The organism is Mycobacterium toneyamaense (assembly GCF_055384815.1).
On sequence record NZ_AP040333.1, the window covers coordinates 515,085 to 569,933 of the forward strand.

A 54,849-nucleotide genomic window follows, 5' to 3' on the forward strand; every position below is an offset into this window, starting at 1 on the left:
TCGGTTGTTTCGAGCACGACCGTCAGCGGCGGCGCGACCGGGTTGCGCAGGCCCACAACGGCATTGGTCCACGGCAGCCACTCGCCTTCGGTGGTGAAGCGCAGGCCCCAGGTCTTCTCCAGTTGCTTGGAGCGCAACCGCGCGGTGGCCGACTCGATTTCGGCTTTCGCGGCCGCGATGGTGTCGGCATCGGCATCGCTGCGGGCGGTCGCGTCCATCAGTTCGCGGACGGACTGGGTCAGCGGCTCGAATACGGAACGGAGGCGCTGCGCTTCCTCCGGGCTGAGGGTGTCGGTGCTGAAGTCGAGCATGCCGCTACTAGAACATGTTCTACCGGATGCTGTCGAGCCCAGAGTTTGCTGCGATCGGAGTCGGTGGTTTGCCACAGCGGCGGGGTCCGCCGAACTGACTGCGCGGTCAATGGTCTGAATCGCCGTCTCGGCAAATGGTGTTCGAAACGCTGTTATCGGTTGTGCGCCAACGCCGTTCCGGCTGTGACGGGGGTTACACCGGCATGTGCCATATGCAATTATTGAAACAAGTTCTAACTAGTTCGCTAAATCCATAATTAACGCTCCTGACGTGGATATTTACGTTGATGGAATATAGACCGCGGTTGATTTGCGTGCTAGAAACTATTGCCGTTAGTCGCTGAAATCAGCACAACGAAGAACAGCCATGCCGTTATGTCCGCGCGCACACGACAGTTCTGGGCAGTCCGCGGATTGCGCGGTGCCACAAGCGGACGTCGTTGCCGAGGAGGGCAAGAACCTTGACCAATCCCGTAGTCGTTGCGTATGCGCGAACGCCGTTCACGCGTTCGCTGGTAGGTGGACTGGCCAACGTTTCCGAGTTCGACCTCGCGAGCACCGTGATCCGCGAGGTCATCAACCGCTCGGGTGTCGACCCCGAACTGATCGACAACATCGTGCTCGGTGAGGTGCTGCAGGGCGGCGGCTGTATCGCCCGCTACTCGGCCCTGGACATGGGCCTGCCGCTGGACACCCCCGCGGTCGCGGTCGGCGGCTGGTGTGCGTCGGGAATGATGGCGATGCACCAGGCGGTCGCGACCATCAAGGCCGGCATGGGCAAGTGCGTCATCGCCGGCGGTCTGAACACGCCCTCGGCGTCGCCACTGGCAGGTCCGCACTTCGCGGCCACGGGGATCACCGACACCCAGATCGCCCCGATGCATCCCGGTATCGGTGAGATGCCCGCGCTCGACCTGGCCCGGACCCTCGGTGAAGGCACCGCGCGCCAGTTCGGCCTGACGCGTCAAGAGGTCGACGAGTGGTCGGCCCGGGCGCATACGCTGGCCTCCGACGCGATCGAGGGCGGCGTCCTGGATACCGAGAAGGTTGCGGTAACCGTCGACGGCACAGCGGTGTTCGCCGACGAGCTGCCGTGCCGCGAATTCAACATGACCAACCTGTCCGCACTGACGTCGTTCCTCGGCGAGGACTGCACGGTGACGCCCGGCAATCAGACGGGCCTGACCGACGGCGCCGCCGCGATGATGATCTGCGACCCCGACTTCGCCGGCGTCCACGGTCTGACGCCGCTGGCCGAGATCATCGGCTGGTCGGTCGTGGGCTCAGAACCCGAGCGCGCCACCGATGCGGCCATCACCGCTACCCGGCGGGCCCTCGACGGCGCCGGCATCAGCACCGAAGCCGTCGACCTCTACGACGTCCACGACTCCTACGCCTCGATCGGCATCGCCTACGAGCGGTCGCTGGACATCAGCCGCGACCGGCTCAACGTGCACGGCGGCGGCCTGGCACTCGGCCACCCCTACGGCGCCTCCGGTACCCGCGTGGCCGGCACCCTGATCAACGAACTGCAGCGCCGCGGCGGCGGCATCGGCGCCGGCGCGATCGTCAGCGCGGGTGGTCTGGGTGCCGCCGTCGTCCTCAACGTCTTCCCGCCGGCGGCGTGACGCGCCGATGCTCGATCTGATCTCGCGCGTGGTGATCGCCGCGCCCAAGCGAATTCTCCTGGCGACCGTCGTCCTGATGTCGTTGTTCGGCGTGCTGTCCGCGCCTGTTGCGGACCTGCTCGGCGCCGGTGGCTTCACCGACCCCGACGCCCAGTCGAACCGCGCCAACAAGGTCCTCACCGAAGAGTTCCACCGCGGCTTCGTCAACCTCAATCTGCTGGTGCAGGCGAAAGAGCCGGTGACGTCGGCCCCGGTGCGGGCGCAGGTGGACCGGCTGGTCACCGAACTGCGCGGCACCGAGCACGTCGCGCGCGTGCTGTCGCCGTTCGAGGCGCCGGATCCGGTCGCGGCCGGTCTGGTGAGCAAGGACGGGCGCTCGGCCCTGGTCATCGCCTTCATGGACGGCAACGAGACCACCGGCATCGCGTCCTCCACCGCGCTGGTGGAACGCTATGTCGGGCAACGTGATCCGGGGCTGACCATCTCGGCGGGCGGGCCGGGTGCCGTGTACTCCGCGGTCAACGAGCAGAGTCGGCACGACCTCACCCTCAGCGAGGCCATCGTCCTGCCGCTGACGTTCCTGGTCCTGGTGTGGGTCTTCGGTGGTGTCGTCGCCGCGCTGGTGCCGCTCGCGGTCGGGGCCTTCGCGATATCGGGTTCCGTTGCGATCCTGCGGGTTCTGGCCGAGTTCGTCGACGTGTCGGTGTTCGCGCTCAACCTCGCCGTGGCGCTGGGACTGGCCCTGGCGATCGACTACTCACTGCTATTGGTGAGCAGGTACCGCGAGGAGATCGGCGACGGGTCCCATCCCGACGAGGCGTTGCGGCGCACCATGCGCACCGCGGGCCGGACGGTGGTGTTCTCGGCGGCCACCGTCGCGCTGTGCCTCGCGACCATGGCGGTCTTCCCGATGTACTTCCTGCGGTCGTTCGCGTACGGCGCGGTGTCGGTGGTGGCCATGGCGGCTCTTGCGGCGCTGGTCATCACGCCCGCTGCCATCCGGCTTGCGGGCAAGCGGATCGGCAAGCCGGGCCGGCGTGGCCCGCTCACCGAATCCCGTTGGTACACCTGGACGCACGCCGTCATGCGCCGGCCGCGCATCGCGGCCGCCGTCACGCTGATTCCGCTGGTCATCGTCGGACTACCGTTCCTCAACATCAAATTCGGCTTCCCCGACGACCGCATCCTGCCGACCACATCGTCGGCCCGGCAGGTGGGCGACCACATGCGCAGTGACTTCACGCAGGACGCCGGCCTGCCGGTGCACATCGTGCTGTTGCACGGCAACGGAATCCGAGACAACGCTGCCATCGACGCCTACGCCGCCGAGTTGTCCAAGGTGCCGACCGTGGTCGCGGCGGCCGGGCCGGGTGCCACCTATGCCGGTGGACGCGCGATCGGACCTGCCGGCCACGAGGCCGGGACCGGGAAAGACGCCAGCTTCCTGACGGTGACCACCACGACGCTGCCGTTCAGCGCGGCGTCGGACGAAGCGCTGGACCGGCTGCATGCCGTGCCGCCGCCGGTCGGGATGACGCCGCTGTTCACGGGCGCCGCGCAGTCCAACCGCGATGGCGTCGAGGCCATCGCCAGCCGGGTGCCGACCATGCTCGGGTTGATCGCGGCGGTGATGTTCGTCCTGCTGTTCCTGCTGAGCGGCAGCGTGATCATCCCGCTGAAGGCGTTGGTGCTCAACGCTTTATCGCTCACCGCGACATTCGGGGCGCTGGTGTGGATCTTCCAGGAGGGGCACCTCGGCGGGCTGGGCACCACCGTGGTGGGCACCCTGGTGTCCACCATGCCGGTGCTGATGTTCTGCGTCGCGTTCGGGCTGTCGATGGACTATGAGGTGTTCATCATCGCCCGCATCCGCGAATTCTGGCTTGCCTCGGACAAATCCGATGCGGCCGGCCGCGAATCGGTGGCTCTCGGCCTGGCCGGAACCGGCCGGATCGTCACTGCCGCGGCGCTCGTCATGGCGATCACATTCGCCGGATTGATCGCTTCGCAGGTGTCGTTCCTGCGCATCTTCGGGTTCGGGCTGGCGGTCGCGATCCTGGTGGACGCCATCGTGATCCGGACCATCCTGCTCCCGGCCGTCATGGTGCTGCTGGGCAAGGCCAACTGGTGGGCGCCCGCTCCGCTGGCGCGGCTGCATGCCCGCATCGGCCTGAATGAGGGGGCACCGTCCAGCAATTCGTCGGTTCCAGCGGAAGTCGGGTGATGAATCAGATGGAAACCCGCAGTCTGCTGCTGACGGGCGCCACCTCCGGGCTGGGGCTCGGACTGGCGAAACGGATCGTGGGAACGCCGGGCTGGCACTGCGTGCTGCCCGTCCGGAACGCCACGCGGGGCGAGGAACTCAAGGCGCTGCTCGGTGAGCGTGCCGCTGCCGGTACCACCCACATCGTGGTGTGCGACCAGGGTTCACAGGAAAGCGTGCGTCGCGCTGCCGAGGAGATCGCCCGTCTGGTGGCGGACGGCGTCATCCCGCCGCTCAGCACTGTCGTGCTCAACGCCGCGGTGCTGCGCAACGACGCCCGTGAACTCAGCTCCGACGGTATCGAATTGACCGTCGCCACCAATCTTTTCGGCCCGCACGCGTTGCTGGCGCGGATCAGTCCGCAGCTGGCCGCGGATGCCCGGATCATGATCGTCGGGTCCCCGACCATTCGCCAGACGCTGTTCCAGCGGCTGGCGCGGGTGAAGACCGCGGAATGGCAGCCGCTCGCCGAGCAGTGCCTGCCCAGCGATGACGGTGTCCAGGCCTACGCGCGCACCAAGCTCGGCCTGTTCTATCTGTCGCGCGCGGCGGGGCAGCTGGTGCCCGAAGGGATGTCCGCGGCGTACTTCGATCCGGGCGTGATGCCGGGCACGAACATCCTGCGGGAACGCGGCACGTTCAGCCAGGTGTACTGGCGCCGGGTGCTCCCGTACATCGCGTGGACGTTCGGCGGGGTCACCGTCGGCCGCGGTGCGCGGTCGATGTCTCCCTATGTGCTGCACCAGAAGTCGATGGGGGACAGCGGCTTCCTGTCGGTCAAATGGGGCAAGCGCGCACCCGCCGTCGACGCCGCGCGGGTGCACGAATACTTCGTCGAAGCCAACGACATCACCGGGATCGATGAGGCCGACGCCGCGCCGTGGTGGTCGCAACCGGACCGCCTGCTCGGCCGGCCGGTCGGGCCGCGCGCCTGATGGCACCGCGCAAGTCACTGGTGATGGGAGCCAGTGGCTTCCTCGGCTCGCACGTCACGCGCCAGCTGGTCGAGCGCGGCGACGACGTCCGGGTGCTGCTGCGGGAGACCAGCTCGACCCGCGGCATCGACGATCTCGACGTCGAGCGTTGCTACGGAGACATTTTCGACGACGACGCCGTGCGGGCCGCCATGTGCGATCGGGACGTCGTCTTCTACTGCGTCGTCGACGCCCGGGCCATGCTGCCGGACCCGGCGCCGTTGTTCCGGACCAACGTCGACGGACTGCGGCGGGTACTGGACATCGCGGTGGACGCCGATCTCGACAAGTTCGTGTTCGTCAGCACGATCTGCACCATCGCCGTCAGCGATGACGGCTCCGTCGTCACCGAGGACACGCCGTTCAACTGGGCCGACAAGGGTGGCGACTACGTCCGATCACGGCGTGCCGCAGAGCAACTCGTGCTGGATGCGGTGGCGCAGCGGGGGCTGCCGGCCGTCGCGATGTGTGTGTCGAACACCTATGGCCCGCGGGACTGGCAGCCGACGCCGCACGGCGAGATCGTGGCGCGTACCGCGGCCGGCCGGATGCGGTTCTATGCCGCTGATGCGGCCGCGGAAGTGGTCGGTATCGAGGACGCCGCCCGGGCGCTGCTGCTGGCTGCCGAGCACGGCCGCGTCGGTGAGCGCTACATCATCTCGGAGAGCTACCTGCCGCTGCGCACCATCCTCGAGACGGCGGCCGACGAAACCGGTGTGCGGCCACCACGATTCGGGGTGCCCAAGGCCGCGATGTACGCCGGTGCCTACGCCACGGAGCCGCTGCGCGCGGTGCGCCCGGGCAAGATTCCGCCGCTGGTCACCATCACGCGGCTACTGCACATGACGTCGCCGGCCGACAACAGCAAGGCGCGGCGGGAGCTGGGCTGGGAACCGGAGCCGACGGTGAACGCGATTCGCCGCGCGGCCCGGTTCTACGCCGACAATCAGTTGGTCTGATCGGCCGGCTGCTCGAACTTCATGGCCTCGAGGTTCCAGTACCCGCGCAGGTTGGTGATGAGCCCCTCGGCATTGACCTTGTAGGTGAACACGCCGCGGACGCTGGCCACGAAGCCGTTCGGAAATTCGGTGCGCAGCACCAGGATGTAGGCGATCTCGTCGGGCGAGCTCGACGGGAACGTCTCCTCGCACGTCACCGTCAGCTGGTTCGGGCCGATGTTGGTGTCGTAGAAGGCGGCCAGCGCCTCCTTGCCCTTCACTCCCGTGCCGTCGGGGTTGGTGACGGCCTCGCCGATCGGATCTTCGACGACGATGTCGTCGGCCATCAGGGCAAGCCAGCCCTCGCGGTCGTGGCTCTGCACGCACCGCCACGACGACTGCGAGGCGATGACAACAGGATTGTCGGACAAGGGTTTTCCTCCTACAGACAACGCCGAGTCGGCCTGGGACGTCCCCCCAGGCCGACTCAGCGAAAGTGGGTTCAGCGGTCGGCGTCGGTGTACCGGATGACGCCGCGGATGTTGCGGCCCTCCAGCATGTCCTGGTAGCCCTCGTTGATCTGCTCCAGCTTGTACTGGCGCGTGACCATGTCGTCGAGGTTGAGGCGGCCGGCCTTGTACATGGCCAGCAGCGACGGGATGTCGTGGTGCGGGTTGCCGCCGCCGAAGATGGTGCCCTGTAGGCGCTTCTGCATCAGCGTCAGCATCGACAGGTTGAGCTTCACGTCCAGGCTGGCCATGTTCGCGACCGCCGTCACCACGCAGGTGCCGCCCTTGCTGGTGATGTTGAGGTAGTTGTCGATGTCCTCACCGTGCAGCTCACCGACGGTGACGATGGTCTTGGTGGCCATGCGGCCTTCGGTGACCTCCGCGACGCCCGCCATGGCGCTGTAGATGTCGGGGTAGGCGTGCGTGGCGCCGAACTTCAGGGCGTTGTCCCGTTTGAACTCAACGGGATCCACGACGAACACGTTGCGGGCACCGGCATTGAGCGCACCCTGGAGGGCACCCGTGCCGACGCCGCCGACGCCGACGATGCAGACGTCGTCACCGGGGCGGACGTCGCCGCTGCGGACCGCCGAGCCGTAGCCGGTGGTGACGCCGCAGCCGACCAGGCAGGCGACCTCGAAGGGGATGGTGGGGTCGATCTTCACGACGGAGCTCTTGTGCACCACCATGTACGGGCTGAAGGTGCCCAAGAGGGTCATCGGGATCACCGGCGTGCCGTCGGCGGCATGCACGCGGTTGGTGCCGTCGGACACCGCGGTGCCGGTCAACAGGTACATGCCCAGGTCGCACAGGTTGCGCATACCGGCCTGACACGACGGGCACTCGCCACACGACGGGATGAACGACAGCACGACGTGGTCGCCGACGGCGATGTGGTCCACACCGGGGCCGACCTCGACCACGATGCCGGCGCCTTCATGGCCGCCGAGCACCGGGAAACCGGCCATCGGGATGTCGCCGGTCACCAGGTGGTGGTCCGAGTGGCACATGCCCGAGGCTTCCATCTGGATCTTGACCTCGTCCTTGACGGGGTCACCGATCTCGATCTCCTCGATCGACCACGGCTGGTTGAACTCCCAGATGAGAGCACCTTTTGTCTTCACCGCACGTGCCTTCCACTAGAACCTGTTTCAGTTAGCGTAGAGGGAAAAGTTACGTTCGTCACACCCCACCCCCAATAACTGCTCGGCCGGTTTTCACCAGATCGGGACGGGAGCCTCGCCCAGGGGGTAGTAACCCGGCAGCTGCTCGCCGGCCAGGCTGCGCTGGATGCGCTGCTGCATGCCCTTCGACAGTTTTCCGGCCGTCATCAGGTCCAGGTAGAGCTTCTGCACGTGGCCGAAGTCGAAGAAATCGCGCTGCCAGGCGATCTTCGGTTCGCCGTCGACGTTCTCCAGCCGGAACCAGCTGCCGCCGATGCCGTAGATCTCGCGCGCGGGGGCCGAGGCGTCGTCCGGATTCTGTCACGACCTGCTTCCAGAAGCCGACGACCTCACCCTGCTTGTCGTCGATCACCACGCGCTGGTACGGGTATTTCCAGCCTTCGAGGCCCTCCATCTCCAAACCCAGGGCGATGTCGCGGATTTCGGCCTTGCCGAGGCACATGACGTCCTCTTTGGGGCCGATGTTCCAGCCGTACGTGGCGTCGTCGGTGTAGAAGTCGGCCATCGGCTTCCAGTCGCCGGCCGCCTCGGCGTCACGGTTGACCTGCAGCCACCGCTCGACCCACTCTTCGAGTTGTTCGCGGGGGAATGACGTCATTGTCTTGTCCTTTGTTTTCAGCTGGTTTCGCGAATGAACAGGGCTTGGGTCGGGCACTCGGCGACAGCGCGCTCGATCTCCTCGCGCGCGTCGTCGGGCGGGGTCTCGTCGAGGATCTCGACGGTGCCGCGCTTGGGGACGTTGAAGTAGTCCGGTGCCTCCAGGGAGCACATGGCGTGGCCCTGGCACAGGTCGCGGTCGACCTCAACGCGGTAGGAACCCATCAGGCGCGCTTCCGGTAGCGGACGGTGGCGGGCCGGGCCAGTTGGACGACCATCTTGGAGTGGTCGTTCTGGTAGCTCTCCGGGGGCTGGGCCATCTCGAACTCATACTCGCGCAACAGAACCGAGAAGATCGCCTTGATCTGCATCTGCGCGAAGGCTGCGCCCACGCAGCGATGCTTGCCGGCGCCGAACGGGATCCAGGTCCACCGGTTCAGCAGGTCTTCCTGACGCGGCTTCTCGTACCGGTTCGGGTTGAAGGCGTCGGGGTCGGGGAAGTCCTCGGGGATGCGGTTCGAGATCGCCGGTGAGGCCGCCACCATCTGGCCCTTGTGGATCGGGTGCTCGGCGACCTCGAACTCATCCTGCGCGACGCGCATCAGGATGATCAGCGGCGGGTGCAGGCGCAGCGTCTCCTTCAGGGCGTTGTCCAGATTCGGAATCTGGCGCAGCGCATGGAAACTCACCTCCTGGCCGTCGGCGTAGAGGTCGTCCAGCTCCTGCTGGACCTTGGCGTAGAAGTCGGGGTGACGCAGCAGTTCGATGAGCGTCCACGACGAGGTGCCCGAGCTGGTGTGGTGCCCGGCGAACATCAGGGAGATGAACATGCCGGTGACTTCGTTGGCGCTGAAACGGTGGTTGCCCTCTTCGTCCTTGATGGAGACCAGGACGTCGAGCAGGTCGCGATCGCTCTTGTCGGTGGGCGGGTTGGCGATTCGCCCGTTCATGACCTCCTGCACGAGCTCCACCAGGTTGGCCCGCGCCTCGTCGCGGATGCGGAAGCTCTCGATGGGCAGGTAGGGGTCGACGTAGCAGAGCGGGTCGGTGCCGCGCTCGAGCAGGTGGTAGTAGTTCGCGAACCGGGAATCGAGCTGGTTGCGGAACTTCGGGCCGATCAGGCAGGCCGTGGAGGTGTAGATGGTGAGCTCGGAGAAGAACTCCAGCAGGTCGATTTCACCGGAGTCGCCCCAGTTCTCGGTCATCCGCCGGACCTCGCGCTCGATGGTCGCGGCGTGGCCCTTCATCTGCTCGCCGCGCAGCGCGGTGTTGTGCAGCATCTCGGCGCGGCGTTCCGGGTCGGCGTCGAAAACCACGCCCTCACCGAAGATCGGGGTCATGAACGGGTAGGCCTCGGCCTGGTTGAGCTCGCTGTCGCTGGAGCGGAAGAAGAACTCGTTGGCCTCGGCGCCGGTGAGCAGCACCACCTGCTTGTCGGCGAGCTGGAACCAGCCGACGTCACCGCATTCGTCGCGGACGCGTTGCATCAGGCCGATCGGGTCGGTGCGGAACTCCTCCAGGTGGCCGTGCTCCTCGGCGCCACCCGAAACCCGTTGAACCTCTTTGGTGATCGTCATTTGTCTTCCTTGCTCCTCGCGTCCGCGGGTTCCGGCATTCCTTCCTCGCCCAACGCGAGCGACTGACGTTCCTTGGCTTCGGCCAGCGGCGCCTCGGGCTGCAGTTCCATGTTGGCGATGAACCCGCCGCGCGGGGTCTCGGCGACGAACGTGATGGCACGGGCCAGGTCGGCCGCGCGCAGGAAGTAGCTGTGCCGGGCCTGGCCCCACTTGGCCCAATCCTCAAGGGCCGGGCCGATTTTCTCGGCAGGCAGGCTCCAGCCCATGGACGTCATGGTCGGGCCGGGGTGCACCACCGAAGCGCGGACGCCCGTGCCTTCCAGCTCCATCTGGAGGTTGGTGACCATCGCGACCAGCCCGGCCTTCGCGGCACCGTAGGCGCCCATGTGCGGGCGCTGGCGCAGCGCCACGTCGGAGCCGACGAAGATCAGGTCGCCGCGGCGGCGCTCGACCATGCCGTCGAGAACGGCGCGCGCCATCCGGTTGGCGCCGACCAGGTGAATCTGCAGCTGCTCGGCGAACTCGTCGGTGCTCATCTCGTGCAGCCGGCCGAAGTTGGTGTCACCGGCGCCGGTGACCAGGACCTCGATGTCGCCGAGCGCGGCCGTCGCCTTGGCGACGAAGTTCTCGACCGACGCGGTGTCGGTGACGTCCAGCGGCAGCGCGACCGCTTCTCCGCCTTCGGCTTTGATCTGGTCGACGAGTTCCTGACACTTCTCCACCCGGCGGGCGCCGAGCGCGACCGGGAAGCCGCGCGCGGCGAGCGCGGTCGCCGTCGCGGCGCCGATGCCCGACGAGGCGCCGGCCACGATGGCGGGCCGGCGGGCGGGGTGTGGTTCGAAACGGGCCATTTAGCGTGCCTTCACAGTTATTGGGAGATGGGCAAATCCGCGTACCGAACTCGAGTGGACGCGGACGGAGTTGTCCTCGTCGACCTCGTAGCCGCGGATACGTTTGAACAGTTCGGTGAGGGCCACCCGGGCTTCCATCCGCGCCAGGTGCGCGCCCAGGCAGAAGTGTGCGCCGCTGCCGAAACTCACGAGCTTCGAACCGATGTCACGGCCGATGCGGTACTCGTCGGGCGCCTCGAACACCCGCTCGTCGCGATTGGCCGAGCCGGCCAGCAGAATCAGGACATCACCGGCAGGGACGGTGGTGCCGTAGAACTCGAGGTCCTCCACGACGGCCCGGGCAAGGAGCTGGCTGGAGGTGTCGTAGCGCAGCGTCTCCTCGATCCACGGCGAGATCAGCTCGTGGTTGTCGAAGATCGGAGCCAGCTGGTCGGGGTTTTGGTATCCCCAATAGGCCGCATTGGCAAGCAGTTTCGTGGTCGTCTCGTTACCGGCGATGACCATGAGGAACAGGAATGCCATGATCTCGTCGTCGGTGAGCTTGTCGCCGTCGATCTCGGCCTCCACCAGCGCCGAGGTGAGGTCGTCGGACTGATTCTTGCGGCGCTGCTTGACCATGTCGGCGTAGTACATCAGCAGCTCACCCGATGCGGCCATGGCAGACGCCGGGACGTCGGCCGTCCCGTCCTCGCGGTGCATCACGCCGTCGGCCAGTGCGCGGATGCGCACGCGGTCTTCTTGCGGGACGCCCATCAGCTCGCTGATCACGTCCATCGGCAGCTTGCCGGCGAAATCGTCGACGTAGTCGAAGGTGTTGTTCTGCAACGCCTCGTCGAGATGCTGGACGGCGATCTCGGTGACCCGGCCCTCGAGCTCACGGATGCGCCGCGGGGTGAAGCCCTTGGAGACCAGGGTGCGCAGCCGCAGGTGCGCCGGATCGTCAAGGGCCAGAAAGGACATCACGCGGTGGGCTTCGTCGTTGCGGGATATCGGATCCAGCGAGACGCCGTGCTTGTTGGACAGCGCCGTGCTGTTCCGGAAACCGCGCAGCACATCCTCGTGGCGGGACAGGGCCCAGAAGTTGAGCTTGTCGTTCCGGTAGATCGGCGCCTCGTCCCGCAGCCGCCGGTAGTACGGGTACGGATCTTCGTGGAAGTCGTAGCTGTACGGGTCGATCAGCAGTTCCACATTGGCTGTCATGCGTTGTCTCCCACGATGAGTCCGACGACATAGGACAGCCGGTCGGCGATCTGGTGATAGGTGTAGACGCCGCTGCCGGCGTTGACGAGCGCACCGAAGTACGTCATCTCCAGGGCCGACAGCAGGCGCGGATCGGCGTCGGGGCCGACGGCCGAGCGGATGCGCTTGTGGATTTCGCCACCGATGCGGTCGCGCACCTTGCGGACCGTCTCGTCGTCGCCGGACAGCAGGGCCGTCGTGCAGGCCGCGGCCACGCCCGGTTCGTCGGCGACCACCAGTGCGAGGCTGCGCAGTGCCTGTTCGACACGGCTGGCCCTCGACTGGTTGACGTCGGTGAAGTAGGGCACCTGCCGAACCATGTCCAGGTACACCTCGGCGATGAGGTGGTTCTTGGACGAGAAGTAGGTGTAGGCGGTAGCCGGTGCGACCTTGGCGCGCGCCGCGACGGCCCGCACCGTCAGGTCGGCGTAGGACGACTCCCGCAGCATTTCGCGACCGGCCGCCAGGACCTTCTGGAAGGTTTCCTCCTGGCGGCGGTTGCGCGGCTGGTCGTCCGCTTCTTGGCCGGTGTTTGTGAGGGCGGCCACTGCATCGCTGGACACATGTCCAAGTTAGCCGATGGCGCGGCGTTGAAGCAAGAACCGCCCACAAAGATCCTGATGAACAGGCATTTACGTCGTGTTCGCGGTTGCTGATCCCGCTGGACCCTTGCTACTCGAGGCCGCGTGGGGTTATGGTTCGACCGACGTTGTCGGACAGCTGTCCAGTAAAAATCAGATCGCTGGATTTCGTCCCGAAGGCAGGAGCGCAGATGACCTTGTTGGGTGATGGCGAAAGTCGCCTTCTCATCGACGGAAAATTGGTGCCGGGTTCGCGAGGCACGTTCCCGACCGTCAATCCCGCGACCGAGGAAGTCCTCGGGGTGGCGGCCGATGCCACGGTGGGCGACATGGTGGACGCCATCGATGCCGCCCGTCGGGCGTTCGACGAGACCGACTGGTCGACCAACGTCGAGTTCCGGGTGCGGTGCCTGCGGCAGTTGCAGCAGGCCATGCGCGACCACGCCGACGAATTGCGCGAACTGACGATCTCGGAGGTCGGCGCGCCCCGGATGCTCACGGCCGGAGCGCATTTGGACGGTCCGATCGAAGACCTGAGCTTCGCCGCCGACACCGCGGAGGGCTACCAGTGGACCACCGACCTGGGACATGCCACGCCGCAAGGCATTCCGACCAACCGCACCATCGCCCGGGAGGCCGTCGGCGTCGTCGGGGCCATCACGCCGTGGAACTTCCCGCACCAGATCAACCTGGCCAAGGTCGGCCCGGCACTCGCGGCGGGCAATACCCTGGTTCTCAAGCCCGCACCTGACACCCCGTGGGCCGCCGCAGTGCTCGGCGAACTGATCACCCAGCACACCGATTTCCCGGCGGGCACCATCAACATCGTCACCTCCCGGGACCACAGCGTCGGTGCCATGCTGTCGAAACACGCTGACGTGGACATGGTTTCGTTCACCGGCTCGACCGTGACCGGCCGGGCCGTGATGACCGACGCTGCCGAGACCATCAAGAAGGTGTTCCTGGAACTCGGCGGTAAGTCGGCGTTCCTGGTGCTCGACGATGCCGATGTCGCCGCTGCCTGCGCGATGGCCGCGTTCACGGCGTCGATGCACGCCGGCCAGGGGTGCGCGATCACCACCCGGCTCGTGGTGCCGCGGGCCCGCTACGACGAGGCCGTCGCAGCCGCGGCCGGCACGATGGGCGGCATCAAGCCCGGCGATCCGTCCAGCCCGCGCACCGTCTGCGGCCCCGTGATCTCGGCGCGCCAGCGGGACCGGGTGCAGGGCTACCTCGACCTCGCCCTCCAAGAAGGTGGCACGTTCGCCTGTGGTGGCGGCCGGCCGGCCGACCGCGACAAGGGCTTCTTCATCGAGCCGACCGTCATTGCCGGGCTGGACAATTCGGCGCGCGTCGCCCGCGAGGAGATCTTCGGGCCCGTGCTGACCGTCATCGCGCACGACGGCGACGACGACGCCGTCCGCATCGCCAACGACTCGCCGTACGGCCTGTCCGGCACGGTGTTCTCGGCCGACCCGCAGCGGGCGGCCGGCGTGGCGGCGCGGCTGCGGGTCGGCACCGTCAACGTCAACGGCGGTGTCTGGTACTCCGCCGACGCACCGTTCGGCGGCTACAAGCAGTCCGGCAACGGGCGGGAGATGGGCATCGCCGGATTCGAGGAATACCTGGAGACCAAGTGCATCGCCACGCTGGCCACGTAACCGTCGGCGTCCCAAGACCATTGGCTCACACGAAGTAGACGAGAGGACATCATGAGCAGGTTCGAGAACAAGGTCGCGATCGTGACCGGCGCGGGCGGCGGCATCGGCCAGGTGTACGCCGAGTCGCTGGCCCGCGAGGGCGCCGCCGTTGTCATCGCCGACATCAACGTCGAAGGTGCCGAGCAGGTGGCCGCCGGCATCAAGGCCGACGGCGGCAAGGCGCTGGCCGTGCGGGTCGACGTGTCGGATATCGATTCGGCGAACGACATGGCCGCCCAGGCCGTGGCGGAGTTCGGCGGCATCGATTACCTGGTGAACAATGCCGCGATCTTCGGCGGCATGAAGCTCGACGGGCTACTGACCGTCGACTGGGAGTACTACCGCAAGTTCATGAGCGTCAACCTCGACGGGGCGCTGGTGTGTACCCGCGCGGTTTTCCCCCACATGGAGAAGCGGGGCGGCGGGGCCATCGTCAACCAGTCCTCTACCGCGGCATGGGTTTACGCCAACTTCTACGGTCTGGCGAAGGTCGGTGTCAACGGCCTGACGCAGCAGCTGTCCCGTGAACTGGGGTGGCGCAACATCCGGATCAACGCGATCGCGCCGGGACCCATCGACACCGAGGCCAACCGCAGCACCACTCCGCAGGCCATCGTCAAGCAGATCGTCCAGACCCTGCCGCTGGCGCGGATGGGCACGCCCGAAGATCTCGCCGGCATGTGCCTGTTCCTGCTGTCCGACGAAGCCAGCTGGATCACCGGACAGATCTTCAACGTCGACGGCGGACAGATCATCCGGTCATGAGTTCTGAGGTGAAACTGGGCTATATCGGCCTGGGCAACCAGGGCGCGCCCATGGCCAAGCGGCTGGCCGAATGGCCCGGCGGGCTCATCGTTTTCGACATGCGCGCCGAGGCCATGGCGCCGTTCGCCGAACTCGGCGCCACTCTGGCCGACAGCGTCGCCGAGGTCGCCAAGGCCGATGTCATCAGCGTGACGGTGCTCAACGACGAGCAGGTCCGTGACGTCGTGGCCCAGCTGGCCGAGCACGCCGGGCCCGGCACCGTGATCGCTATCCACTCCACGATCGAGCCGACGACGGCGGTCGAGCTGGCTGAGCAGTTGCGGCCCAAGGGCATTCACATTGTCGACGCTCCGGTGAGCGGCGGCGCCCATGCCGCGAGCCAGGGTGAGCTGGCTGTGATGGTCGGCGCCGACGACGAGGCCTACGACAAGGTCAAGCCCGTTTTCAAGCAGTGGGCGTCGCTGGTGGTGCGCGCCGGCGAGCCGGGCGCGGGCACCAAGATGAAGCTGGCACGGAACATGCTGACGTTCATCGGTTTCGCCGCCGCGTGCGAAGCGCAGAAGCTGGCCGAGGCCTCGGGCATCGACCTGCAGAAGCTGGGCCGCGTCGTCCGGCACAGTGACGCGCAGTCCGGTGGACCCGGCGCCATCATGGCGCGCGACGACACCAAGCCGCTGGCGCCCGACCACTTCCTCTACAACATGTTCGTCCACACCCGAGGGCTGGCGGAGAAGGACCTGGCGCTGGCACTCGGGCTGGGTTCGGCTGTGGGAGTGGACCTTCCGCTTGCCGAGCTGGCCCTGGCCAACATCGCCGAGGGCCTCGGCGTACCGCACCCGAAGGAGTCATGATGGACGAGCTGCGCGCCAAGGGCCTGGCGAAGATGAACGAGGTCTACGGCTGGGAGATGCCCAACATCGAGGGTGACCCCTACTTCGACCTCACCGTGGATCACCTGTTCGGCACCATCTGGAGCAAGCCCGGACTGTCCATGCGGGAGAAGCGGCTGATGACGTTCACGTGCGTCACCGCCGTCGGCTCGCAGGACCTGGCCGAGATCCAGATCAACGCCGCCTTGCTCAACGAGGAATTCACCGAGGCCGAGCTCAAGGACATCGGCATCTTCCTCACGCAGTATCTGGGCTTCCCGCTCGGTTCGGCGTTCAACGGCGCCGTGTCCAAGGTGGTCGCCAGGCGGCGCAAGGCGGCCGAGAAGGGTCTCGCCGAGGACCGCAAGGCCAACGTCAATGCCGCGGTCAAGATGAACACCGGGAGCGAGCTCGATGACAAGTAGATACGCGTCGCTGTCGCGAGCGGAGCTCGCGGCGCTGGTGCCGGAGCTGCTGCTCATCGGCCAGCTCATCGACCGTGCTGCAATGGCCTGGTGCATCGTCGAATTCGGCCGGGAGGAGATGCTGCAGGTCGCCATCGAGGAGTGGGCCGGGGCCAGCCCGCTCTACACCAAGCGCATGCAGAAGGCGCTGAAGTACGAAGGCGTGGACGTCATCACGATCTTCAAGGGCCTGCAGCTCGACATCGGTGCGCCGCCGCAGTTCATGGATTTCCGGTACACCGTGCACGACCGCTGGCACGGCGAATTCCACCTCGACCACTGCGGTGCCCTCATGGACGTCGAGCCGATGGGCCCCGACTACGTGCGCGGCATGTGCCACGACATCGAGGACCCGACGTTCGACGCGACAGCCCTGGCCACCAACCGCCGCTGCCAGGTGCGGCCCATCCACCGGCCGCCGCGCGTCCCGGCAGGCCGGACGCCGGCCTGCGCCTGGACCGTCATCATCGACGAGTCGTACCCGGAGGTCGGCTTCATCCCGCAGCTCGACATCATCGGTGCGACAAACGCCTACCGCTGCGAGCTCGACGACATCGATCCCGCGGACGAAGGCCAGGCCGACTACTCCGGCCCGCTGGTGAGCGACGTCGACTTCGCGGAGTTCTCGCACTCGGCGCTGGTGCGCATCGCCGACGAGGTGTGTCTGCAGATGCACCTGCTGGTGCTGTCATTCGCGCTGGCCGTGCGGGCCCGCTGCGACGGCGACGCCGAGAAGGAACGGTCCATCCGGACCAAGTCCCTGATCGGTATCTCCGGGGTCGCGGCCGAACGCATCCGGAAGGTGCTGGACCTGCCGAACACCGCCGCCGGTGCCCTGCGGGTACTGGAGCTGCATCCGCTGCTCAACCCGGCCGCCTATGTCTCCGTTGATGTTTCGGGCGACGAGGCGCACGTGCACCCGTCACCCGCCCACGAGGACGGTGCCTGGATCACGCTGGTGTCCCCGGAGTCCGATCTGCCGCTGCAGGCCATCGCGACGGCCGTCAACCCGCTGCTGCGCGCCGAGATGGCGGGTGACGCCACCGACTGGACCGTACGGTTCATCGAAACCGACACCCCGGCAAAGGAACTCGGTGAGGTCTCGGTGTGCAAGGTCAGCAGCGGGGCGGCGTGGGTTTTCGAGGAACGCAAGTCCCTGCCGTTGACGGTGGTGTAGGGCGTCACTCAGAAGTCGTCGAACTCGCTGTCGAGGCTCTGGATTCGGCCGGCGACCCCCGACAAATCCGTGTGTGAGCGCTGGATGATGTCGGCGACGTCGCCGCTGGCCTTGCCGATCGCCGACCACAGCGCGTGGTCGGCGGCGGCGGTCGGGGTTTTCTTGGCTTCGTCGGCGAGGTCGGTCACCCAGTGTTTGAGCGCGTCGAGTTCGCGGCGGCCGCCGTTGACGACGTCCGCGGACCGCTCGAGTTCGTCGCCCACGCGCTTGTCGAGGTCGGCCAGCCGGCCGAGGGCCTGGGCGTGCTTGGCATTGGCGTCGGCGTAGCGGTCGGCCGCCCCGCCGGTCCAGTGCGAACCGGGACCCGCGGCCTGCACCTGCTCCTGGAGCGCGCGCAGCTGCTCGCTCTTGTCGAACTCGGAGCGGTCGTGCGGAACGCCCTCGCCGAAGGTGGCGCGGGCCCGCTCCCACATCAGCAGGAAGGCATCCAGCGGCTCCACCGGTGCGGACCTCCTCGCGTGCGTCGGGCCTGCCCAGTTTAGGACGAGCCGACCAGCTACTAGGGTGTGGCTGTGCGCGTTCTCGTGATCGGCTCCGGTGCCCGTGAACATGCCCTGCTGCTTGCCCTGAGCCGCGACCCCCAGGTGGACTACCTGGCCGTCGCCCCCGGCAATGCCGGTACCTCCGCCGTCGCCGAGCAGCACGACGTCGACATCACCGCCGCCGACGAGGTGCTGGCGCTCGCCAAGAAGCTCGCCGCCGACCTGGTCGTGATCGGCCCCGAGGTGCCGCTGGTGCTGGGTGTGGCCGACGCGCTGCGCGCGGCCGGCGTCGCAACCTTCGGGCCGTCCAAGGACGCCGCCCGCATCGAAGGCTCCAAGGCGTTCGCCAAGGACGTCATGGCCGCGGCCGGTGTCCGCACCGCGACGAGCGAGATCGTCGACAACCCCGCCCACCTCGATGCCGCCCTGGACCGCTTCGGCCCGCCCGCCGGCCAGCAGGCCTGGGTCGTCAAGGACGACGGTCTGGCCGCAGGCAAGGGCGTCGTCGTCTCCGCCGACCGGGAGGCCGCCCGCGCCCACGCCGCCGAACTGCTCGAATCCGGCCACCCGGTGCTGCTCGAGTCGTTCCTCGACGGGCCCGAGGTGTCGCTGTTCTGCGTCGTCGACGGCGAGACCGTGGTGCCGCTGCTGCCCGCGCAGGATTTCAAGCGCGTCGGCGACAACGACAGCGGACCCAACACCGGCGGCATGGGCGCCTACACGCCGTTGCCGTGGCTGCCCGCCGCGGTCGTCGACCAGATCGTCGACGAGGTCGTCAAACCCGTTGCCGCGGAACTGGTCCGGCGTGACAGCTCCTTCTCCGGGCTGCTGTACGCGGGCCTGGCCATCACGTCGAACGGTCCGGCCGTCGTCGAATTCAACTGCCGCTTCGGCGATCCCGAGACCCAGGCTGTGCTGGCGCTGCTCGAGACGCCGCTGGGCTCGCTGCTGAACGCCGCCGCGACCGGCACGCTCGACTCGTTGGGTGCGCTGCAGTGGAAGGACGGATTTGCCGTCACCGTCGTCGTGGCCGCCGAGAACTACCCGGGCCGTCCCCGCGTCGGGGACGTGATCACCGGATCCGAGGCTGCCGGCGTGCTGCACGCGGGCACCACCCGCCGCGACGACGGCAGCGTCGTCTCCTCCGGCGGCCGGGTGTTGTCGGTCGTCGGCACCGGCGCGGACCTGGCGGCCGCCCGGGCCGAGGCCTACCGGATCATCGAGTCGATTCGCTTGCCGGGCAGCCACTTCCGCACCGACATCGGCCTCGCCGCCGCCGAGGGCCGCATCTCGCTTTGACTCGCGGGGTTACTGGACCAACAGCGGGGCGAGCCAGGAGATCTCGGCCGGCAGCTGTGCGCTCCAGAACGACGCGTCGTGTCCGCCGGGGGAGAAGCCGCCCGCGGCGCCGTTCGGCAGCTGTGCGATGAACTGCTTGGTCGCCGAGTAGAACGGATCGCTGTCGCCGCAGTCGATCCGGATGGGGATACCGGCCAGCCCGGGCAGCCCCCACACCGAGTTGGCGGCGTAGTCGGCCGCGCCGTCGAACGCGCCCGGGGCCGTCGCTCCCGATGACGTCCACAACGCCGGGCTGACGGCGCAGATCGCCGCGGTGCGGGCCGCGCCCAGCCGCCCGCCCAGCAGCAGCGCGCCGTAGCCACCCATCGACCAGCCCAGGAAACCCACCCGCGAGGTGTCGAGGCCCTGCGCGGCCAGCATCGGGATCAGCTCGTCGAGCACCATGGCGCCCGAATCCTCGCCCGAAGCCCGCTTGTGCCAGTAGCCGCCACCGCCGTCGACGGCCACGACCGCGAACGGCGGCAGTCCCGCGGCGACGGCCTGCGCCAGCCCCTGTTCGACGCCGCCGGCCATCACCGTCGCGGCGTCGCTGCCTTTGCCGTGCAGCGCGATCACGGGCCGCAGCGGGGCCGTCTGGCCCGGCGGGCGGGCGATGGCCCAGTTGGTGGAGATGCCGCCGCGGGCCTGCGAGACGAAGGAACCCGTCACGTACGTCGGTGCCGGATCGGCGACGGCCGGGGGTGGCGCCAGCGGCACCCCGACGCTCGTCATGGTCACCGGGGTCGTGGTGACGGTCGGGCGGCCCGACGTCGACCCCAGCGCGAACGCGCCGGCGGCCCCTGCGGCGGCGCCGGCTCCGAGACGGAGGACGGCGCGTCGGCTCAGCTCTGCCATGGCCGCCATCATGCCATCGGCCGCAGCCCGGCATTCCTGAGTAATGCCTAATGGATTACGTGAAATCGTGATCGCCGCGTGACCATTCCTGGCAGCATTTACAGGGTGATGACAGCAGTCACCCCAAAGGGGGAACGGCGACGGTATGCGCTGGTCAGCGCTGCCGCCGAGCTGCTGTGTGAGGGCGGCTTCGACGCCGTCCGGCACCGCGCCGTGGCGCAGCGGGCCGGGCTGCCGCTGGCCTCCACGACGTACTACTTCTCGTCCCTCGACGACCTGATCGAAAAGGCTGTCGAGCACGTCGGAGAATCGGAATCTCAGCAGCTGCGCATGCGCGTCTCGGCGTTGTCGCGACGCCGCCGCGGCGCGGACGCGACGGCGGATCTACTGGTCGATCTGCTGGTCGGTGACGGTAACCGGGCGTCCGACCAGTTGATTTCCCGCTACGAGCGGTACATCGCCTGCGCCCGCCAGCCCGGGCTGCGTGACGTGCAGCGACGCATCCTCAAGCAGCGGTCCGATGCCGTCATCGAGGTGGTGGAACGGTCCGGGCGCTCGGTGCGGGCCGAACTGCTCACGGCCCTGGTCTGTGCCGTCGACGGCGCGGTGGTGGCGTCGATGGTGAGTGACGGCGACGGCCCGCGCGCGACGGCCCGGGCGACCCTCGTGGACGTCATCGACGTCTTGGCGCCCTTCGACCAAGAACGCCGGGTCGCCCTATAAGCGGGCTTAGTAGGCTGTAGTCCCGTGAGCATCCCCAACGTGCTGGCCAATCGTTACGCCAGCGACGAGATGGTGGCCATCTGGTCGCCGGAGAACAAGATCGTCGCCGAACGCCGGCTGTGGCTGGCCGTGCTGCGCGCGCAGTCCGAACTGGGCGTGGCCGTGCCGTCCGGCGTCGTTGAGGACTACGAGCGGGTGCTGGACCAGGTCGACCTGGATTCCATCGCCGCGCGCGAACGCGTCACCCGGCACGACGTCAAGGCGCGCATCGAAGAGTTCAACGCGCTGGCCGGCCACGAGCACGTCCACAAGGGCATGACGAGCCGCGACCTCACCGAGAACGTCGAGCAGCTGCAGATCCGGCAGTCGCTGGAACTGGTGTTCTCGCACGGCGTCGCGGTGGTGGCCCGGCTCGCCGAGCGCGCCGCGCTGTACCGCGACCTGGTGATGGCCGGCCGCTCGCACAACGTCGCGGCGCAGGCCACCACCCTCGGCAAGCGGTTCGCCTCGGCCGCCGAGGAGACCCTGGTCGCGCAGACCCGGCTACGGGAGCTGATCGACCGCTACCCGCTGCGCGGCATCAAGGGCCCGATGGGCACCGCGCAGGACATGCTGGATCTGTTCGGCGGTGACGCCTCGCGGTTGGCCGACCTGGAGCGCCGGGTTGCGGAATTCCTGGGATTCACCGAGGTTTTCACCTCCGTCGGGCAGGTGTACCCGCGGTCGCTGGACCACGACGTGCTGTCCGCGCTGGTGCAGCTGGGCGCCGGCCCGTCGTCGTTCGCGCACACCATCCGGCTGATGGCCGGCCACGAACTGGCCACCGAGGGCTTCGCGCCCGGGCAGGTCGGCTCCTCGGCCATGCCGCACAAGATGAACACCCGCTCGTGCGAGCGCGTCAACGGCCTGCAGGTCGTCCTTCGTGGTTACGGCTCCATGGCCGCGGAACTGGCTGGGGCGCAATGGAATGAAGGCGACGTCTTCTGCTCGGTGGTGCGCCGCGTCGCGCTGCCCGATGCGTTCTTCGCCATCGACGGACAGACCGAGACGTTCCTGACGGTGCTCGACGAGTTCGGCGCCTACCCGGCCGTGATTCAGCGCGAGCTGGACCGCTACCTGCCGTTCCTGGCGACGACCCGCATCCTGATGGCGGCGGTGCGCGCCGGTGTCGGCCGCGAGACCGCGCACGAGGTCATCAAGGAGCACGCCGTCGCCGTCGCGCTCGCGATGCGCGAAAAGGGTTTGGAGCCAGACCTTCTGGACCGGCTGGCAGCCGACTCGCGCCTCCCGCTGGACCGCGTCGAGCTCGACGCGGCGCTGGCCGACAAGCAGGCGTTCAGCGGCGCCGCCGGTGACCAGGTCGACGCCGTCGTCGCGGCGGTGGACCGTCTGGTCGCGCAGTACCCGGAAGCGGCGAAGTACACCTCGGGCGCCATCCTGTGACCTTGGCGGGAAGCTTGGCCGGGGTTGACCTGACCGACCTCGACAACTTCGCGTCGGGCTTCCCGCACGAGTTGTTCGCACGGCACCGCGCGGAAGCTCCGGTGTACTGGCACGAGCCGACCGAGAACACCCCGGACGGCGAAGGCTTCTGGTCGGTCGCCACACATGCGGAAACCCTTGCGGTGCTGCGTGATCCGGTCACATACTCGTCGGTGACGGGCGGTGCACGCCCGTTCGGCGGGACGCTGATCCAGGACCTGTCGATCGCCGGCCAGGTGCTGAACATGATGGACGACCCGCGGCACGCGGAGATTCGGCGGCTGGTGTCGTCGGGGCTGACGCCGCGGATGATCGCGCGGGTCGAGGACGACCTTCGCGTGCGCAGCCAGGCCCTGCTCGACGCGGTGTCGCCGGGGGTGCCGTTCGACTTCCTGGTCGACATCGCCGCCGAGCTGCCCATGCAGATGATCTGCATCCTGATGGGCATCCCTGAGTCGCAACGACATTGGCTGTTCGAGGCCATCGAGCCGAGCTTCGATTTCGGCGGCTCGCGCAAGGCCGCCATCACCCGGTTGTCCGTGGAGGCAGCCGGCTCCCGGATGTACAACTTCGGCATGGAGCTGATCGCGGCCAAGCGAGCCGAACCGACCGACGACATGCTGTCGGTGGTGGCCAACGCCGAGGGCGTGTCCGATCTCGAGGTGTACCTGTTCTTCAACCTGCTGTTCAGTGCGGGCGCCGAGACCACCCGGAATTCGGTGGCCGGCGGGCTTTTGGCCCTGTGCGAGAACCCATCTCAGTTGGCCCTGCTGCGCGCCGACCTGTCGCTGCTGCCGTCGGCGATCGAGGAGATGGTGCGCTGGACGTCACCGTCGCCGTCCAAGCGGCGCACCGCCACGCGTGCCGTGTCGCTCGGCGGCTGCGATATCGAGGCGGGGCAGAAGGTGGTCGTATGGGAAGGTTCGGCCAACCGTGACGAGCTGGTGTTCGCCGACCCCATGACGTTCGATGTGACCCGGAAGCCCAACCCGCACTTGGGATTCGGGCAGGGACTGCACTACTGCCTGGGGGCCAACCTGGCGCGGCTGGAGCTGCGGGTGTTGTTCGAGGAGCTGCTCACCCGGTTCCCCGACATCCAGGTGGTCGAGCCGCCCGAATGGACCCGCAGCAACCGGCACACCGGCCTCCGGCACCTCTGGGTGTCCCTGTCGTGATTTGTGCACGAAAATCCGCGGGTGGCGCGGAAAATCGTGCACAAATCACGACTTTTCGAGGGTGAATTGATTGACGTCGACCTGGCGCAGCCGGAACAACTTCGCACACCCGGTCAGGTATTTCATATACCGGTCGTAGACCTCGACCGATTGCACTGCGATGGCTTCGTCGCGGTGTGATTCCAGGGCTTCGGCCCAGAGGTCGAGGGTTTTCGCGTAGTGCGGCTGCAATGACTGGACACGAGTCACCTTGAATCCGGCCGCCGCGGCGTGCTGACGGACCATCGGGGCGGACGGCAGCCGGCCGCCCGGGAAAATCTCGGTCATGATGAACTTGACGAACCGCAGGAGGTCAATCGTCACGGGCAGGTTCGTGTAACGCGGATCGGTGGTGCAGATGGTGTGCAGCAGCATGACGCCGTCGGGCGGGAGGGCGTCGTATGCCATCTGGAAGAACGCCGGATAGCGTTCGTGACCGAAATGTTCGAAGGCGCCGATCGACACGATCCGGTCGACTGTTCCGTCGTATTGCTCCCAGCCTCCGAGGAGGACGCGACGGGAGCGGGTGGTGTCCATGTCGTCGAAGAGCCGCTCGACGTGGGTGGCCTGGTTTCTGGACAAGGTGAGGCCGACGACGTTCACGTCGTACTTCTCGATGGCGCGGCACATGGTGGCACCCCAGCCGCAGCCGACGTCGAGCAGCGTCATTCCCGGTGTGAGGCCGAGTTTTCCGAGGGCGAGGTCGATCTTGGCTGTTTGGGCTTGTTCGAGCGTCATGTCGTCGCGCTCGAAGTATGCGCAGCTGTAGGTCTGGCTGGGGTCCAGGAACAGTCTGAAGAAGTCGTCGGACAGGTCGTAGTGGGCTTGAACGTCCGCGAAATGGGGTTGAAGTTTATGCGCCATGATGTTCCTTCCTAGCGGTTGGGCTGGATTCAGTGCTTCATGAAAAGCATTGAATTGCAACGGATATCGATGTGACGGCGTGATCCCGTCACATCGGCGGCATCAGGACCGAGTCGATCATGTACACCGTGGCATTCGCGGTCTTGACTCCGCCGCACACCAGCGCGGCGTCATTGACTTTCAGCCCTGCGCCCTCGCCGGTGACACTCACCGGCGAGCTCTCGAGGGTGGTGTGGGTGCCGGCCACCGCAGCAGGCGAGAGTTGGCCCTGCACAACGTGATACGTGAGAATTTTGGTCAGGGTGGCGGAGTCCGTCTTGAGTGAATCCAGGGTCGCTGCAGGCAACTTCTTGAAGGCATCATCGGTGGGCGCGAAAACGGTGTATTCGCCATCGTTCAGCGTCGCGACCAGGTTGACGTTCGGGTTCAGCTTGCCCGACAACGCCGCCGTCAACGTGGTCAGCATCGGATTGTCGGAGGCTGCCGTCGCGACCGGGTGCAAGCCCATCCCGGCGACCGAACCCGGCCCGGTGGGCACCTGCTGCGCGTAGGCCTGGCAACCAGTGCCCACGAGCGCCGTGACGGGCGGAGCCGATGTCACTGCCGTGGCAGCACTTGGCATTGAAGCCATGTTCGTACTTGGCGCAGCCGAGGGTGCCGATTTGGTGCCGGCGTCCGAACACGCTGATAAGCCGACGACGGCGACAATCGACATGCCGGCGGCCGCGATGTGTGAATAGCGAGGGTGTTGCATCCGGGTCTCCTTTGTGCGGACGACTGCCGCCGTGGTTTGTTCTTTGTTTACTGATTCGGAACCCCGGCGCTTTTGGATGGGTCGCGGGAAGATGGAATGAGGTTTGTCCGCCAACATGATTCGACTGGAGGGAGGAAGCGGCCAGATTCGGGTAACCGAAGACACCGAATTCGCTGCCGCACCCATCCGGGCTGCCCTTGGCTCCGAACCACTCCTGCGACCCGCGCGTGATGGCTCGGGCGTCGGACGAGAGTGAGACCAGATGACGGAGCGATTTGACGTGGCGATCGTGGGCGGCGGACCGGCCGGTGCGGCCGCGGCGTGGCAGGCGGCGCAGGCCGGGGCCCGCGTGCTGGTGCTCGACAAGGCTGAGTTCCCCCGCGACAAGCCGTGTGGCGACGGCCTGACGCCCCGGGCCGTCAGCTACATCCAGAAGATGGGACTTGCCGAACAGGTTGCGAAGTTCCACCGCGTGAATCGAGCCACCGTCTACAGTCCGAGCCGTTGGGACCTGGCATTTCCGGACCGCCCGGGGATGCCTGATCACGGTCACGTGGCGCGTCGACTGGATCTGGACTTGATGCTGCTCGACCGGGCCGAGTTCTGCGGGGCCCAGGTGCGCCGCGGCGCAGAGGTGGCCGGGCCCATCATCGATTTCGGTGGGCGGGTCGCCGGAGTGATCCTCAAGACCGGGGAACGGGTCGCTGCCGATGCCGTAATCGCCGCTGACGGCGCCCATTCGCCGATCAAGCGGGCACTGGAACTCAAGTCGCGCTACAACGGCTACGCGGCGATCGCGATTCGCGCAGAAATGTCGGCGGAACGCCCGGATGTCGATTCTCTTGACGTACACCTGCAGCTCAGATTCGAGGGCGATCAGCTGCCGGGCTATGGCTGGGTGTTCCCGCTCGGAGGCGGCCGGGTCAATGTCGGCCTGGGTTACGTCAACAGCTACAAGAAGTGGCGACAGATCAATGCGACGCGACTGCTGGGCGAGTTCCTCGCCGGGCTGCCGGCCGAGTGGAATCTCCCGGCGATCGATGAATTGATGAAAGCCAAAGCCGTGCAAGCATGGCGGCTCCCGATGGGTTTCACCGCATGGCCCCCGTGGCGGCCGGGCGTCCTTTTCGCCGGCGACGCCTTGGGCGCGGCGCGCCCCGCCTCGGGTGCGGGAATCTCGAAGGCCCTGCAGTCCGGTCTGGCGGCCGGCGAGTGCGCTGTCGCGGCGCTGACCAATGGCGGCCCAGGCGATTTCACCAACTACGCCCAGCGGGTAGAGGAGGCGTGGGGTACGGAATACCGCCGGGGCCGGTGGTTCCACAAGTTGGTCGGTGTACCGGCGGTCGCGGCCGCCGGCGTGCGCACACTCGACGTCGTCAGCAATCCGTCGGTGCGCGCGAGACTGTTGTTCTGGGAGCAATGGTCCAACGCTCAGAGCTAGCGGGTGATACGCAGTGGCCCAGTGTATTTGGCGTGTGACAGCGTGCGATCGGCCCGGGCGGGCCGATCGCACGCATACCTAGGCCGCGCGCTTGTGATAGCTGGCCAGGGTGACGTCGAGCAGGCCTTCGGTGAAGTAGCGTTCGCAGCCGCGCAGATACTTCATGAAGCGCTGGTAGACCTCCTCGGATTGGATTTCCACCGCCTTCTCGTGGTTGGCCTCGAGTGCGTCACCCCACGTCTTGAGCGTCCGGATGTAGTGCGGCCGTAAGGATATGGCTTCGGGGACGACGAAACCGGCCCGTTCGCCGTGCTCGACCATCATGTCTGTCGTCGGAATCCGGCCGCCCGGGAAGATCTCGGTGACGATGAACTTGATGAACCGCGCGGTCTCGAACGTCACCTTCTTGCCGTCTGCGTTCAGCTGGTACGGGTGATAGCCGACGCTGCTCTGAATCGTCATCCGGCCGTCGGCGGGAAGAATGTCGAAACATTTCTTGAAGAAATCCGGATAGCGTTCGAAACCGAAGTGTTCGAAGGCTTCGATGGACACGATCCGATCGACGGGCTCGTCGAACTCTTCCCAGCCATGGAGCAGTACCCGGCGGGTCCGGTCGGTGTCGATACCATCCAGTAGTTGTTGTGTGAACGCTCTCTGGTTCTTCGAGAGAGTCAATCCGATGACGTTGACGTCGTACTTTTCGACTGCACGTTTGGCGGTGGCGCCCCAGCCACACCCGATGTCCAACAACGTCATTCCGGGTTTCAGGTCGAGCTTGTCGAGGTTGAGATCGATCTTGGCGAGCTGCGCTTCCTCGAGGGTGAGCGTCGGCGGTTCGAAATAGGCGCAGCTGTAGGTACGGGAGGGGTCTTGGAAGAGGGCGAAGAAATCGTCTGACAGGTCGTAGTGGGCTTGTACTTCTTCGAAATGGGGTCGTAGGTCGTTGTGGGAACCAGATGCCATGAACCGGGGCCTACTTCTCCAGAGTGAATTGGTTGATGTCGACCTGGCGGCGTCGGAACATGTCCGCGCAGCCCGTCAGATATTTCATGTACCGGTCGTATACCTCCACCGACTGGATCGCGATGGCCTCATCGCGATGCGCTTCCAGCGCCTCGGCCCAGAAGTCGAGGGTCCGCGCATAGTGCGGCTGCAGTGATTGCACCCGCGTCACCCGGAAACCGGCCGCGCCGGCCTGGTCACAGACCATCTGGATGGACGGCAGCCGGCCGCCCGGGAAGATCTCGGTGATGATGAACTTGATGAACCTCGCCAGCTCGAAAGTCAGTGGTACACCGAGTTCGGCGGCCTGCCCCGGATTGATGCCGCAGATGGTGTGCAGCAGCATGACGCCGTCGGGCGGGAGCGCGTCGTAGGCCATCCGGAAGAACGCCGGGTAGCGGTCGTGGCCGAAATGCTCGAAGGCGCCGATCGATACGATGCGGTCGACTGGTTCGTCGTACTGCTCCCAGCCTTCCAGCAGGACCTTCCGTGAGCGCGTGGTGTCCAGGCCGTCGAGCAGCTGATCAACATGTGCGGCTTGGTTTTTCGAGAGCGTCAGCCCGACGACGTCGACGTCGTATTTCTCGATTGCTCGACGCATCGTCGCGCCCCAACCACAGCCGATGTCGAGCAGTGTCATACCGGGCTCGAGGCCCAGCTTGCCCAGCGCCAAGTCGATCTTCGCCAATTGGGCTTGTTCGAGCGTCATGTCGTCGCGCTCGAAATAGGCACAGCTGTACGTCTGGCTCGGATCCAGAAACAGTCTGAAGAAATCATCTGACAGGTCGTAATGCGCCTGGACGTCCGCAAAATGCGGTTTGAGTTTTTCTGCCATGGCTTCCTCTCCAGGCCGGCGGCCTGAGAATGCTGATCGCGCGCACACCTGCGCAGCCGGCGACATCGACGGCGCGCAGGGAGATGCGGTTGCCCTGTACACGTGTGTGGTGTCCGCACGGTTCACGTGAGCAATGATCAGAACCTGTGGATGAGCCTCGGCGAGGCGGCGTAGGAAAGGGCGCACCTTCCCGAGGATGATCTGAATGTCGAAGGTCTGATCAAGAGCCGGCGTTGGCGCGCTGGTTCGGGAAGGTACGCCCATGCTCACGGTAGTTCACGATGCGGATTCATCCAACGAGGATGCTGGCTCGTCGCGGTCGTTGCTCGATGAGATTGTCCGCGACGGTGCCCGCCAGATGCTGGCCGCAGCGTTGCGGGCTGAGGTCGCCGCCTACATCGAGGCTCATGCCGGTGAGCTTGATGAGAACGGGCACCGGCTGGTGGTGCGCAATGGCTATCACCGCGAGCGCGAGGTGCTCACCGCGGCGGGCGCGGTGAGTGTGACCGCGCCGCGGGTCAATGACAAACGTGTTGACCCGGACACTGGTGAGCGGCAACGGTTTTCCTCGGCGATCCTGCCGGCGTGGGTGCGCAAGTCGCCGCAGATGACCGAGGTGTTGCCGTTGCTGTATCTGCATGGCTTGTCGACCAGTGATTTCGGTCCGGCGTTGGAGCAGTTCCTGGGCTCGGGTGCCGGCTTGTCGGCCACGACGATCACCCGACTCACCACGCAGTGGCAGGACGAGGCCAAGGCCTTCGAGGCCCGTGATCTGTCGGGCACCGACTACGTCTACCTGTGGGTCGACGGCATCCATCTCAAGGTGCGCCTGGAGCAGGAGAAGCTCTGTTTGCTGGTGATGATCGGTGTGCGCGCTGACGGCCGCAAGGAGCTGGTCGCGCTCACCGACGGGTACCGGGAGTCGGCCGAGTCGTGGGCTGATCTGTTGCGGTCGTGCCGACGTCGCGGGATGACCGCACCGGTGCTGGCCGTCGGCGATGGGGCCCTGGGGTTCTGGAAGGCCGTGCGTGAGGTGTTCCCGGCCACCGGCGAGCAGCGGTGCTGGTTTCACAAGCAGGCCAATGTTCTTGCCTGCCTGCCAAAGTCGGCTCATCCGGGGGCGATCGCGGCGATGCGGGAGATCTACAACGCCGAGGATATCGACCACGCGCAGGTGGCGATCAAGGCGTTCGAGGTGGACTACGGCGCCAAGTACCCCAAGGCGGTCGCCAAGATCGTCGATGACGCCGATGTGCTGCTGGAGTTCTATAAGTACCCGGCCGAGCACTGGGTCCATCTGCGCACTACCAACCCGATCGAATCAACGTTTGCCACGGTACGTTTGAGGACCAAGGTGACCAAGGGGCCGGGTTCACGCGTCGCCGGAATGGCCATGGCTTACAAGCTGATCGACGCCGCGCAAGCCCGCTGGCGAGCCGTCAACGCACCGCACCTGGTCGCTCTGGTCCGGGCCGGCGCGATCTTCCACAAAGGCAAACTGCTCGAGCGACCCACCGACATCACCCCGTCGGCGGACTCGGCACCGACCGAATCAACTGGAACGGAGGTCGCCTGAAACAAGCCGATCCACAGGTATTGACAATTCCTCGTTCACGGGCACGACACCTGGTATTCGTTGCCAGGTTTCAGTTGGATGGGTGGGGCGCCGAAATTGATGATTTGCCCGGTTGCTGGAGCTGCATCGGCGCAGCGATCGGCAGCGCAGGAATTCGCGGTCTGGCGATGCCCGCGCTGCTGGAGCGATCAGCCAGAGAAGCCCTGGAATATAGTGCCGACGGCTTACCAGTGAAGCAACGACTCAGCGGCAATGCAAGAGCAAACGCCCACGAACGGTCGGTGTCATCCGTTAGGACGACGTGGGCCGGGCGGGCCGGAGACCGGCCGACCGCAACTCCAGTGCCGCCAGCTTCCGGATCGCGATGGTGTCGTGGGTGCGCCAGGCGGTCACCGGGTCGTCGGAAACCTCGGTCAGCTTTGCCAGCGGCCGGTTGGCCAGCGCCCGCAGCGCCAGCAGCTGTTCGCCGGCGTCGGTCGACGCCAGCGTCACGGCCGTCCACTTCCGGCGGAAGAACCTGATCCGCAGCACCAGCCACGGCATCGCGACGGCGAGGATCGGCGGCAGCGCCACCGCCAGCGCGAGCACCCAGGCCAGCCAGCTGGCGGTGCTGTTCAGGCTGTCACCGGCGCCCGCGATGTCGACCGCGGCGTGGCCGGCCGAGCGCAATGGACCGCCGAAGGCCTTTCCGATCAGAGGAATGCCGTCGGCGTTGTGGCCGGCGGAGGCCAGGCTGTCGGCGACGCCGTCGGCGCCGTCGTGCACCTGGCGCCCGACGTCGGCGATGGTGGCGATGGCGCTGTGCACCGCGACGCCGACCGAGATCCAGATGGCGAACCACACCAGCGCGACGACATCGCTGGTCAACTGGGCGAGCAGCCGGCCCGGCGTGCGGGCGTAGGGCACGTAGCGCGAACTCATGCCAACCATCCCAACAGATAGGGTGGTCCGATGCGCCCAGCTTTGTCCGACTACCGCCATCTCACCAGCGGCAAGGTTCGCGACCTGTACCGCATCGACGACGACCACCTGCTGTTCGTCGCATCGGACCGGATTTCCGCTTTCGACTATGTACTCGACAGCGAGATCCCGGACAAGGGCCGCGTGCTCACCGCCATGAGCGTCTTCTTCTTCGACTACCTGGCCGAGCAGCTGGGCACCGCCAACCACCTCGCCGGCCCGGCCGACGACGAGCGCATCCCCGCCGAGGTACTGGGCCGTGCCCTGGTGGTGCGCAGCCTGGAAATGATGCCGGTCGAGTGCGTGGCGCGCGGATACCTGACCGGTTCGGGGCTCATCGACTACCGCAAGACGGGCCAGGTGTGCGGCATCGCGCTGCCGGAGGGCCTGACGGAGGCCAGCCGGTTCGGTGAGCCGCTGTTCACGCCGGCGACCAAGGCCGAGATCGGTGCGCACGACGAGAACATCGCGTTCGACGCCGTCGTGAAGCTGGTCGGCGCCGAGCGGGCCGAGCAGCTGCGCGACGAGACCCTCAAGGTCTACAGCGCCGCCGCCGCGCACGCGCTGACCAAGGGAATTATCCTGGCGGACACCAAGTTCGAGTTCGGGGTCGACGCCGACGGTGGGCTGGTGCTGGCCGACGAGGTGCTCACTCCGGACTCGTCACGGTACTGGCCGGTGGACGGCTACGCCGAGGGCGTGGTGCAGCCCAGCTTCGACAAGCAGTTCGTCCGGAACTGGCTGACGGGCCCAGACTCCGGCTGGGACCGCGCCGGCGACACCCCGCCGCCGCCGCTGCCCGACGACATCGTCGAGGCCACCCGGGCGCGATACATCGAGGCGTACGAACGGATTTCGGGTCGCCGGTTCGCCGATTGGATCGGCGCATGAGCAACCCGCCGATCGCCAAGAAGGTCGAGCACCGCCGCGAACACCACGGCGACGTGTTCATCGACCCGTACGAGTGGATGCGGGACAAGAACGATCCCGAGGTGATCGCGCTCCTGAACGCGGAGAACGCCTACACCGAGGAGATCACCGCGCCGCTGGAACCGTTGCGGCAGAAGATCTTCGACGAGATCAAGGCCCGCACCAAAGAGACCGATCTGTCGGTGCCGACCCGGCGCGGCGACTGGTGGTACTACGCCCGCAGCTTCGAGGGCAAGCAGTACAGCGTGCACTGCCGGTGTCCCATCAGCGATCCCGACGACTGGACCCCGCCGCAGCTCGATGAGCACACCGAGGTCCCCGGCGAGCAGGTGCTGCTGGACGAGAACGTCGAGGCCGAGGGCCACGACTTCTTCTCGCTCGGCGCGGCCACCGTCAGCGTCGACGCCAACATCCTCGCCTACTCCGTCGACACCGTGGGCGACGAGCGATACACGTTGAAGTTCAAGGACTTACGCACCGGCGAGCTGTACGACGACCGGATCACCGGCATCGGCGCCGGCGGCACCTGGGCGGCCGACAACCGGACGCTCTACTACGTCACGGTCGACGACGCCTGGCGGCCGGACACCGTCTGGCGGCATCGACTGGGCTCCGGGCTGCCCGGTGAGAAGGTGCACCACGAGTCCGACGAGCGGTTCTGGGTGGGCGTGGGCCGCACCCGCAGTGACAAGTACATCTTCATCGCCGCCGGCAGTGCCGTCACCTCCGAGGTGCGTTACGCCGACGCGGGCGACGCCAAGGCCGAATTCAAAGTGGTGTTGCCGCGCAAGGACTCCGTCGAATATTCGGTCGAGCACGCGGTGGTCGGCGGCGAGGATCGGTTCCTGATCCTGCACAACGACGGTGCCGAGAACTTCACGCTGGTCGATGTGCCGGTGTCCGATGCTCCGCTGACGAGCCTCGACGGTGCCCGCACGCTCATCGAGCACCGCGACGACGTCCGCCTCGACGGTGTCGATGCGTTCGCCGACCAGTTGGTGGTGAGCTATCGGCGGGAGGCGTTGCCGCGAATCCAGCTGTGGCCCTTCGATTCCGACGGCAACTACGGCGAGACCCAGGAGATCGCGTTCGAGTCGGAGTTGATGTCGGTCGGCCTGTCGGGCAACCCGAACTGGTCGTCGCCGCGGCTGCGGGTGGGAGCGACGTCGTTCGTCATCCCGGTGCGGATCTATGACCTGGACCTGGCCACCGGTGAACGAATCCTGTTGCGCGAGCAGCCGGTTCTCGGTGGCTACCGGCCCGAGGACTACCTCGAGCGCCGGGACTGGGCGGTGGCCGCCGATGGCACGAAGGTGCCGCTGTCGATCATCCAGCGCGTGGGCGCACCGACCCCGGCGCCGGCGCTGCTGTACGGCTACGGCGCCTACGAGTCCTGCGAGGACCCCCGTTTCTCGATCGCCCGGCTGTCGCTGCTGGACCGCGGAGTGGTGTTCGTCGTCGCGCACGTGCGTGGCGGCGGAGAGCTGGGGCGTGGCTGGTACGAGCACGGCAAGCTGCTGGAGAAGAAGAACACCTTCACCGACTTCATCAGTGCCGCAGAGCATCTGATCGCCACGGGCGTCACCAGGCCGGAGAATCTCGTGGCGCTCGGTGGCAGTGCCGGTGGCCTGCTGATGGGTGCCGTGGCCAACATGGCGCCGCACCTGTTCGCCGGCATCCTCGCCCAGGTGCCCTTCGTCGACGCGCTGACCACCATCCTCGATCCGTCGCTGCCGCTCACCGTCACCGAGTGGGACGAGTGGGGTAACCCGTTGGCGGACAAGGACGTCTACGACTACATGAAGTCCTACACGCCGTACGAGAACGTGACGGCTCAGGACTACCCGGCGATTCTGGCGATGACGTCGCTCAACGACACCCGCGTGTACTACGTCGAGCCCGCGAAATGGGTTGCCGCGCTGCGCAGCACCAAGACAGACAACCATCCCGTCTTGCTCAAGACCGAGATGGCGGCCGGGCACGGCGGCACCAGTGGGCGCTACGAACGCTGGAAGGAAGCCGCGTTCCAGTACGCCTGGGTGCTAGCCACCGCGGACCGCGACAAATATGGCAGCGGCCAGGTAGATGACCTCCTGGACGGAGCGCACGCCTAGGTTCGACGCCATGGAGGGCGGGGTGTCGGGCATCTGCGCGGCGTAGATGTTGGCGGGGAACATGGCCAGCATCAGCAGGAACAGGCAGATGGCGGCCGCGACACGCGTGGGCGGGAACAGGAGCCCGACGGCGCCGAGCAGCTCCAGCACGCCGGTGATGGCCACCAGTCGTTCCGGCGACGGCAGCCGCGGCGGGACGATCGCGATCATGTCGCGCCGCATGCCCGGGGTGAAATGTGCGACGCCGGTCATGAAGAACATCAGGGCCAAGCCGACCGCGATGGCGCTCGGCCAGCTGTCGACGTAGCCGACCCCGAGCCAGCCGGCGACGCGTGCGGCCAGGCTGCCCAGCACGAGAGCGAGAAGAACGGCCATGGGCTGCGCCTCCGTAATCTAGTCGACGTCTAGATTGAAGGATATCCTGGAACTTGACACTGTCAAGATAGGATGCGGACATGGCCAGGCAGAGCTACCACCACGGCGACCTCAAGGCCGTCATCCTGGAGCAGGCGGCCACGCTCGTCGCTGAACGTGGCGCCGACAGCATCTCGCTGCGCGAGTTGGCCCGCGCGGCCGGCGTATCGCACGCGGCGCCGGCGCACCACTTCACCGATCGGCGGGGGTTGTTCACCGCGCTGGCGACCGAGGGCTTCACGCAGCTGGCGGCTGCCCTCGCTGAGGCGGAGCCGGAATTCGCCTATGCGGCAAGGGCTTACGTGCAGTTCGCCCTCGACCACCCCGGCCACTACGCCGTCATGTTCGACAAGATGCTCTACGACGCATCCGACCCGGACCTGCGCGCCGCCGAAGCCGAGGCGGCCGCCGAACTCACCGGCGGCGTGGCGACCCTGGTTGATCCCAATGCCCAGAACGACCCCGAGGGCTCGGCCCTGGCCGCGTGGTCTCTGGTCCACGGTTTCGCGCTGCTGACCCTCAACGGCGCGGTCACCGACCCCGATCCCGTCGACACCGCCGAACGCCTCGCCCGCATCCTCTTCTCCGGCTAGCTCTCCGGCCAGCCCCACCCACCTCCCGCCTCTCACCCCCACTTCCCGCCTCCCCCCACTTCCCGCGAGCGGCCGTGTTTGTACGGCAACACGCCGCTATTTGCGTGCAGGAAGGTGCCGCTCACAACTGCTGAGCGGCCGTGTCTGTACGGCGACGCGCCGCAATTTGTGTGCAGGAAGGTGCCGCTCGTGGCTGCTGAGTGGCCGCGTTTTGTACACGTAGGTCGGCGTGTCGCCGTACAAACACGGCCGCTCGCGCTGAAGAGCAGGGAGAGAAAAGGGGCAGTGTTCAGGCGGCACCAATGTCACGGCAACCGACGGGACACCTGACGTTGTCACACTGCTTACATGGCTGGCCAATTGATCGTCTCGATCTCGGGGATCCGGGACCGCACGCTGGGTGACGTCGCCGACTTCTGTGCCGAGCTCGACGCCCGGCAGATTCCGGCGTCGCTGCTGGTCGCCCCGCGGCTCAAAGGCGGCTACCGGCTGGAGCGTGACATCCCCACGGTCGAGTGGTTGACCAAACGCCGTGCGGCGGGGGCCGCTGTTGTCCTGCACGGGTTCGACGAAGCGGCCAGCAAGAAGCGTCGCGGCGAATTCGCCGCCCTGCCCGCACACGAGGCCAACCTGCGGCTGATGGGCGCCGACCGGGTGCTCGAACACCTCGGCCTGCGCACCCGCTTGTTCGCCGCGCCCGGTTGGACGGCGTCGCAGGGCACCGTGACCGCGTTGCCGCGCAACGGATTCCGGCTGTTGGCCGGCGATGCGGGCATCACCGACCTGGTGCGGTCCACCACCTTGCGGTCGCGGGTCTTCGGCATCGGCGAGGGGTTCCTCACCGAACCCTGGTGGTGTCGCACCCTGGTGCTGGCCGCCGAGCGCACGGCCCGGCGCGGCGGCACCGTCCGGCTCGCCGTGGCCGCCGGTCAGCTGCGCCGGACCGGGCCGCGTCAGGCCATGCTCGACGCCATCGACCTCTCACTCATGCACGGTTGCGCCCCCGCGGCCTACGAGTGGACGCCCGACCCGGCACTAACTGACGCGGCCTGACCCCTGGGACGCTAGCGTGGCCCCATGGACGCTGACGTCATCGTGGTGGGGGCCGGGCTGGCCGGGCTGGTCGCTGCCGCCGAACTGCTCGAGCGGGGCCGGTCAGTTCTGATCGTCGACCAGGAGAACGAGGCCAACATCGGTGGCCAGGCGTTCTGGTCGTTCGGCGGACTGTTCTTCGTCGACAGCGCCGAACAGCGACGGGTCGGTATTCGCGACAGCTACGAGCGGGCGCTGGAAGATTGGCTGCGCACAGCAGGTTTCGACCGCGACGAGGACCACTGGCCCGAGCAGTGGGCGCGCGCCTACGTCGACTTCGCCGCGGGCGAGAAGCGCAGCTGGCTGCGCGAGCGGGGCCTGCAGACCTTCGCGTTGGTCGGCTGGGCCGAACGTGGCGGCTGGGACGGCAAGGGGCCGGGCAACTCGGTGCCGCGCTTCCACATCACCTGGGGTACCGGCCCGGCACTGGTCGACATCTTCGCGCGACGGGTCGTCGGGCACCCCAAAGTGCGCTTCGCACACCGGCATCGGGTCGACGAACTGATTGTCGATCAAGGCGCCGTCGCCGGCGTGCGCGGCGCGGTGCTGGAACCGTCGAACACTGCCCGTGGTGAGGCGTCATCGCGTAACACCGTGGGGGAGTTCGAGTTCCGCGCGCAGTCGGTGATCGTCGCAAGTGGTGGCATCGGCGGCAACCACGACCTGGTGCGCCAGAACTGGCCCAAGCGCATGGGCCGGGTGCCCGGCCAGCTGCTGTCCGGTGTGCCCGCGCACGTCGACGGCCGCATGCTCGGCATCAGCCAGGCCGCCGGCGCCAGCGTCATCAACAACGACCGGATGTGGCACTACACCGAGGGCATCACCAACTACGACCCGATCTGGCCGCTGCACGGCATCCGCATCCTGCCCGGGCCGTCGTCGCTGTGGCTGGACGCCACCGGCAAGCGGCTGCCCGACCCGCTGTACCCGGGCTACGACACCCTGGGCACGCTGGAATACATCTGCCAAACCGGTTACGACTACACGTGGTTCGTGCTCGACCAGAGCATCATCGCCAAGGAATTCGGGCTGTCCGGACAGGAGCAGAATCCCGACCTCACCGGCAAGAACCTGCGGGAAGTGCTGGGGCGTAGCCGGGGCGGTGGCCCGGCCCCGGTCCGCGCGTTCGTCGACAAGGGCGTGGACTTCGTGTCGGCGAACACATTGCGCGACTTGGTTTCTGCCATGAACAAGGTGCCCGACGTCGAACCGCTGGACTACGCGACCGTCGAGGCCGAGGTCAACGCCCGCGACAAGGAGATGACCAGCAAGCTCACCAGCGACGGCCAGACCGTGGCCTACCGGGCCGCACGCTCGTACCTGCCGGACCGGCTGGCGCGCATCGCCGGGCCGCACAAACTGACCGACCCCAAGGCCGGCCCGATGATCGCCGTCAAGCTGCACATCCTGACCCGAAAGTCCTTGGGCGGCTTGCACACCGACCTCGACTCGCGGGTGCTGACGCCGGAGGGCGCGGTGCTCGACGGACTGTACGCGGCCGGCGAGGCGGCCGGTTTCGGCGGCGGCGGTGTGCACGGCTACCGGGCGCTGGAAGGCACCTTCCTGGGTGGCTGCATCTTCTCCGGCCGCGCCGCCGGACGTGCCGCGGCCCGCGCCGTCGGCTGAGTACCTAGCCGCCGGCGGGTGACTGCACGCGGTCGGCGCCCCTGGCGCGCGGGGAACGATGCAGTACCTGCGGGCCGGCGGCCAGGACCGCCAGGCACACCATCGACGTGGCATAGAGCGCGCCGCCGATGATGTCGGTGAAGTAGTGGAAGTGGTTGCTGGCCATGCCGATAGACGGGATGGCGGCGCCGATCGTCGCGATCGTGACGCTCCACGCGTGCACCCCGATCCCGAGCACCAGCATGGCCGCGACGGTGATCGCCACGGTGGTGTGGCCGCTGGGATACGCCAGATTCTCGCCGTACCAGGGCCGGCCGAACAGCACCTTCAGCACCTTGGCGCCGATGATCGAGATGACCGGGCACAACGCGGCCACGGTGGCCAGCCGCCACTCGCGTCGCCACAGCGGGATGCCCACAGCCAGCAGATAGAGCGGTACCAGCACCTTGACGCGGTTGAGCAGCAGCATCCAGTACGGGTGGTCGCCGAGCAGTGCGCGCGACGTCTGCATGAACCAGTGATCCACGGCCGAGTCACCCGACCGGACGACGATGCCCAGCGCGATCATCGCGGTGAACCCGACAAGCGGCCACCACACCAAGAACCGTCGCGCGTTCAGAACCGCATCTCCTGCTCGGGCGTCAGCACCCGGAAGTCGGTGTCGGTCATCTCGTCGAGGCGGCCGTAGTAGATGCCCTTGGCCTGCTCGGCGACGACGCCCTGATGGATCGGCACCGCATGCTGCGGCGCGACGGCCCGCAGGAAGTCGACGGCCTCGGCGATCTTCATCCACGGAGCGGCGGCCGGTGCGGCCAGCACCTCGACCGGCTCGTCCGGCACGAACAGCGCGTCGCCCGGGTGCATCAGGCGGGCAGCGTGACCAGCATCACCGACCAGGTACGAGATGTTGTCGATGATCGGAATCTCCGGGTGGATCACCGCATGCTTGCCGCCTGCGCCGCGCACCGTCAGGTGACCGATCGACACCGTGTCGCCGACGTGCACGGCCTGCCACGCGCCACCCAGCTGCGCCGCGGTCATGGGGTCGGCATACAGCTTGGCCTGCGGATTCGCCTCGACCAGGGCCGGCAGCCGGGCCGGATCGGCGTGGTCGGGGTGCTGATGAGTGATCAGGATGGCGTCCAGTCCCGTGATGCCCTCGAACCCGTGCGAGAAGTTGCCCGGGTCGAACAGGACCGTCGCCTGCGCGTCACCGTCGGTGAATCGGGCCAACAGGCAGGAATGTCCGAAGTGCGTCAGCTCCATCAGTCCATTGTGCGGGCATCGCGGCGCACAAGGGCGCCGGTAGAGTACAGATGTCTTCCCGTCGCTACGCTCGCCTCGGCAGAGCAATCCGACCCGAACAAAGGAGCGCGCGTGGCCCGCGTCGTTGTGCACGTGATGCCCAAGGCCGAAATCCTGGACCCGCAAGGCCAGGCGATTGTGGGAGCGCTGGGGCGCCTCGGGATCACCGGAGTGTCCGACGTCCGCCAGGGCAAGCGCTTCGAGCTCGAGGTCGACGACACCGTGTCCGACGAGACGCTGGAGCACGTCGCCGAGACGCTGCTGGCCAACACCGTCATCGAGGACTTCTCGGTGCACCGGGAGAACGCATGACCACCAAGGTCGGTGTCATCACCTTCCCCGGCACGCTCGACGATGTCGACGCGGCGCGCGCCGTCCGGGCCGTCGGCGGCGAGGCCGTCAGCCTCTGGCACGCCGATCCGGACCTGAAGGGCGTCGACGCCGTCATCGTCCCCGGCGGTTTCTCGTACGGCGACTACCTGCGCTGCGGCGCCATCGCCAAGTTCGCGCCCGTCATGACCTCGGTCGTCGAAGCGGCCGGCAAGGGCATGCCCGTGCTGGGCATCTGCAACGGCTTCCAGGTGCTGTGCGAGGCCGGGCTGCTGCCGGGCGCGCTGACCCGCAACGAGGGTCTGCACTTCATCTGCCGCGACGTGTGGCTCGAGGTGACCGCGACGTCGACCGCGTGGAGCAGCCGCTATGAACCCGGCGCCGACATCCTGATCCCGCTCAAGTCGGGTGAGGGTCGGTACGTCGCGTCGGAGAGCGTGCTCGACGAGCTCGAAGGCGAAGGTCGCGTGGTCTTCCGCTACCGCGACAACATGAACGGCTCGATGCGCTCGATCGCCGGGATCAGCTCGGCCAACGGCCGCGTCGTCGGCCTGATGCCGCACCCCGAACACGCCACCGAGGCCCTCACCGGCCCGTCCGACGACGGACTCGGCATCTTCTTCTCGGCACTCGACGCGGTCCTGAGCGCCTGACGCCGTTCTGGCTTGCCCGCGAGGGTGCATACAGATCGCGAAAATCGCCCGCGAGACGCGCTAGGCGCACCCTCGTTGGCGTGGCCGACGCAGCTGCGCCCAGGGTTCAGGGTCAACTCGATTCGAGCATCCCGACCTGTTGACCCTGACCTGAGGGCGCACCTCACTCGAAGAAGTGCGCCCTGGGTACAGGATCAATGCGGTGGTGCGGGGGAGCAACCGATGCGTCAGCTGTCGAGCGCGACCGACGCCTCGGCGGTGTACACCAGGAACGTCAGCGTCTCCTGCAGGTACAGCTGAACCGTCTCGGCATCGTGGGACAGGTAGCCGATGGTCACGTCGGTGCCCAGCTGCAGGTCGAAATCGCCTCCGCGCGTGGACAATACGAACGCGCCGTCGATGGCGGGCGCCCAGATGATCTCACCGTCGACCAGGCGGTTGAGGTGCTCCAGCAGCGGGTAGCCGTGCTCGGTGGTCTCACTGACCTTGGTGTAGGCCTCCGCCGACAGCAGCACCGAGTACGGCCCGTCCACACCGGCCAGACGCAGCTCGGACAGCGCCTGCGAGATCACGTCCGGGTAGCCCCGCGGGTCGCTCGGCAGCGCCAGCGCCGGGTTGGAGCTGGCGGCGCGGATGCCCTCGATCTGCGCGGCCGGGTAGCCCTCGAAGATCGCCCGGTCCTCCGAGAACGCCAGCTTCTTGGCGGCTTCCTTCACCGGATCCCAGTCGGAGTCCTGCGCGCCGCGCTCGACGTCGTCGATCGCCGTGCGGGTCACCGTGAACGGCACCCGCAGCCGCACCAGCGGCCGGGCTTCCCGAAGGTGCGCCACCACACCGTCGGCCGGCGACGTGACATCGACGAGATGGCCGGTGCTGACCGCGGCCGTCTTCGGTCCACCCGGCTCGCTCACGTCGACGACGCGACGGCCGGCGATGTGCCGCTTGAACGTCCGGGCGGCCTCCTCTTCGATCTGGGCCCACGCGGCCGCGGTGATCGGAGCGAGATCGCGGTACAGGTTGTTCATTGCGGTTGACCTTTCAGACTGCCGATGGACAGGGTGCCAGTTGACGTGGGTTGGGCTTCGGGTTCGGCCGGTGCTGCGGCGGGCAGGGGCGGCGGCGCATCGAGGAAATCGACTGTGGGAGTGAAGAACAACACTCCGGTGACTGCCGTGGAGAAATCCAGGATGCGATCGGTGTTGCCCGGCGGATCGCCGATGAACATATTGCGCAGCATGCGTTCGGTGACGGCCGGGTCGGCCGAGTACGCGATGTAGTACGTGCCGAATTCCCCTGCGCCGACGCGGCCGAACGGCATGTTGGCCCGCACGATCTGCAGTTGATTGCCGTCGTCGTCTTCGATCACGTTGAGCGCAAGGTGCGAGTTGGGCGGCTTGACGTCGTCGGCCATCTCGATGTCCTCGAGCTTGCTGCGGCCGATCACCCGTTCCTGCTCGGTGACGCTGAGCGACTCCCACGACGCCATGTCGTGCAGGTACTTCTGCACGTGAACGTAACTGCCACCGGCGAATTCGGGATCGTCGTCACCGACCAGTGCCGCGACCACGGCGTCCGGACCATCCGGGTTCTCGGTGCCGTCGACGAAGCCCAGCAGATCGCGGTTCTCGAAGAACTTGAATCCGTGCACCTCGTCGATCACCGTCACGGCGCCGTCGAGTGACTTCAGAATCTGGCTGGCCAGCTCGAAACACACGTCCATGGCGTTGGCCCGGATGTGGAACAGCAGATCGCCCGGCGTCGACGGTGCGTGGTGACGCGCACCCTGCAATTCCGGGAACGGGTGCAGCCCGGCCGGCCGCGGTCCGCTGAACAAGCGATCCCAGGCGTCCGAGCTGATGCCGGTCACCAGGCTCAGACGGCTTGCGGGCGTGCGGAATCCGACTGCCCGAACAAGTCCCGACAACCCGGTGAGCGCATCGTGCACTTCGGGCTCGGCGCCCTCATCGATGGTGGCGATGAGGAAGATCGCGGCAGACGTCAAAGTCGTGAGTACGGGCTGAGGCCGTGCGGGACACACGAATCCGACCCTAGCGGCAACCGTCACGGATTTCCGGGTGATGATGGCCTCATGACCGGAGCTACTGCCGCGGGCCTCTGCGGGTTCATCGACGCGTCGCCCTCGCCATTCCATGTGTGCGAGACAGTGGCCGCGCGGCTGACCGCCGCCGGCTTCACCGAGCTCGCCGAGACCGACGCCTGGCCCGCCACCGAGGGCAACTACTTCACGGTGCGGGCCGGCTCCCTGGTGGCGTGGAAAGCGACCGACGCGGCCAACCCGTTCCGCATCGTCGGCGGCCACACCGACAGCCCCAACCTGCGGGTCAAGCAGTACCCCGACCGGTTCGTCAGCGGCTGGCAGGTGGTGGCGCTCCAGCCGTACGGTGGCGCCTGGCTCAACTCCTGGCTCGACCGGGATCTCGGTATCAGCGGCCGGCTCTCGGTGCGGCGCGGCAACACCGTCGAGGACGTCCTGGTCCGGATCGACGACCCGATCCTGCGGGTGCCGCAGCTGGCCATCCACCTGTCCGAGGACCGCAAGGGCGTCACCCTCGACCCGCAGCGGCACGTCAACGCGGTGTGGGGCGTGGGCACGGGTACCCGCGACTTCCTCGGTTACGTCGCCGCGCACGCGGGGGTCGACGGTGCCGATGTCCTGGCCGCCGACCTCATGACGCACGACCTCGCGCCGTCGCGCCTGATCGGCGTCGACAGCGATCTGATCAGCGCACCCCGGCTCGACAACCAGGGCACCTGCTACGCCGGGCTGGAGGCGTTCCTGGCCGCCGACGCCCACCGGCACGTGCCGGTACTGGCGCTGTTCGACCACGAAGAGGTCGGGTCGACGTCCGACCACGGCGCGCAGTCCGATCTCCTGCCGACGGTGCTCGAGCGCATCGTCCTGGCGGCCGGCGGCACCCGGGAAGACCTGCTGCGCCGGCTTTCCGGATCCATGGTGGCCTCGGGCGACATGGCGCACGCCACCCACCCGAACTACCCCGAGCGACACGAGCCGGGCCACCTCATCCAGGTCAACGCCGGCCCGGTGCTCAAGGTGCAGCCCAACCTGCGGTACGCCACCGACGGCCGGACCGCCGCGGCGTTCGCGCTCGCGTGCGCCCAGGCCGGCGTGCCGATGCAGCGCTATGAGCACCGCGCCGACCTGCCGTGCGGATCGACGATCGGCCCGATGACGGCCGCGCGCACCGGCATCCCGACCGTCGACGTCGGCGCCGCACAGCTGGCCATGCACTCGGCGCGCGAGGTGATGGGCGCGCTCGACGTGCCGGCCTACGCCGCCGCGCTGCAGGCGTTCCTGTCACCGGCCTGACCTACAGTCGGGCCATGGCACTCAAAGTGGAGATGGTCACATTCGACTGCACCGACGCGCAGGCGCTCGCCGACTGGTGGGCCGCACAATTCGGCGGCAAGGTGCACACCCTGATGCCGGGGGAGTTCTTCGTCGTCAACCTGGCCGAAGGCCCGAACCTGGGTTTCCAGCAGGTCGACGATCCGACACCCGGCAAGAACCGGCTGCACCTGGACTTCCACCTCGAAGGCGACATCGAGCCCGAACTCGAGCGCCTCAAGGCCGCGGGTGCGACGGAAACCGAACGCCATGCCTTCGGCGAGGTGGCCCGCTGGGTGGTGCTGGCCGATCCGGAGGGCAACGCGTTCTGTATCGCGGGCGCGGCCTGACGAGCTAGGGACTGGTCTCGTCGACCAGTTCCACGCTGGTGGAGACCAACGGCTCAGACGCGGCATGCCACGCCTTGGACGCGACGACGATGGCGCCGGCACAGATACACACCAGGGTCGCGATCACGGCCAGCACCGCGATCGCACCCCGGTTGAGTCCGATGTGAAGTCTCATCCGGCCACGCTAAGAGCGCGGGATGAGGCCCCGATGGGTCCTACTTATCAGCCCGCTATGAGTGCCGTCGCGATGAGTTCCCGCGCTCGCACGAGTCGACTTAGTGTTGAACCGTCGATCGAGAAACGGAGTCCGCCATGGCCGACGCCAAGAATGCATCGAAATCGCGGGCCGCGCTGGCCGGCCGCACCACACCGCAGAAGGCCGGACTCGCGCTGAGCGCCTTCCTCCTGCTGTTCCTGCTGGCCGATGCCGTCCCGAAGATTCTCGGGGTGGAGTTCGCGCGCACCGCGACCGAGGGTCTCGGCTTCCCGCCGTATCAGACGTACGTCATCGGCTGGGTCCTGCTGGCCTGTGTCATCGCCTGGGTGATCCCGCGCACGGCAGTGCTGGGCGCGGTCGGGCTGACGGCCTATCTCGGCGGCGCGGTGACCATCGACATGCACCACGAGGCGTGGTTCCCGGTCGTCTTCGCGGTGGCCTTCGGCCTGCTGATCTGGGGCGCGCTCATTCTGCGGCGTCCGACGCTGCTCAAGGTGCTGATCTCCGGCGACGAGTAGCCGGCGTTCGCCGTGGCGGGCGGGCCAGTTCGGCAACGGTAGACTCTCTGCGTGACGTCCTCGGTCGATACCGTCAATAACGCGACTACCACGCCCGATCAGCCGCAGCCGTATCGCGAGCTCGGTCTCAAGGATGACGAGTACCAGCGCATCCGCGAGATCCTCGGCCGTCGGCCCACCGATGCCGAGCTGGCGATGTACTCGGTGATGTGGAGCGAGCACTGCTCGTACAAGTCCTCCAAGGTGCATCTGCGCTACTTCGGCGAGACCACCACCGACGAGATGCGCGCCGGCATGCTGGCCGGTATCGGCGAGAACGCCGGCGTCGTCGACATCGGTGACGGCTGGGCCGTCACCTTCAAGGTCGAATCGCACAACCACCCGTCGTACGTCGAGCCGTACCAGGGCGCGGCCACCGGTGTCGGCGGCATCGTCCGCGACATCATGGCCATGGGCGCCCGCCCGGTCGCCGTCATGGACCAGCTGCGCTTCGGCGCGGCCGACGCGCCCGACACCCGCCGCGTGCTCGACGGCGTCGTCCGCGGCGTCGGTGGCTACGGCAACTCGCTGGGCCTGCCGAACATCGGCGGCGAGACCATCTTCGACCCGTCCTACGCCGGTAACCCGCTGGTGAACGCCCTCTGCGTCGGCGCGCTGCGTGTCGAGGACCTGCACCTGGCCTTCGCGTCCGGCACCGGCAACAAAATCATCCTGTTCGGCGCCCGCACGGGCCTCGACGGCATCGGCGGCGTCTCGGTCCTCGCGTCGGACACCTTCTCCGGCGACGAGTCCGGCGCCGGCCGCAAGAAGCTGCCGAGCGTCCAGGTGGGCGACCCCTTCACCGAAAAGGTGCTCATCGAGTGCTGCCTCGAGCTGTACGCCGCGCACCTCGTGGTCGGCATCCAGGACCTCGGCGGCGCCGGATTGTCCTGTGCCACATCGGAACTGGCCTCGGCCGGCGACGGCGGCATGCACATCGACCTCGACAAGGTGCCGCTGCGCGCTGCCAACATGACCCCGGCCGAGGTGCTCTCCAGTGAGTCGCAGGAGCGCATGTGCGCCGTCGTGACGCCGGAGAACGTCGACGCCTTCATGGCCGTCTGCCGCAAGTGGGACGTGCTTGCCACCGTCATCGGTGAGGTCACCGACGGCGACCGGCTGAAGATCAACTGGCACGGCGAGACCGTCGTCGACGTGCCGCCGCGCACCGTCGCCCACGAGGGCCCGGTGTACAACCGGCCCGTCCAGCGCCCCGACACCCAGGACGCGCTGATCGCCGACCCCTCCGCCACCCTGCCCCGGCCCAAGACCGGCGACGAGCTGCGCGCCACCCTGCTGCAGCTGCTCGGCAGCCCGCATCTGTGCAGCCGCGCCTTCATCACCGAGCAGTACGACCGCTACGTCCGCGGCAACACCGTCCTGGCCGAGCACGCCGACGGCGGCGTGCTGCGCATCGACGAGGCCACCGGCCGCGGCATCGCGGTGTCGACCGACGCGTCGGGTCGCTACACGCAGCTGGACCCGTACACCGGCGCGCAGCTGGCACTGGCCGAGGCCTTCCGCAACGTCGCCGTCACCGGCGCCACCCCGGTGGCCGTCACCAACTGCCTCAACTTCGGCTCGCCGGAGGACCCGGGCGTCATGTGGCAGTTCTCGCAGGCCGTCCGCGGCCTCGCGGACGGCTGTGCGGCCCTTGGCATTCCGGTCACCGGCGGCAACGTCAGCTTCTACAACCAGACCGGCTCGACCGCGATCCTGCCGACCCCGGTGGTCGGCGTGCTCGGCGTCATCGACGACGTGCACCGCCGCATCCCGACCGGCATCGGCCTGGAGCCCGGCGAGACGCTGATCCTGCTGGGCGACACCTACGACGAGTTCGACGGCTCGGTCTGGGCGCAGGTCACCGCCGACCACCTCGGTGGCGTGCCGCCGCGCGTGGACCTGGGGCGCGAGCAGCTGCTGTCCGAGGTGCTGACCGCAGGATCCCGCGACGGACTGATCTCGGCCGCGCACGACCTGTCCGAGGGCGGGCTCATCCAGGCTGTCGTCGAGGCCGCGCTGGCCGGCGAAACCGGTTGCCGGGTACTGCTTCCGGAAGGTGCGGACCCGTTTGTGCAGCTGTTCTCCGAGTCGTCCGGCCGGGTGCTGGTCGCGGTGCCGCGCACCGAGGAGAGCCGCTTCATGGCGATGTGCGAGGCCCGCGAACTGCCGGCCGTCCGTATCGGTGTGGTGGACCCGGGCAGCGACTCGGTCGAGGTGCAGGGTCAGTTCAGCGTCACGCTGGACGAACTGCGCACAACTTCCGAGAGCGTGCTGCCCGCCCTGTTCTCCCATGAGTGATTTGTGCACGAAAATCCGCGCCCACCGCGGAAAATCGTGCACAAATCCCTGAGATGGTGACGCGTAAGGCGCCCGACCCGGCGGCGACGCGGGCGGCGGTGCTGCTCGTCGCCGACTGGCTGCGCGACGAGCAGACCGGAACGCCGCCGCGCGCCGCGATCGCGGAGGCCGTGCGGCTGACGGCGCGCACGCTGGCGGCCGTCGCGCCCGGCGCCAGCGTCGAGGTGCGGGTGCCGCCTTTCGTTGCGGTGCAGTGCATTTCGGGCCTCAGTCATACCCGCGGCAATCCGCCCAACGTGGTGGAGACGGACCCGCGCACCTGGCTGCTACTGGCCACTGGGCTGTTGTCGCTCGACGACGCGACGGGCGTCGTCGAGCTGTCGGGGTCGCGGGCACCGGAGATCGGCCCGTGGCTGCCGCTGGTCGAGCTGTAGCGCTCACTTGAAGAACGGGTATTCCTGCACCCAGTGAAAGCCCCTGTTGCGCAACGTGAATTGATCGAGGTCGACCTGATCGAGGGCGATCTGTACCGGACGGCCCTGCAGCGTGCCGGTCAGTTGCAGCTGCCGGGCCGCCGGCCGCGAGACCTTCAGCTCGGCCAGTGCCGCGCCGCCGGGTCCGGTCGCGGTGATGGTGTCGGACTTGATGGTGGCGGGGGCGTCGACCAGTTCGCCGTTCATGCGCTGATACGTCAGGGCGCCGTCGGTCTCGAAAACCAGCCGTTGCCAACGGGTTTGATCGGTCGTCAGTGGCGGCAGCGGCTTGCCGTCAACGCTGAACTCCCGGACCGCCCAGATGCCGTACAGCTCGGGTTTGGCCTTGCCGCCGCCGTAGGCGTGCCAGGCCTGCCAGCTGGCGAGGATGCATCCGGCCAGTACCCAGAGCCCGAGCACGGCCTGCGCGGTGGCGGCTCTGCGATTGGCGCGCTCCGAGCTGAACAGCGGTGGTTGGGTCACCGGCTCCGACGGGCGTTGCAGGACGAACAGGTCCGTCAGCCGGCGCAGCTGCGGGGCGAGCAGTACCAGGCTCATCAGCAGCAGGTGGCCGGACAGGATCTTGACCGGCACGTCGAAGGTCATGTTCAACAGGAACACCTGGGCCATGCTGGCCAGCCCGAGCAGCGTCCCCAGCGTCGCGGTGCGGGGCAGGAACATCAGCAATCCGGCCAGCACCTCGACGGCGCCGAGCGTCATCTCGTACGGAGGCGAGCTGCCCACCTGCAGCCACAGCACCGAGGCCGGACTGAAGTCGCCGAAGGACCGCAGCAGCGCGGACGGCGGGGGTGACGGCATCTGGGTGGGCACCAGTTTGGCGAACCCGTAGAACAGCATCTGCCCGGCGACGCACAAGCGCACGAACGTCAGGAACCACGCCGACAGCCGCGCTTAGTCGGGCCGGTGCCGGTCCAGCACGGTCCACACCGCGGTCCCGACGGCTGCGACGACCGCCAGGCTGAACACCATCACCCACACCACGGTCTGATCGCCACTGCCCGAGTCCTGGTGCAGCACGGCGTCGACGCCGAAGACCTCGCGGCCGACCCACTTCAGCGGCGGGGCCAGCACGGTCATCTGCCACATCACGGCGAGCTTCGGCAGGAACTCGCCCACGATCCCGAAGAAGGCAAAAGTGATCTGCGCGAACAACACACAGAACAGGCCGAAGTACAGAAAGCAGAATCTGAATGCGATCTTCGTCACGCTCGACCATGGCCGGGTCGCGTCGGCGGTGACGGGGTCGAGGACGGGAGGATCAGGGCTCTCTGATAATTGACTGGCCACGAAACCCATATAAACAGCCGGACTGAAGTGGGCTGATGAGACGGTGTGCGGCCGGGCGGGAAGTCGTCCGCGGCGCGGGGGCCGAGTCCGAAACAGGCCCGACGCGTGCGCCTCCGGTGGGCGACGCGGCCGACAGACAGAAGATTCGATTCCGTTTCCCGCCCGGCTGGACCGTAGACTCATTCCTGTCACCAACCGCCTCCCCGGGAGCAGCCCTATCGTGACCGAACAGACCGAGAACGAGCCACGCGAGGAATGCGGCGTATTCGGGGTCTGGGCCCCTGGCGAGGACGTGGCGAAGCTCACGTACTACGGCCTTTATGCGCTGCAGCACAGAGGGCAGGAAGCGGCAGGCATCGCCGTCGCTGACGGATCGCAAATCCTGGTGTTCAAGGACCTCGGTCTGGTCAGTCAGGTGTTCGACGAGCAGACCCTGGCCGCCATGCACGGCCACGTCGCCGTCGGGCACTGCCGCTACTCCACCACCGGCTCCACGACGTGGGAGAACGCCCAGCCGGTGTTCCGCAACACGGCTGCCGGCACCGGCGTCGCGCTCGGCCACAACGGCAACCTGGTCAACACCGCCGAACTGGCGGCCCGGGCCCGCGAAGCCGGACTGATCAACGCGCGCGGCCATGTCGCCGCCACCACCGACTCGGACATCCTGGGCGCCCTGCTGGCGCACGGCGCGGCCGACTCGACACTGGAACAGTCGGCGCTGGAACTGCTGCCGCAGGTTCGGGGCGCGTTCTGCCTGACCTTCATGGACGAGAACACCCTGTACGCCGCGCGTGACCCGCACGGCGTCCGTCCGCTGTCCCTGGGCCGGCTGGACCGCGGCTGGGTCGTCGCCTCCGAGACCGCTGCGCTGGACATCGTCGGCGCCTCGTTCGTCCGCGACATCGAGCCCGGTGAGCTGCTGGCCATCGACGCCGACGGCGTGCGCTCCACCCGGTTCGCCAACCCCGAGCCCAAGAGCTGCGTCTTCGAGTACGTCTACCTCGCTCGGCCGGACAGCACCATCGCCGGCCGCTCGGTCCACGCCGCGCGCGTCGACATCGGCCGCCGGCTGGCCCAGGAGAAGCCCGTCGACGCCGACCTGGTCATCGGGGTGCCCGAATCGGGCGTGCCCGCGGCCGTCGGCTACGCGCAGGGCTCGGGTATCCCGTTCGGTCAGGGCCTCATGAAGAACGCCTACGTCGGGCGCACCTTCATCCAGCCGTCGCAGACCATCCGTCAGCTCGGTATCCGGCTCAAGCTCAACCCGCTGAAGGAAGTCATCCGCGGCAAGCGGCTGATCGTCGTCGACGACTCGATCGTCCGCGGCAACACCCAGCGCGCCCTGGTCCGCATGCTGCGTGAGGCCGGCGCCGTCGAGGTGCACGTGCGCATCGCGTCGCCGCCGGTGAAGTGGCCGTGCTTCTACGGCATCGACTTCGCCACCCCCGCCGAGCTGATCGCCAACGCCAAGAGCACCGAGGCGAGCGAGGACGAGATGCTCGAGGCGGTCCGGCACGCGATCGGCGCCGACTCCCTCGGCTACATCAGCCGGCAGGGCATGATCGCCGCCACCGAGCAGCCCGCCTCCCGGCTGTGCGCGGCCTGCTTCGACGGCAACTACCCGATCGAACTGCCAGGTGAAGCTGCCCTCGGCAAGAACGTCGTCGAGCACATGCTCGCGTCGGCGGCCCGCACCGGCCTGCCGCTGACGGCCGACAACGACAACGCCTCAGCCCTGCGCCGTCCCTGACCTGACGCCCGTCAACAGGCGCGACGTGCATCCGCGAGGGTGCGACCGGTAGCCTTGGGGCCGATGACTAGCCAGGATGAGCGAGCTGAATCGATTGGCGCCTCCTACGCTTCGGCGGGGGTTGACATCGAGGCAGGCGATCGCGCCGTCGAATTGTTCAAGCCCCACGCCAAGAAGGCCACCCGCCCCGAGGTACGCGGCGGCCTCGGAGGTTTTGCCGGGCTGTTCGGCCTGAAAGCCGGGTACCGCGAGCCACTGCTGGCTTCGTCGACCGATGGTGTGGGCACCAAACTCGCCGTGGCGCAGGCCATGGACAAGCACGACACCGTCGGCATCGACCTCGTCGCGATGGTCGTGGACGACCTCGTGGTGTGTGGCGCCGAGCCGCTGTTCCTGCAGGACTACATCGCCGTGGGCCGGACCGTGCCCGAGCGGGTGGCCGAGATCGTCTCGGGCATCGCCGACGGCTGTGTCCAGGCCGGCTGTGCGCTGCTGGGCGGTGAGACCGCCGAGCACCCGGGTCTGATGGAGCCCGACCACTACGACATCTCCGCGACCGGCGTCGGCGTCGTCGAGGCCGACGACCTGCTGGGCCCCGAGAACGTCCGCCCCGGCGATGTGATCATCGCCATGGCCGCCACCGGCCTACACTCCAACGGCTACTCGCTGGCCCGCAAGGTGCTGCTCGAGATCGACCGCATGAGCCTGTCCGGGCACGTCGAGGAGTTCGGCCGCACGCTCGGCGAAGAGCTGCTGGAGCCGACACGGATCTACGCCAAGGACTGCCTCGCGCTGGCCGCCGAGACCCAGGTACGCACCTTCTGCCACGTCACCGGCGGCGGACTGGCCGGAAACCTGGAACGCGTCATCCCGCACGGCCTGACCGCAGAGATGGACCGCGGTACCTGGACGCCGGCACCGGTGTTCCAGATGATCGCCCAGCGCGGCCGCGTGGAGCGTGCCGAAATGGAGAAGACGTTCAACATGGGTGTCGGCATGGTCGCCGTCGTCGCGCCGGAGGACACCGACCGCGCACTGGCGATTCTGACTGCCCGGCACCTGGACTGCTGGACTCTGGGCACCGTCAACAAGGGTGGCAAGAGCAGCGTTCGCGCCGAGCTGGTGGGCCAGCACCCGCGCTTCTGACCTTCGGGTCGCGCGCGGGGCTGGGCCTGCGGCCCTGGGACTCAGGGCCGCTCGTGGGGTCTAGTGACGCCAGTCGTCTTCGGGTACGGCCCAGCGACCGGCGGGCTCGTCGCCCGAGTCGTCGTCCAGGTCGTCATCGATGGCACTGGAGCTGTAACCAACGGAGTCGTTCGAGAGCTCTCGCTGCAACCGAGTGAAATCGGTCTGCGGTGAGCTGTACTTAAGGTCTCGAGCAACCTTGGTCTGCTTTGCCTTTGCCCGGCCGCGGCCCATAAGGGACCCCCTCGCGCAATAACGGAGCGGCCCGATGTGCAGGCGGCTCCGATCTGAGTGTGTTTATTGTCCTGCCGTTAGCTTACCGTGCCCGGCGGTCTCATGCTGGCAGGCCACCCTCACCGGGCGTCCGGGGAACGAATCAGGCGGAAGACGCCAGTTCCGTGGCCTAGCGGGCGCCGCCGCGGAGCCGGTCCACCGCTGCCCGGCCCGCGCCGGCGGACGTATCGGCCTCCGGCAGTGAGTCCGCGTCGATCGCCGCAGGTACCTGGGCGTCGCCGCCGGTGGTCAGTTCGGTGTCCGCGGGCACGCCGCGCTTGAGCAGTGCCAGCGCGATCGGGCCCAGGTCGACATGCTCGGCGACGGTCCCCACCCGGCCGATCGCCCGGCCACCGGCGAGCACCGGATCACCCGTCGCGGGACGGTCGTCGCCGCCGTCGAGATGCAGCAGCACCAGCATGCGGGGCGGCTTGCCCAGATTGTGGACGCGCGCGACGGTCTCCTGGCCGCGGTAGCAGCCCTTGTCCAGATGCACGGCGCCGACGCCCGGGCCGCCGATCCAGCCGACCTCATGCGGGATGGTGCGCTCATCGGTGTCCACGCCCAGCCGCGGCCGCAGCGCCGCGACCCGAAGCGCCTCGTAGGCCCACAGCCCGGCGGGCCGGACGCCCGCGTCGAGCAGCCGCTGCCGCCACGCCGCAGCGTCGGCCCGCGGCACCACCAGCTCGATCTCCTGCGGGCTGACGCGGCGCACGAAACCACCACCGGGCAGCGGGGCCGCGGTCCATTCGGTGTCCGGCGTCGGCAGGTCGAGGGCGTTGACGGCGGGCCCGAGCAGCGACAGCACCGCGAGATCGGCCGGGTTCACCTCGACCTTGGACCAGAACACCATCTTGCGCAGGAAGTCGGCGAGCGGCTGCCCGCGCCACGACTCGGTGTCCAGCGTGGTGACGCCGCCGAGTTCGGTCTGCAGCCAGTGGTCCTCGACGCGGCCCTGACCGTCCAGGCTCAGGTTCTGCACGACGGACCCCTCCGGCAAAGAGCTGACGTGCTGGCTCGAGATGGTGTGCAGCCAGCTCTGGCGGTCGTCGCCGGTGAGCTCGATGGTCGCACGGTGGCCGCGGTCCACCACGATGGCCTCGGTGGCGGCGGCACGCTGCTCCCCGAGCGGGTCGCCGTAGTGCCAGACGGCGCCGGCGTCGGGTCCGGATTCGGGGGCGGGAACTGCGCTCATGCTTCGAGCGTAGTTGGCCTCCCGACTAGCCTTCAGGCCGTGACCACCCCGCCGCCCATCGTCGTCGCGGTCGACGGCTGCCGGGCCGTGATTCGTGCCGACGACCCGGTGTTCTGTCGCGGTGACGGGGTCTTCGAGACGGCGCTGGTGCGTGACGGCGTCGTCCGCCTGCTCGACGAGCACCTGACGCGGCTCGCGGGATCGGCGACGCTGGCGGGCCTGCCGTGTCCCGACACCGTCAGCTGGCTGGCGGCGGTGGCTGCCGCGATCGGCCAGTGGCCCGGCGGGGAGGCCGTGCTGCGGCTGGTGCTCGGCCGCGGCGTCGAGGGTGTGGTGGCCTTCGTGATGCTGTCGGTGGTGCCGGCTCGCGTCGCTGCAGCCCGTCAGGACGGCGTCGCGGCGGTGACGCTGGTGCGTCCGCATTGGCCGCTCGCCGCCGCGAAATCGCTGTCCTATGCCGCGAACGTGGCCGCGCTGCGCCATGCCGAACAGGCCGGCGCCGGCGACGCCGTCTTCGTCGACGCGGCGGGCGCGGTGCTCGAAGGGCCGCGATCGGCCGTCGTTCTGGCGGTTCGTGGCACAGCCGGGGAACCGGTTCTGGTGACACCTGATGCGTCGCCGATCCTGCCGTCGACCACGCAGCGCGCGCTGTTCGCGACAGCCGCGGCGCGGGGGATCGAGTGCGTGTACCGGCGCGTCACGGTGCCGGATTTAGTTGCCGCACAAGGTGTTTGGCTGCTGTCCGCGATCACGCTGGCGGCGCGGGTACATACCCTGGACGGGCGGACGCTGGCGGACTCGCCCTTCGAGGCCTTGATCAGCGGGTTTATCGACGCGCAGATCTGAGCCCGAGAAAAATCGGTTGTCGGGTCTTCGACCTGGGAGTACGGTCGCACGTACACAGGGAAGGAGGTGGTCCGACAAATTGATTGATTCTTTGAGGACATGTGAGGTGGCTGCCCGCTAGTAGCGCCGGGTAATTCCCGAGCGCACTTGCGAATTCCCGCAGCCACCCGGCCCCCGAGCCTCCCGGTCTTGTCCAACCAGGAACCTTGGCTCGGGGGCCGCCTCATGTCCGGGGTAGGTCAGCCGGCCGGCGCAGGCGTCGGCGCGAGCGAGTTGCACGCCTGCGTCGCGGACTTCCAGGTGTTCTCGTCGACCCCGGGAGGAGCCGGCGGAGTGCCAGGCTCGCCGCTGGGCGGCGGACCCTGACGGCCCTCGTGCTTGCCCGGAGCGCCGGGTGGCGGACCCTGCGGCGGCGCGGGAACGCCGTGCTCGGTCAGGCACTGCGCGAAGGCGTCACCGCTGGGCGGCGTGCCCGGAGCTTCCGAGCCGGACGCCGGTGCCGCGCTGCTGGACGAGGCTGCCGACGACGCCGTGCTCGAGCTGCTCGGCGTCGAGTCGCTGCTCGACGAACACCCGACCACGCCGCCGACCAGCGCGGCCGCGGTTGCGCTCAAGACGGCGAGACGAATAGCGGAAGGAACCACGTTTCCCCCAAATCTGGGTTGCGAATTGCTGACCAGGCAGACGCTAGAGAGCGCCGATGGGGGAGTGATATCGAGAATTTAGGCGCCACCTGTGAAGTGGCTGCGCCGAGATC

Annotated in this window: 54 protein-coding genes and 2 pseudogenes (1 of these 56 cut by a window edge); 30 read left to right on the plus strand and 26 right to left on the minus strand. The window is 67.7% G+C overall.

Annotated elements, in window-relative coordinates:
- A protein-coding gene (locus ACZ5IQ_RS02350) for a PaaI family thioesterase (protein WP_212808184.1) crosses the window boundary here: on the minus strand, nt 1-311 show its beginning. It extends 313 nt beyond the left edge of the window; 311 of the gene's 624 nt are visible here — the first part of the coding sequence; it begins with the start codon at nt 309-311; its stop codon lies off the left edge, out of view.
- Nucleotides 312-772: 461 nt separating this feature from the next.
- Between ACZ5IQ_RS02350 and ACZ5IQ_RS02355 the strand changes: the two genes are divergently transcribed.
- Genes ACZ5IQ_RS02355 through ACZ5IQ_RS02370 form a run of 4 tightly spaced genes read left to right on the plus strand, consistent with a single transcriptional unit; the run spans nt 773 to nt 6,135 of the window.
- A complete protein-coding gene (locus tag ACZ5IQ_RS02355; RefSeq protein ID WP_064857340.1) occupies nt 773-1,939 on the plus strand; it encodes a thiolase family protein in 1,167 nt (388 codons plus the stop codon).
- 7 nt (nt 1,940-1,946) lie between these two features.
- Nucleotides 1,947-4,163: an MMPL family transporter gene (locus ACZ5IQ_RS02360; protein ID WP_212813553.1), complete on the plus strand. Its 2,217-nt coding sequence runs from the start codon at nt 1,947-1,949 to the stop codon at nt 4,161-4,163.
- A gap of 8 nt (nt 4,164-4,171) precedes the next feature.
- Nucleotides 4,172-5,137 carry an SDR family NAD(P)-dependent oxidoreductase gene (locus tag ACZ5IQ_RS02365; protein ID WP_244872689.1) on the plus strand — a complete coding sequence of 322 codons (966 nt, stop codon included), beginning with the start codon at nt 4,172-4,174 and terminating at the stop codon, nt 5,135-5,137.
- Nucleotides 5,137-6,135: an NAD-dependent epimerase/dehydratase family protein gene (locus ACZ5IQ_RS02370; protein ID WP_212813549.1), complete on the plus strand. Its 999-nt coding sequence runs from the start codon at nt 5,137-5,139 to the stop codon at nt 6,133-6,135. Before ACZ5IQ_RS02365 ends, ACZ5IQ_RS02370 begins: the two co-directional genes overlap by 1 nt.
- Here the strand turns inward: ACZ5IQ_RS02370 and ACZ5IQ_RS02375 are convergent.
- The 8 genes and pseudogenes from ACZ5IQ_RS02375 to ACZ5IQ_RS02410 form a co-directional block, all read right to left on the minus strand.
- Nucleotides 6,123-6,545 carry a nuclear transport factor 2 family protein gene (locus tag ACZ5IQ_RS02375; protein WP_244872688.1) on the minus strand — a complete coding sequence of 141 codons (423 nt, stop codon included), beginning with the start codon at nt 6,543-6,545 and terminating at the stop codon, nt 6,123-6,125. The two genes, ACZ5IQ_RS02370 and ACZ5IQ_RS02375, sit on opposite strands and share 13 nt — an antisense overlap.
- Before the next feature lie 71 nt (nt 6,546-6,616).
- Nucleotides 6,617-7,747: an NDMA-dependent alcohol dehydrogenase gene (locus ACZ5IQ_RS02380; protein WP_064985444.1), complete on the minus strand. Its 1,131-nt coding sequence runs from the start codon at nt 7,745-7,747 to the stop codon at nt 6,617-6,619.
- Nucleotides 7,748-7,840: 93 nt separating this feature from the next.
- Nucleotides 7,841-8,405 (minus strand): annotated as a pseudogene (locus ACZ5IQ_RS02385) (nuclear transport factor 2 family protein).
- A gap of 17 nt (nt 8,406-8,422) precedes the next feature.
- Nucleotides 8,423-8,629 (minus strand): ferredoxin, encoded by a 207-nt coding sequence (locus tag ACZ5IQ_RS02390; protein ID WP_212813545.1) that lies wholly within the window; start codon nt 8,627-8,629, stop codon nt 8,423-8,425.
- Nucleotides 8,629-9,981, minus strand: a complete 1,353-nt coding sequence (locus ACZ5IQ_RS02395) for a cytochrome P450 (protein WP_406804136.1) — start codon at nt 9,979-9,981, stop codon at nt 8,629-8,631. Before ACZ5IQ_RS02395 ends, ACZ5IQ_RS02390 begins: the two co-directional genes overlap by 1 nt.
- Nucleotides 9,978-10,832, minus strand: coding sequence for an SDR family oxidoreductase (locus tag ACZ5IQ_RS02400; RefSeq protein WP_212813541.1), 855 nt, complete (start codon nt 10,830-10,832; stop codon nt 9,978-9,980). Before ACZ5IQ_RS02400 ends, ACZ5IQ_RS02395 begins: the two co-directional genes overlap by 4 nt.
- On the minus strand, nt 10,833-12,032 hold the full coding sequence (locus ACZ5IQ_RS02405) for a cytochrome P450 (RefSeq protein ID WP_212813539.1): 1,200 nt from the start codon (nt 12,030-12,032) through the stop codon (nt 10,833-10,835).
- Nucleotides 12,029-12,634 carry a TetR/AcrR family transcriptional regulator gene (locus tag ACZ5IQ_RS02410; RefSeq protein ID WP_212813534.1) on the minus strand — a complete coding sequence of 202 codons (606 nt, stop codon included), beginning with the start codon at nt 12,632-12,634 and terminating at the stop codon, nt 12,029-12,031. The genes ACZ5IQ_RS02405 and ACZ5IQ_RS02410 overlap by 4 nt, the downstream gene beginning before the upstream one ends.
- A gap of 209 nt (nt 12,635-12,843) precedes the next feature.
- Between ACZ5IQ_RS02410 and ACZ5IQ_RS02415 the strand changes: the two genes are divergently transcribed.
- The 5 genes from ACZ5IQ_RS02415 to ACZ5IQ_RS02435 are packed head-to-tail and all read left to right on the plus strand — an operon-like array spanning nt 12,844 to nt 17,627.
- Nucleotides 12,844-14,313, plus strand: a complete 1,470-nt coding sequence (locus ACZ5IQ_RS02415; protein ID WP_406775118.1) for an aldehyde dehydrogenase — start codon at nt 12,844-12,846, stop codon at nt 14,311-14,313.
- Between the two features lie 51 nt (nt 14,314-14,364).
- The gene (locus ACZ5IQ_RS02420) at nt 14,365-15,117 is read left to right on the plus strand and encodes an SDR family oxidoreductase (RefSeq protein WP_406775117.1); all 753 of its coding nucleotides are present in this window, start codon (nt 14,365-14,367) and stop codon (nt 15,115-15,117) included.
- A complete protein-coding gene (locus ACZ5IQ_RS02425; protein WP_406775116.1) occupies nt 15,114-15,968 on the plus strand; it encodes an NAD(P)-dependent oxidoreductase in 855 nt (284 codons plus the stop codon). The genes ACZ5IQ_RS02420 and ACZ5IQ_RS02425 overlap by 4 nt, the downstream gene beginning before the upstream one ends.
- Nucleotides 15,968-16,411: a carboxymuconolactone decarboxylase family protein gene (locus ACZ5IQ_RS02430; RefSeq protein WP_073695680.1), complete on the plus strand. Its 444-nt coding sequence runs from the start codon at nt 15,968-15,970 to the stop codon at nt 16,409-16,411. Before ACZ5IQ_RS02425 ends, ACZ5IQ_RS02430 begins: the two co-directional genes overlap by 1 nt.
- Nucleotides 16,401-17,627 carry a hypothetical protein gene (locus ACZ5IQ_RS02435; RefSeq protein ID WP_406775115.1) on the plus strand — a complete coding sequence of 409 codons (1,227 nt, stop codon included), beginning with the start codon at nt 16,401-16,403 and terminating at the stop codon, nt 17,625-17,627. Before ACZ5IQ_RS02430 ends, ACZ5IQ_RS02435 begins: the two co-directional genes overlap by 11 nt.
- Before the next feature lie 8 nt (nt 17,628-17,635).
- Here the strand turns inward: ACZ5IQ_RS02435 and ACZ5IQ_RS02440 are convergent, their stop codons facing one another.
- A complete protein-coding gene (locus ACZ5IQ_RS02440) occupies nt 17,636-18,127 on the minus strand; it encodes an EspA/EspE family type VII secretion system effector (protein WP_346414846.1) in 492 nt (163 codons plus the stop codon).
- Between the two features lie 72 nt (nt 18,128-18,199).
- On the opposite strand from ACZ5IQ_RS02440, the gene purD reads away from it, so the two are divergent.
- Nucleotides 18,200-19,468, plus strand: a complete 1,269-nt coding sequence (purD, locus tag ACZ5IQ_RS02445; RefSeq protein ID WP_464480738.1) for a phosphoribosylamine--glycine ligase — start codon at nt 18,200-18,202, stop codon at nt 19,466-19,468.
- Between the two features lie 9 nt (nt 19,469-19,477).
- Here the strand turns inward: purD and ACZ5IQ_RS02450 are convergent, their stop codons facing one another.
- Nucleotides 19,478-20,374: an alpha/beta hydrolase gene (locus tag ACZ5IQ_RS02450; protein WP_464480739.1), complete on the minus strand. Its 897-nt coding sequence runs from the start codon at nt 20,372-20,374 to the stop codon at nt 19,478-19,480.
- Between the two features lie 96 nt (nt 20,375-20,470).
- Between ACZ5IQ_RS02450 and ACZ5IQ_RS02455 the strand changes: the two genes are divergently transcribed.
- From ACZ5IQ_RS02455 to ACZ5IQ_RS02465, 3 genes are read left to right on the plus strand one after another with little or no spacing between them, the layout of a single operon-like run.
- A complete protein-coding gene (locus tag ACZ5IQ_RS02455) occupies nt 20,471-21,085 on the plus strand; it encodes a TetR/AcrR family transcriptional regulator (protein WP_166428169.1) in 615 nt (204 codons plus the stop codon).
- 24 nt (nt 21,086-21,109) lie between these two features.
- Nucleotides 21,110-22,528, plus strand: coding sequence for an adenylosuccinate lyase (purB, locus tag ACZ5IQ_RS02460; protein WP_464480740.1), 1,419 nt, complete (start codon nt 21,110-21,112; stop codon nt 22,526-22,528).
- Nucleotides 22,525-23,742 carry a cytochrome P450 gene (locus ACZ5IQ_RS02465; RefSeq protein WP_464480741.1) on the plus strand — a complete coding sequence of 406 codons (1,218 nt, stop codon included), beginning with the start codon at nt 22,525-22,527 and terminating at the stop codon, nt 23,740-23,742. Before purB ends, ACZ5IQ_RS02465 begins: the two co-directional genes overlap by 4 nt.
- Nucleotides 23,743-23,787: 45 nt before the next feature.
- On the opposite strand, the gene ACZ5IQ_RS02470 is transcribed toward ACZ5IQ_RS02465, so the two are convergent.
- Together ACZ5IQ_RS02470 and ACZ5IQ_RS02475 are read right to left on the minus strand one after the other, a co-directional pair.
- Entirely contained in the window at nt 23,788-24,645 is an 858-nt protein-coding gene (locus tag ACZ5IQ_RS02470; protein ID WP_464480742.1) for a cyclopropane mycolic acid synthase family methyltransferase, read from the minus strand.
- A gap of 88 nt (nt 24,646-24,733) precedes the next feature.
- Nucleotides 24,734-25,399: a fasciclin domain-containing protein gene (locus ACZ5IQ_RS02475; RefSeq protein WP_212813503.1), complete on the minus strand. Its 666-nt coding sequence runs from the start codon at nt 25,397-25,399 to the stop codon at nt 24,734-24,736.
- Nucleotides 25,400-25,661: 262 nt separating this feature from the next.
- Between ACZ5IQ_RS02475 and ACZ5IQ_RS02480 the strand changes: the two genes are divergently transcribed.
- Complete coding sequence (locus ACZ5IQ_RS02480; RefSeq protein ID WP_212813501.1) at nt 25,662-26,840, plus strand: geranylgeranyl reductase family protein; 1,179 nt, start codon at nt 25,662-25,664, stop codon at nt 26,838-26,840.
- A 78-nt stretch (nt 26,841-26,918) separates the two neighbouring features.
- Here ACZ5IQ_RS02480 and ACZ5IQ_RS02485 read toward each other — a convergent pair whose 3' ends face one another.
- Both ACZ5IQ_RS02485 and ACZ5IQ_RS02490 read right to left on the minus strand, forming a co-directional pair.
- Entirely contained in the window at nt 26,919-27,803 is an 885-nt protein-coding gene (locus tag ACZ5IQ_RS02485) for a cyclopropane mycolic acid synthase family methyltransferase (protein WP_464480743.1), read from the minus strand.
- A gap of 10 nt (nt 27,804-27,813) precedes the next feature.
- Entirely contained in the window at nt 27,814-28,677 is an 864-nt protein-coding gene (locus ACZ5IQ_RS02490; protein ID WP_464481408.1) for a cyclopropane mycolic acid synthase family methyltransferase, read from the minus strand.
- A gap of 262 nt (nt 28,678-28,939) precedes the next feature.
- Here ACZ5IQ_RS02490 and ACZ5IQ_RS02495 point away from each other — a divergent pair, with 262 nt between their 5' ends.
- Nucleotides 28,940-30,253 carry an IS256 family transposase gene (locus ACZ5IQ_RS02495; protein ID WP_052536990.1) on the plus strand — a complete coding sequence of 438 codons (1,314 nt, stop codon included), beginning with the start codon at nt 28,940-28,942 and terminating at the stop codon, nt 30,251-30,253.
- A 291-nt stretch (nt 30,254-30,544) separates the two neighbouring features.
- Here ACZ5IQ_RS02495 and ACZ5IQ_RS02500 read toward each other — a convergent pair whose 3' ends face one another.
- Nucleotides 30,545-31,174 carry a hypothetical protein gene (locus ACZ5IQ_RS02500; RefSeq protein WP_464480744.1) on the minus strand — a complete coding sequence of 210 codons (630 nt, stop codon included), beginning with the start codon at nt 31,172-31,174 and terminating at the stop codon, nt 30,545-30,547.
- A 30-nt stretch (nt 31,175-31,204) separates the two neighbouring features.
- Here ACZ5IQ_RS02500 and ACZ5IQ_RS02505 point away from each other — a divergent pair, with 30 nt between their 5' ends.
- Entirely contained in the window at nt 31,205-32,104 is a 900-nt protein-coding gene (locus ACZ5IQ_RS02505; protein ID WP_406775106.1) for a phosphoribosylaminoimidazolesuccinocarboxamide synthase, read from the plus strand.
- Nucleotides 32,101-34,257 (plus strand): S9 family peptidase, encoded by a 2,157-nt coding sequence (locus tag ACZ5IQ_RS02510; protein ID WP_464480745.1) that lies wholly within the window; start codon nt 32,101-32,103, stop codon nt 34,255-34,257. The genes ACZ5IQ_RS02505 and ACZ5IQ_RS02510 overlap by 4 nt, the downstream gene beginning before the upstream one ends.
- Here the strand turns inward: ACZ5IQ_RS02510 and ACZ5IQ_RS02515 are convergent.
- The gene (locus ACZ5IQ_RS02515; RefSeq protein WP_212813490.1) at nt 34,186-34,632 is read right to left on the minus strand and encodes a DoxX family protein; all 447 of its coding nucleotides are present in this window, start codon (nt 34,630-34,632) and stop codon (nt 34,186-34,188) included. The genes ACZ5IQ_RS02510 and ACZ5IQ_RS02515 overlap by 72 nt on opposite strands.
- 80 nt (nt 34,633-34,712) lie before the next feature.
- Between ACZ5IQ_RS02515 and ACZ5IQ_RS02520 the strand changes: the two genes are divergently transcribed.
- The 3 genes from ACZ5IQ_RS02520 (at nt 34,713) to ACZ5IQ_RS02530 (ending at nt 37,982) form a co-directional block, all read left to right on the plus strand.
- Nucleotides 34,713-35,264, plus strand: coding sequence for a TetR/AcrR family transcriptional regulator (locus ACZ5IQ_RS02520; protein ID WP_464480746.1), 552 nt, complete (start codon nt 34,713-34,715; stop codon nt 35,262-35,264).
- 348 nt (nt 35,265-35,612) lie between these two features.
- On the plus strand, nt 35,613-36,317 hold the full coding sequence (locus ACZ5IQ_RS02525; protein ID WP_212813486.1) for a DUF2334 domain-containing protein: 705 nt from the start codon (nt 35,613-35,615) through the stop codon (nt 36,315-36,317).
- A gap of 24 nt (nt 36,318-36,341) precedes the next feature.
- The gene (locus ACZ5IQ_RS02530; RefSeq protein ID WP_212813484.1) at nt 36,342-37,982 is read left to right on the plus strand and encodes an FAD-binding dehydrogenase; all 1,641 of its coding nucleotides are present in this window, start codon (nt 36,342-36,344) and stop codon (nt 37,980-37,982) included.
- 4 nt (nt 37,983-37,986) lie between these two features.
- Here ACZ5IQ_RS02530 and ACZ5IQ_RS02535 read toward each other — a convergent pair whose 3' ends face one another.
- The gene (locus tag ACZ5IQ_RS02535) at nt 37,987-38,580 is read right to left on the minus strand and encodes a phosphatase PAP2 family protein (protein WP_212813482.1); all 594 of its coding nucleotides are present in this window, start codon (nt 38,578-38,580) and stop codon (nt 37,987-37,989) included.
- Nucleotides 38,581-38,597: 17 nt separating this feature from the next.
- Nucleotides 38,598-39,248: an MBL fold metallo-hydrolase gene (locus tag ACZ5IQ_RS02540; protein ID WP_212813480.1), complete on the minus strand. Its 651-nt coding sequence runs from the start codon at nt 39,246-39,248 to the stop codon at nt 38,598-38,600.
- A gap of 111 nt (nt 39,249-39,359) precedes the next feature.
- On the opposite strand from ACZ5IQ_RS02540, the gene purS reads away from it, so the two are divergent.
- Complete coding sequence (gene purS / locus ACZ5IQ_RS02545; protein WP_020098778.1) at nt 39,360-39,599, plus strand: phosphoribosylformylglycinamidine synthase subunit PurS; 240 nt, start codon at nt 39,360-39,362, stop codon at nt 39,597-39,599.
- Nucleotides 39,596-40,270 (plus strand): phosphoribosylformylglycinamidine synthase subunit PurQ, encoded by a 675-nt coding sequence (gene purQ, locus ACZ5IQ_RS02550; RefSeq protein ID WP_064985390.1) that lies wholly within the window; start codon nt 39,596-39,598, stop codon nt 40,268-40,270. Before purS ends, purQ begins: the two co-directional genes overlap by 4 nt.
- Nucleotides 40,271-40,497: 227 nt before the next feature.
- Here purQ and ACZ5IQ_RS02555 read toward each other — a convergent pair whose 3' ends face one another.
- Together ACZ5IQ_RS02555 and ACZ5IQ_RS02560 are read right to left on the minus strand one after the other, a co-directional pair.
- On the minus strand, nt 40,498-41,295 hold the full coding sequence (locus ACZ5IQ_RS02555; RefSeq protein WP_464480747.1) for a family 1 encapsulin nanocompartment shell protein: 798 nt from the start codon (nt 41,293-41,295) through the stop codon (nt 40,498-40,500).
- Entirely contained in the window at nt 41,292-42,308 is a 1,017-nt protein-coding gene (locus ACZ5IQ_RS02560; protein ID WP_464480748.1) for a Dyp-type peroxidase, read from the minus strand. The genes ACZ5IQ_RS02555 and ACZ5IQ_RS02560 overlap by 4 nt, the downstream gene beginning before the upstream one ends.
- Nucleotides 42,309-42,359: 51 nt before the next feature.
- Here ACZ5IQ_RS02560 and ACZ5IQ_RS02565 point away from each other — a divergent pair, with 51 nt between their 5' ends.
- Both ACZ5IQ_RS02565 and ACZ5IQ_RS02570 read left to right on the plus strand, forming a co-directional pair.
- Complete coding sequence (locus ACZ5IQ_RS02565; protein WP_318987081.1) at nt 42,360-43,619, plus strand: M18 family aminopeptidase; 1,260 nt, start codon at nt 42,360-42,362, stop codon at nt 43,617-43,619.
- 14 nt (nt 43,620-43,633) lie between these two features.
- Nucleotides 43,634-43,987 (plus strand): VOC family protein, encoded by a 354-nt coding sequence (locus tag ACZ5IQ_RS02570; protein ID WP_133428308.1) that lies wholly within the window; start codon nt 43,634-43,636, stop codon nt 43,985-43,987.
- 4 nt (nt 43,988-43,991) lie between these two features.
- Here the strand turns inward: ACZ5IQ_RS02570 and ACZ5IQ_RS02575 are convergent, their stop codons facing one another.
- Nucleotides 43,992-44,162 carry a hypothetical protein gene (locus tag ACZ5IQ_RS02575; RefSeq protein WP_464480749.1) on the minus strand — a complete coding sequence of 57 codons (171 nt, stop codon included), beginning with the start codon at nt 44,160-44,162 and terminating at the stop codon, nt 43,992-43,994.
- 137 nt (nt 44,163-44,299) lie between these two features.
- Between ACZ5IQ_RS02575 and ACZ5IQ_RS02580 the strand changes: the two genes are divergently transcribed.
- Genes ACZ5IQ_RS02580 through ACZ5IQ_RS02590 form a run of 3 tightly spaced genes read left to right on the plus strand, consistent with a single transcriptional unit; the run spans nt 44,300 to nt 47,496 of the window.
- On the plus strand, nt 44,300-44,722 hold the full coding sequence (locus ACZ5IQ_RS02580) for a DoxX family protein (protein ID WP_133428307.1): 423 nt from the start codon (nt 44,300-44,302) through the stop codon (nt 44,720-44,722).
- A 51-nt stretch (nt 44,723-44,773) separates the two neighbouring features.
- Nucleotides 44,774-47,062 carry a phosphoribosylformylglycinamidine synthase subunit PurL gene (purL, locus tag ACZ5IQ_RS02585; RefSeq protein ID WP_464480750.1) on the plus strand — a complete coding sequence of 763 codons (2,289 nt, stop codon included), beginning with the start codon at nt 44,774-44,776 and terminating at the stop codon, nt 47,060-47,062.
- 53 nt (nt 47,063-47,115) lie between these two features.
- A complete protein-coding gene (locus tag ACZ5IQ_RS02590; RefSeq protein WP_406784444.1) occupies nt 47,116-47,496 on the plus strand; it encodes a sterol carrier family protein in 381 nt (126 codons plus the stop codon).
- Between the two features lie 3 nt (nt 47,497-47,499).
- Here the strand turns inward: ACZ5IQ_RS02590 and ACZ5IQ_RS02595 are convergent.
- Nucleotides 47,500-48,852 (minus strand): annotated as a pseudogene (locus ACZ5IQ_RS02595) (DoxX family protein).
- A gap of 208 nt (nt 48,853-49,060) precedes the next feature.
- Here ACZ5IQ_RS02595 and purF point away from each other — a divergent pair.
- Together purF and purM are read left to right on the plus strand one after the other, a co-directional pair.
- Entirely contained in the window at nt 49,061-50,593 is a 1,533-nt protein-coding gene (purF, locus tag ACZ5IQ_RS02600; RefSeq protein ID WP_464481409.1) for an amidophosphoribosyltransferase, read from the plus strand.
- A gap of 63 nt (nt 50,594-50,656) precedes the next feature.
- On the plus strand, nt 50,657-51,739 hold the full coding sequence (purM, locus tag ACZ5IQ_RS02605) for a phosphoribosylformylglycinamidine cyclo-ligase (RefSeq protein WP_406775817.1): 1,083 nt from the start codon (nt 50,657-50,659) through the stop codon (nt 51,737-51,739).
- 60 nt (nt 51,740-51,799) lie between these two features.
- Here purM and ACZ5IQ_RS02610 read toward each other — a convergent pair whose 3' ends face one another.
- Together ACZ5IQ_RS02610 and ygfZ are read right to left on the minus strand one after the other, a co-directional pair.
- On the minus strand, nt 51,800-52,012 hold the full coding sequence (locus tag ACZ5IQ_RS02610) for a DUF3073 domain-containing protein (protein ID WP_060998895.1): 213 nt from the start codon (nt 52,010-52,012) through the stop codon (nt 51,800-51,802).
- Nucleotides 52,013-52,181: 169 nt separating this feature from the next.
- On the minus strand, nt 52,182-53,246 hold the full coding sequence (gene ygfZ / locus ACZ5IQ_RS02615; protein ID WP_061010238.1) for a CAF17-like 4Fe-4S cluster assembly/insertion protein YgfZ: 1,065 nt from the start codon (nt 53,244-53,246) through the stop codon (nt 52,182-52,184).
- A 39-nt stretch (nt 53,247-53,285) separates the two neighbouring features.
- On the opposite strand from ygfZ, the gene ACZ5IQ_RS02620 reads away from it, so the two are divergent.
- Complete coding sequence (locus ACZ5IQ_RS02620; RefSeq protein WP_464480751.1) at nt 53,286-54,092, plus strand: aminotransferase class IV; 807 nt, start codon at nt 53,286-53,288, stop codon at nt 54,090-54,092.
- A 239-nt stretch (nt 54,093-54,331) separates the two neighbouring features.
- Here ACZ5IQ_RS02620 and ACZ5IQ_RS02625 read toward each other — a convergent pair whose 3' ends face one another.
- A complete protein-coding gene (locus tag ACZ5IQ_RS02625; protein WP_464480752.1) occupies nt 54,332-54,706 on the minus strand; it encodes a hypothetical protein in 375 nt (124 codons plus the stop codon).
- Nucleotides 54,707-54,849 lie beyond the last annotated feature (143 nt).

Excerpts from the sequence above, each read along its gene's own strand:
- ACZ5IQ_RS02360 (WP_212813553.1), top strand. The coding sequence starts at position 1,947 with ATGCTCGATCTGATCTCGCGCGTGGTGATCGCCGCGCCCAAGCGAATT.
- ACZ5IQ_RS02365 (WP_244872689.1), top strand. The coding sequence starts at position 4,172 with ATGGAAACCCGCAGTCTGCTGCTGACGGGCGCCACCTCCGGGCTGGGG.
- ACZ5IQ_RS02370 (WP_212813549.1), top strand. The coding sequence starts at position 5,137 with ATGGCACCGCGCAAGTCACTGGTGATGGGAGCCAGTGGCTTCCTCGGC.
- ACZ5IQ_RS02390 (WP_212813545.1), bottom strand. The coding sequence starts at position 8,629 with ATGGGTTCCTACCGCGTTGAGGTCGACCGCGACCTGTGCCAGGGCCAC.
- ACZ5IQ_RS02395 (WP_406804136.1), bottom strand. The coding sequence starts at position 9,981 with ATGACGATCACCAAAGAGGTTCAACGGGTTTCGGGTGGCGCCGAGGAG.
- ACZ5IQ_RS02400 (WP_212813541.1), bottom strand. The coding sequence starts at position 10,832 with ATGGCCCGTTTCGAACCACACCCCGCCCGCCGGCCCGCCATCGTGGCC.
- ACZ5IQ_RS02405 (WP_212813539.1), bottom strand. The coding sequence starts at position 12,032 with ATGACAGCCAATGTGGAACTGCTGATCGACCCGTACAGCTACGACTTC.
- ACZ5IQ_RS02415 (WP_406775118.1), top strand. The coding sequence starts at position 12,844 with ATGACCTTGTTGGGTGATGGCGAAAGTCGCCTTCTCATCGACGGAAAA.
- ACZ5IQ_RS02420 (WP_406775117.1), top strand. The coding sequence starts at position 14,365 with ATGAGCAGGTTCGAGAACAAGGTCGCGATCGTGACCGGCGCGGGCGGC.
- ACZ5IQ_RS02425 (WP_406775116.1), top strand. The coding sequence starts at position 15,114 with ATGAGTTCTGAGGTGAAACTGGGCTATATCGGCCTGGGCAACCAGGGC.
- ACZ5IQ_RS02430 (WP_073695680.1), top strand. The coding sequence starts at position 15,968 with ATGGACGAGCTGCGCGCCAAGGGCCTGGCGAAGATGAACGAGGTCTAC.
- ACZ5IQ_RS02435 (WP_406775115.1), top strand. The coding sequence starts at position 16,401 with ATGACAAGTAGATACGCGTCGCTGTCGCGAGCGGAGCTCGCGGCGCTG.
- ACZ5IQ_RS02450 (WP_464480739.1), bottom strand. The coding sequence starts at position 20,374 with ATGATGGCGGCCATGGCAGAGCTGAGCCGACGCGCCGTCCTCCGTCTC.
- ACZ5IQ_RS02455 (WP_166428169.1), top strand. The coding sequence starts at position 20,471 with ATGACAGCAGTCACCCCAAAGGGGGAACGGCGACGGTATGCGCTGGTC.
- ACZ5IQ_RS02470 (WP_464480742.1), bottom strand. The coding sequence starts at position 24,645 with ATGGCGCATAAACTTCAACCCCATTTCGCGGACGTTCAAGCCCACTAC.
- ACZ5IQ_RS02475 (WP_212813503.1), bottom strand. The coding sequence starts at position 25,399 with ATGCAACACCCTCGCTATTCACACATCGCGGCCGCCGGCATGTCGATT.
- ACZ5IQ_RS02480 (WP_212813501.1), top strand. The coding sequence starts at position 25,662 with ATGACGGAGCGATTTGACGTGGCGATCGTGGGCGGCGGACCGGCCGGT.
- ACZ5IQ_RS02485 (WP_464480743.1), bottom strand. The coding sequence starts at position 27,803 with ATGGCATCTGGTTCCCACAACGACCTACGACCCCATTTCGAAGAAGTA.
- ACZ5IQ_RS02490 (WP_464481408.1), bottom strand. The coding sequence starts at position 28,677 with ATGGCAGAAAAACTCAAACCGCATTTTGCGGACGTCCAGGCGCATTAC.
- ACZ5IQ_RS02495 (WP_052536990.1), top strand. The coding sequence starts at position 28,940 with ATGCTCACGGTAGTTCACGATGCGGATTCATCCAACGAGGATGCTGGC.
- ACZ5IQ_RS02500 (WP_464480744.1), bottom strand. The coding sequence starts at position 31,174 with ATGAGTTCGCGCTACGTGCCCTACGCCCGCACGCCGGGCCGGCTGCTC.
- ACZ5IQ_RS02505 (WP_406775106.1), top strand. The coding sequence starts at position 31,205 with ATGCGCCCAGCTTTGTCCGACTACCGCCATCTCACCAGCGGCAAGGTT.
- ACZ5IQ_RS02510 (WP_464480745.1), top strand. The coding sequence starts at position 32,101 with ATGAGCAACCCGCCGATCGCCAAGAAGGTCGAGCACCGCCGCGAACAC.
- ACZ5IQ_RS02515 (WP_212813490.1), bottom strand. The coding sequence starts at position 34,632 with ATGGCCGTTCTTCTCGCTCTCGTGCTGGGCAGCCTGGCCGCACGCGTC.
- ACZ5IQ_RS02520 (WP_464480746.1), top strand. The coding sequence starts at position 34,713 with ATGGCCAGGCAGAGCTACCACCACGGCGACCTCAAGGCCGTCATCCTG.
- ACZ5IQ_RS02525 (WP_212813486.1), top strand. The coding sequence starts at position 35,613 with ATGGCTGGCCAATTGATCGTCTCGATCTCGGGGATCCGGGACCGCACG.
- ACZ5IQ_RS02530 (WP_212813484.1), top strand. The coding sequence starts at position 36,342 with ATGGACGCTGACGTCATCGTGGTGGGGGCCGGGCTGGCCGGGCTGGTC.
- ACZ5IQ_RS02540 (WP_212813480.1), bottom strand. The coding sequence starts at position 39,248 with ATGGAGCTGACGCACTTCGGACATTCCTGCCTGTTGGCCCGATTCACC.
- purQ (WP_064985390.1), top strand. The coding sequence starts at position 39,596 with ATGACCACCAAGGTCGGTGTCATCACCTTCCCCGGCACGCTCGACGAT.
- ACZ5IQ_RS02555 (WP_464480747.1), bottom strand. The coding sequence starts at position 41,295 with ATGAACAACCTGTACCGCGATCTCGCTCCGATCACCGCGGCCGCGTGG.
- ACZ5IQ_RS02565 (WP_318987081.1), top strand. The coding sequence starts at position 42,360 with ATGACCGGAGCTACTGCCGCGGGCCTCTGCGGGTTCATCGACGCGTCG.
- ACZ5IQ_RS02570 (WP_133428308.1), top strand. The coding sequence starts at position 43,634 with ATGGCACTCAAAGTGGAGATGGTCACATTCGACTGCACCGACGCGCAG.
- ACZ5IQ_RS02575 (WP_464480749.1), bottom strand. The coding sequence starts at position 44,162 with ATGAGACTTCACATCGGACTCAACCGGGGTGCGATCGCGGTGCTGGCC.
- ACZ5IQ_RS02580 (WP_133428307.1), top strand. The coding sequence starts at position 44,300 with ATGGCCGACGCCAAGAATGCATCGAAATCGCGGGCCGCGCTGGCCGGC.
- ACZ5IQ_RS02590 (WP_406784444.1), top strand. The coding sequence starts at position 47,116 with ATGGTGACGCGTAAGGCGCCCGACCCGGCGGCGACGCGGGCGGCGGTG.
- purM (WP_406775817.1), top strand. The coding sequence starts at position 50,657 with ATGACTAGCCAGGATGAGCGAGCTGAATCGATTGGCGCCTCCTACGCT.
- ACZ5IQ_RS02610 (WP_060998895.1), bottom strand. The coding sequence starts at position 52,012 with ATGGGCCGCGGCCGGGCAAAGGCAAAGCAGACCAAGGTTGCTCGAGAC.
- ygfZ (WP_061010238.1), bottom strand. The coding sequence starts at position 53,246 with ATGAGCGCAGTTCCCGCCCCCGAATCCGGACCCGACGCCGGCGCCGTC.